At 56.9% G+C, this 57,671-nt stretch carries 53 protein-coding genes (2 of these 53 only partly in view); 35 read left to right on the top strand and 18 right to left on the bottom strand.

Translation table 11 applies throughout. The features are described 5' to 3' along the window. The 5 genes from HB664_RS16040 to rnd all read left to right on the top strand — a co-directional run. On the top strand, nucleotides 1–1,686 hold the 3' portion of the coding sequence (locus HB664_RS16040) for an ATP-dependent DNA helicase (protein WP_039263631.1). The gene continues 225 nt to the left of window position 1, outside the view; the window shows 1,686 of its 1,911 coding nt (coding positions 226–1,911); the start codon falls outside the window, past its left edge; its stop codon occupies nucleotides 1,684–1,686. Between the two features lie 66 nt (nucleotides 1,687–1,752). Then, the gene (gene tsaB, locus HB664_RS16035; protein ID WP_038417432.1) at nucleotides 1,753–2,448 is read left to right on the top strand and encodes a tRNA (adenosine(37)-N6)-threonylcarbamoyltransferase complex dimerization subunit type 1 TsaB; all 696 of its coding nucleotides are present in this window, start codon (nucleotides 1,753–1,755) and stop codon (nucleotides 2,446–2,448) included. 37 nt (nucleotides 2,449–2,485) lie between these two features. Continuing rightward, nucleotides 2,486–3,067 carry a Slp family lipoprotein gene (locus tag HB664_RS16030; protein ID WP_032658483.1) on the top strand — a complete coding sequence of 194 codons (582 nt, stop codon included), beginning with the start codon at nucleotides 2,486–2,488 and terminating at the stop codon, nucleotides 3,065–3,067. Between the two features lie 203 nt (nucleotides 3,068–3,270). Next, on the top strand, nucleotides 3,271–4,956 hold the full coding sequence (gene fadD / locus HB664_RS16025; protein WP_023312189.1) for a long-chain-fatty-acid--CoA ligase FadD: 1,686 nt from the start codon (nucleotides 3,271–3,273) through the stop codon (nucleotides 4,954–4,956). A 71-nt stretch (nucleotides 4,957–5,027) separates the two neighbouring features. Further along, nucleotides 5,028–6,155 (top strand): ribonuclease D, encoded by a 1,128-nt coding sequence (gene rnd, locus HB664_RS16020; protein ID WP_219939790.1) that lies wholly within the window; start codon nucleotides 5,028–5,030, stop codon nucleotides 6,153–6,155. 74 nt (nucleotides 6,156–6,229) lie between these two features. Here rnd and minE read toward each other — a convergent pair whose 3' ends face one another. From minE to minC, 3 genes are read right to left on the bottom strand one after another with little or no spacing between them, the layout of a single operon-like run. Further along, entirely contained in the window at nucleotides 6,230–6,499 is a 270-nt protein-coding gene (minE, locus tag HB664_RS16015; protein WP_008500504.1) for a cell division topological specificity factor MinE, read from the bottom strand. Nucleotides 6,500–6,502: 3 nt separating this feature from the next. Continuing rightward, nucleotides 6,503–7,315, bottom strand: a complete 813-nt coding sequence (minD, locus tag HB664_RS16010) for a septum site-determining protein MinD (protein ID WP_023312187.1) — start codon at nucleotides 7,313–7,315, stop codon at nucleotides 6,503–6,505. Nucleotides 7,316–7,338: 23 nt separating this feature from the next. Then, nucleotides 7,339–8,046 carry a septum site-determining protein MinC gene (gene minC, locus HB664_RS16005; protein ID WP_023312186.1) on the bottom strand — a complete coding sequence of 236 codons (708 nt, stop codon included), beginning with the start codon at nucleotides 8,044–8,046 and terminating at the stop codon, nucleotides 7,339–7,341. A 123-nt stretch (nucleotides 8,047–8,169) separates the two neighbouring features. Here minC and HB664_RS16000 point away from each other — a divergent pair, with 123 nt between their 5' ends. The 3 genes from HB664_RS16000 to HB664_RS15990 all read left to right on the top strand — a co-directional run bounded on the left by HB664_RS16000 (nucleotide 8,170) and on the right by HB664_RS15990 (nucleotide 9,686). Continuing rightward, on the top strand, nucleotides 8,170–8,445 hold the full coding sequence (locus HB664_RS16000; RefSeq protein ID WP_029742143.1) for a YcgL domain-containing protein: 276 nt from the start codon (nucleotides 8,170–8,172) through the stop codon (nucleotides 8,443–8,445). A 47-nt stretch (nucleotides 8,446–8,492) separates the two neighbouring features. Continuing rightward, entirely contained in the window at nucleotides 8,493–9,152 is a 660-nt protein-coding gene (locus HB664_RS15995; RefSeq protein ID WP_219939789.1) for a fumarylacetoacetate hydrolase family protein, read from the top strand. A gap of 93 nt (nucleotides 9,153–9,245) precedes the next feature. After that, on the top strand, nucleotides 9,246–9,686 hold the full coding sequence (locus tag HB664_RS15990) for a YcgN family cysteine cluster protein (protein ID WP_033145818.1): 441 nt from the start codon (nucleotides 9,246–9,248) through the stop codon (nucleotides 9,684–9,686). 123 nt (nucleotides 9,687–9,809) lie between these two features. On the opposite strand, the gene dsbB is transcribed toward HB664_RS15990, so the two are convergent. Then, nucleotides 9,810–10,340, bottom strand: coding sequence for a disulfide bond formation protein DsbB (gene dsbB / locus HB664_RS15985; RefSeq protein WP_023312182.1), 531 nt, complete (start codon nucleotides 10,338–10,340; stop codon nucleotides 9,810–9,812). A gap of 143 nt (nucleotides 10,341–10,483) precedes the next feature. Beyond that, nucleotides 10,484–12,022: a Na(+)/H(+) antiporter NhaB gene (gene nhaB / locus HB664_RS15980; RefSeq protein ID WP_219939788.1), complete on the bottom strand. Its 1,539-nt coding sequence runs from the start codon at nucleotides 12,020–12,022 to the stop codon at nucleotides 10,484–10,486. Between the two features lie 200 nt (nucleotides 12,023–12,222). On the opposite strand from nhaB, the gene fadR reads away from it, so the two are divergent. After that, complete coding sequence (gene fadR, locus HB664_RS15975; protein WP_023336056.1) at nucleotides 12,223–12,942, top strand: fatty acid metabolism transcriptional regulator FadR; 720 nt, start codon at nucleotides 12,223–12,225, stop codon at nucleotides 12,940–12,942. Nucleotides 12,943–13,055: 113 nt separating this feature from the next. Here fadR and HB664_RS15970 read toward each other — a convergent pair whose 3' ends face one another. Further along, nucleotides 13,056–14,588, bottom strand: coding sequence for a SpoVR family protein (locus HB664_RS15970; RefSeq protein ID WP_023293929.1), 1,533 nt, complete (start codon nucleotides 14,586–14,588; stop codon nucleotides 13,056–13,058). A 321-nt stretch (nucleotides 14,589–14,909) separates the two neighbouring features. Between HB664_RS15970 and HB664_RS15965 the strand changes: the two genes are divergently transcribed. Beyond that, a complete protein-coding gene (locus tag HB664_RS15965) occupies nucleotides 14,910–16,208 on the top strand; it encodes a D-amino acid dehydrogenase (RefSeq protein WP_032658462.1) in 1,299 nt (432 codons plus the stop codon). 9 nt (nucleotides 16,209–16,217) lie between these two features. Then, complete coding sequence (gene dadX, locus HB664_RS15960; protein WP_219939787.1) at nucleotides 16,218–17,288, top strand: catabolic alanine racemase DadX; 1,071 nt, start codon at nucleotides 16,218–16,220, stop codon at nucleotides 17,286–17,288. Between the two features lie 92 nt (nucleotides 17,289–17,380). On the opposite strand, the gene HB664_RS15955 is transcribed toward dadX, so the two are convergent. Then, nucleotides 17,381–19,114: a potassium/proton antiporter gene (locus tag HB664_RS15955; protein ID WP_058841379.1), complete on the bottom strand. Its 1,734-nt coding sequence runs from the start codon at nucleotides 19,112–19,114 to the stop codon at nucleotides 17,381–17,383. 97 nt (nucleotides 19,115–19,211) lie between these two features. Further along, nucleotides 19,212–20,126, bottom strand: a complete 915-nt coding sequence (gene ldcA / locus HB664_RS15950) for a muramoyltetrapeptide carboxypeptidase (RefSeq protein WP_058841378.1) — start codon at nucleotides 20,124–20,126, stop codon at nucleotides 19,212–19,214. Between the two features lie 107 nt (nucleotides 20,127–20,233). Here ldcA and emtA point away from each other — a divergent pair, with 107 nt between their 5' ends. Then, nucleotides 20,234–20,845 (top strand): membrane-bound lytic murein transglycosylase EmtA, encoded by a 612-nt coding sequence (gene emtA / locus HB664_RS15945; protein ID WP_048979610.1) that lies wholly within the window; start codon nucleotides 20,234–20,236, stop codon nucleotides 20,843–20,845. Between the two features lie 37 nt (nucleotides 20,846–20,882). Here the strand turns inward: emtA and HB664_RS15940 are convergent, their stop codons facing one another. Then, entirely contained in the window at nucleotides 20,883–21,614 is a 732-nt protein-coding gene (locus tag HB664_RS15940; RefSeq protein ID WP_023312174.1) for a flagellar brake protein, read from the bottom strand. Nucleotides 21,615–21,822: 208 nt separating this feature from the next. On the opposite strand from HB664_RS15940, the gene HB664_RS15935 reads away from it, so the two are divergent. Together HB664_RS15935 and HB664_RS15930 are read left to right on the top strand one after the other, a co-directional pair. After that, on the top strand, nucleotides 21,823–22,077 hold the full coding sequence (locus HB664_RS15935; protein ID WP_008502662.1) for a GlsB/YeaQ/YmgE family stress response membrane protein: 255 nt from the start codon (nucleotides 21,823–21,825) through the stop codon (nucleotides 22,075–22,077). 113 nt (nucleotides 22,078–22,190) lie between these two features. After that, nucleotides 22,191–24,293 carry a TonB-dependent siderophore receptor gene (locus HB664_RS15930; protein WP_219939786.1) on the top strand — a complete coding sequence of 701 codons (2,103 nt, stop codon included), beginning with the start codon at nucleotides 22,191–22,193 and terminating at the stop codon, nucleotides 24,291–24,293. Nucleotides 24,294–24,772: 479 nt separating this feature from the next. On the opposite strand, the gene HB664_RS15925 is transcribed toward HB664_RS15930, so the two are convergent. After that, nucleotides 24,773–26,458, bottom strand: coding sequence for an alpha,alpha-trehalase (locus HB664_RS15925; RefSeq protein WP_058841376.1), 1,686 nt, complete (start codon nucleotides 26,456–26,458; stop codon nucleotides 24,773–24,775). Nucleotides 26,459–26,560: 102 nt separating this feature from the next. Continuing rightward, nucleotides 26,561–27,517 (bottom strand): AraC family transcriptional regulator, encoded by a 957-nt coding sequence (locus HB664_RS15920; protein ID WP_219939785.1) that lies wholly within the window; start codon nucleotides 27,515–27,517, stop codon nucleotides 26,561–26,563. A gap of 115 nt (nucleotides 27,518–27,632) precedes the next feature. On the opposite strand from HB664_RS15920, the gene HB664_RS15915 reads away from it, so the two are divergent. Beyond that, the gene (locus tag HB664_RS15915) at nucleotides 27,633–28,820 is read left to right on the top strand and encodes an MFS transporter (protein ID WP_219939784.1); all 1,188 of its coding nucleotides are present in this window, start codon (nucleotides 27,633–27,635) and stop codon (nucleotides 28,818–28,820) included. 48 nt (nucleotides 28,821–28,868) lie between these two features. Here the strand turns inward: HB664_RS15915 and HB664_RS15910 are convergent, their stop codons facing one another. The 5 genes from HB664_RS15910 to HB664_RS15890 all read right to left on the bottom strand — a co-directional run bounded on the left by HB664_RS15910 (nucleotide 28,869) and on the right by HB664_RS15890 (nucleotide 32,625). Continuing rightward, nucleotides 28,869–29,348: a type VI secretion system tube protein TssD gene (locus HB664_RS15910; RefSeq protein ID WP_219939783.1), complete on the bottom strand. Its 480-nt coding sequence runs from the start codon at nucleotides 29,346–29,348 to the stop codon at nucleotides 28,869–28,871. Then, nucleotides 29,349–29,570, bottom strand: coding sequence for a hypothetical protein (locus tag HB664_RS15905; RefSeq protein WP_069302986.1), 222 nt, complete (start codon nucleotides 29,568–29,570; stop codon nucleotides 29,349–29,351). Continuing rightward, nucleotides 29,570–30,274: a hypothetical protein gene (locus HB664_RS15900; RefSeq protein ID WP_219939782.1), complete on the bottom strand. Its 705-nt coding sequence runs from the start codon at nucleotides 30,272–30,274 to the stop codon at nucleotides 29,570–29,572. Before HB664_RS15900 ends, HB664_RS15905 begins: the two co-directional genes overlap by 1 nt. Before the next feature lie 281 nt (nucleotides 30,275–30,555). Next, entirely contained in the window at nucleotides 30,556–31,566 is a 1,011-nt protein-coding gene (gene gap, locus HB664_RS15895; protein WP_039263614.1) for a type I glyceraldehyde-3-phosphate dehydrogenase, read from the bottom strand. A gap of 78 nt (nucleotides 31,567–31,644) precedes the next feature. After that, nucleotides 31,645–32,625 carry a GlxA family transcriptional regulator gene (locus HB664_RS15890; protein ID WP_039263613.1) on the bottom strand — a complete coding sequence of 327 codons (981 nt, stop codon included), beginning with the start codon at nucleotides 32,623–32,625 and terminating at the stop codon, nucleotides 31,645–31,647. A 149-nt stretch (nucleotides 32,626–32,774) separates the two neighbouring features. Between HB664_RS15890 and HB664_RS15885 the strand changes: the two genes are divergently transcribed. Beyond that, nucleotides 32,775–33,746, top strand: coding sequence for a fatty acid desaturase (locus tag HB664_RS15885; RefSeq protein ID WP_219939781.1), 972 nt, complete (start codon nucleotides 32,775–32,777; stop codon nucleotides 33,744–33,746). After that, a complete protein-coding gene (locus HB664_RS15880; protein WP_219939780.1) occupies nucleotides 33,739–34,497 on the top strand; it encodes a phosphate/phosphite/phosphonate ABC transporter substrate-binding protein in 759 nt (252 codons plus the stop codon). The genes HB664_RS15885 and HB664_RS15880 overlap by 8 nt, the downstream gene beginning before the upstream one ends. Here HB664_RS15880 and HB664_RS15875 read toward each other — a convergent pair. Beyond that, entirely contained in the window at nucleotides 34,476–35,372 is an 897-nt protein-coding gene (locus HB664_RS15875) for a LysR family transcriptional regulator (protein ID WP_182383983.1), read from the bottom strand. The two genes, HB664_RS15880 and HB664_RS15875, sit on opposite strands and share 22 nt — an antisense overlap. A gap of 22 nt (nucleotides 35,373–35,394) precedes the next feature. Continuing rightward, a complete protein-coding gene (locus HB664_RS15870) occupies nucleotides 35,395–37,683 on the bottom strand; it encodes an FdhF/YdeP family oxidoreductase (protein ID WP_219939779.1) in 2,289 nt (762 codons plus the stop codon). A 1,001-nt stretch (nucleotides 37,684–38,684) separates the two neighbouring features. Here HB664_RS15870 and HB664_RS15865 point away from each other — a divergent pair. From HB664_RS15865 to HB664_RS15780, 18 genes are all read left to right on the top strand, one after another. After that, nucleotides 38,685–39,179 carry a hypothetical protein gene (locus HB664_RS15865; protein WP_033145802.1) on the top strand — a complete coding sequence of 165 codons (495 nt, stop codon included), beginning with the start codon at nucleotides 38,685–38,687 and terminating at the stop codon, nucleotides 39,177–39,179. 23 nt (nucleotides 39,180–39,202) lie between these two features. Then, the gene (gene tssJ / locus HB664_RS15860) at nucleotides 39,203–39,706 is read left to right on the top strand and encodes a type VI secretion system lipoprotein TssJ (protein WP_047652274.1); all 504 of its coding nucleotides are present in this window, start codon (nucleotides 39,203–39,205) and stop codon (nucleotides 39,704–39,706) included. 28 nt (nucleotides 39,707–39,734) lie between these two features. After that, a complete protein-coding gene (gene tssK, locus HB664_RS15855) occupies nucleotides 39,735–41,078 on the top strand; it encodes a type VI secretion system baseplate subunit TssK (protein WP_024909829.1) in 1,344 nt (447 codons plus the stop codon). A 17-nt stretch (nucleotides 41,079–41,095) separates the two neighbouring features. Continuing rightward, nucleotides 41,096–42,334 (top strand): DotU family type VI secretion system protein, encoded by a 1,239-nt coding sequence (locus HB664_RS15850; protein ID WP_033145801.1) that lies wholly within the window; start codon nucleotides 41,096–41,098, stop codon nucleotides 42,332–42,334. A 2-nt stretch (nucleotides 42,335–42,336) separates the two neighbouring features. Continuing rightward, nucleotides 42,337–45,957 carry a type VI secretion system membrane subunit TssM gene (gene tssM, locus HB664_RS15845; RefSeq protein ID WP_219939778.1) on the top strand — a complete coding sequence of 1,207 codons (3,621 nt, stop codon included), beginning with the start codon at nucleotides 42,337–42,339 and terminating at the stop codon, nucleotides 45,955–45,957. Nucleotides 45,958–45,973: 16 nt separating this feature from the next. Then, nucleotides 45,974–46,690, top strand: a complete 717-nt coding sequence (gene tagF, locus HB664_RS15840; RefSeq protein WP_023312158.1) for a type VI secretion system-associated protein TagF — start codon at nucleotides 45,974–45,976, stop codon at nucleotides 46,688–46,690. An 11-nt stretch (nucleotides 46,691–46,701) separates the two neighbouring features. Then, nucleotides 46,702–47,718, top strand: a complete 1,017-nt coding sequence (gene tssA, locus HB664_RS15835; RefSeq protein WP_094934699.1) for a type VI secretion system protein TssA — start codon at nucleotides 46,702–46,704, stop codon at nucleotides 47,716–47,718. A 75-nt stretch (nucleotides 47,719–47,793) separates the two neighbouring features. Then, nucleotides 47,794–48,318 carry a type VI secretion system contractile sheath small subunit gene (tssB, locus tag HB664_RS15830; protein WP_008502644.1) on the top strand — a complete coding sequence of 175 codons (525 nt, stop codon included), beginning with the start codon at nucleotides 47,794–47,796 and terminating at the stop codon, nucleotides 48,316–48,318. A 3-nt stretch (nucleotides 48,319–48,321) separates the two neighbouring features. Next, nucleotides 48,322–49,821 carry a type VI secretion system contractile sheath large subunit gene (tssC, locus tag HB664_RS15825; protein ID WP_014884232.1) on the top strand — a complete coding sequence of 500 codons (1,500 nt, stop codon included), beginning with the start codon at nucleotides 48,322–48,324 and terminating at the stop codon, nucleotides 49,819–49,821. A gap of 367 nt (nucleotides 49,822–50,188) precedes the next feature. Then, nucleotides 50,189–50,578: a T6SS amidase immunity protein Tai4 family protein gene (locus HB664_RS15820; protein ID WP_048980953.1), complete on the top strand. Its 390-nt coding sequence runs from the start codon at nucleotides 50,189–50,191 to the stop codon at nucleotides 50,576–50,578. 180 nt (nucleotides 50,579–50,758) lie between these two features. Further along, nucleotides 50,759–51,241: a type VI secretion system tube protein Hcp gene (locus HB664_RS15815; RefSeq protein ID WP_008502640.1), complete on the top strand. Its 483-nt coding sequence runs from the start codon at nucleotides 50,759–50,761 to the stop codon at nucleotides 51,239–51,241. Beyond that, a complete protein-coding gene (locus HB664_RS15810; RefSeq protein WP_219939777.1) occupies nucleotides 51,192–51,758 on the top strand; it encodes a hypothetical protein in 567 nt (188 codons plus the stop codon). Before HB664_RS15815 ends, HB664_RS15810 begins: the two co-directional genes overlap by 50 nt. Nucleotides 51,759–51,829: 71 nt before the next feature. Then, a complete protein-coding gene (locus HB664_RS15805) occupies nucleotides 51,830–52,819 on the top strand; it encodes a hypothetical protein (protein WP_219939776.1) in 990 nt (329 codons plus the stop codon). Next, the gene (locus HB664_RS15800) at nucleotides 52,813–53,229 is read left to right on the top strand and encodes a hypothetical protein (protein ID WP_047061055.1); all 417 of its coding nucleotides are present in this window, start codon (nucleotides 52,813–52,815) and stop codon (nucleotides 53,227–53,229) included. The genes HB664_RS15805 and HB664_RS15800 overlap by 7 nt, the downstream gene beginning before the upstream one ends. 87 nt (nucleotides 53,230–53,316) lie before the next feature. Then, complete coding sequence (gene tagH / locus HB664_RS15795) at nucleotides 53,317–55,080, top strand: type VI secretion system-associated FHA domain protein TagH (protein WP_219939775.1); 1,764 nt, start codon at nucleotides 53,317–53,319, stop codon at nucleotides 55,078–55,080. Further along, a complete protein-coding gene (locus tag HB664_RS15790) occupies nucleotides 55,077–55,874 on the top strand; it encodes a PP2C family serine/threonine-protein phosphatase (protein WP_014884226.1) in 798 nt (265 codons plus the stop codon). Before tagH ends, HB664_RS15790 begins: the two co-directional genes overlap by 4 nt. A gap of 16 nt (nucleotides 55,875–55,890) precedes the next feature. Then, nucleotides 55,891–56,889, top strand: coding sequence for a hypothetical protein (locus HB664_RS15785; protein WP_033145791.1), 999 nt, complete (start codon nucleotides 55,891–55,893; stop codon nucleotides 56,887–56,889). 9 nt (nucleotides 56,890–56,898) lie between these two features. Beyond that, nucleotides 56,899–57,671: the 5' portion of a type VI secretion system accessory protein TagJ gene (locus tag HB664_RS15780; protein WP_219939774.1), read on the top strand. The gene runs 40 nt beyond the window's last position; 773 of the gene's 813 nt are visible here — the first part of the coding sequence; its start codon is at nucleotides 56,899–56,901; the stop codon falls past the right edge of the window.

The raw sequence follows: 57,671 nt of genomic DNA, 5'->3' as shown, positions 1-57,671 counted from the left end.
CAGGATCAGCTCTACAGCCGCGATTTGCCCACGGTGGCGAAAGCGCTGAAATACAAGGGGCGTCTGGCCCTGCTGAAGGGGCGCTCCAACTATCTCTGCCTGGAACGTCTTGAGCAGCAGGCGCTGGCGGGCGGTGACCTGCCGGTGCAAACCCTCAGCGACGTCATTATCCTTCGCGCCTGGGCGAACCAGACCGAAGAGGGCGATATCAGCACCTGCGCGAGCGTGCCGGAAGACTCGCCTGCCTGGCCGCTGGTGACAAGCACCAACGACAACTGCCTCGGCAGCGACTGCCCGCTGTATAAAGACTGCTTTGTAGTGAAAGCGCGCAAAACGGCGATGGACGCGGATGTGGTGGTGGTGAACCACCATCTGTTCCTCGCGGATATGGTCGTCAAGGACAGCGGTTTCGGCGAGCTGATCCCGGAGGCGGACGTGATGATCTTCGACGAAGCCCACCAGCTTCCGGACATTGCCAGCCAGTACTTCGGTCAGTCGCTTTCCAGCCGCCAGCTTCAGGATCTGGCGAAAGATTTCACCATCGCTTACCGGACCGAACTCAAAGATACCCAGCAGCTGCAGAAGTGCGCCGACCGTCTTGCCCAAAGCGCGCAGGATTTCCGCTTACAGCTTGGTGAGCCGGGCTATCGCGGTAACCTGCGCGAGCTGCTGGCGGACAAAAACATCCAGCGCGCGCTGTTGCTGCTCGATGATGCCCTCGAACTCTGCTACGACGTGGCAAAACTGTCGCTTGGCCGTTCCGCGCTGCTGGATGCGGCCTTCGAACGCGCCACGCTCTATCGCGGGCGGCTCAAACGGCTGAAAGAGATTAACCAGCCGGGGTTCAGCTACTGGTATGAGTGCACCTCGCGGCATTTCACCCTGGCGCTCACGCCGCTGACGGTAGCGGATAAGTTTAAAGAGGTGATGGCGCAAAAACCGGGAAGCTGGATCTTCACCTCGGCAACCCTGTCGGTGAATGACGATCTGCATCACTTCACGGAACGTCTTGGCATTGAGGATGCGGAATCGCTGCTCCTGCCGAGCCCGTTCGATTACGAAAAACAGGCGCTGCTTTGCGTGCCTCGTAATCTGCCGCTGCCGAACCAGCCGGGGGCGGCGCGCCACCTGGCCGCGATGTTAAAACCGATGATCGAGGCCAACAACGGCCGCTGCTTTATGCTCTGCACCTCTCACGCCATGATGCGTGACCTCGCCGAGCAGTTCCGCGCCACCATGACGCTGCCGGTGCTGCTGCAGGGTGAAACCAGTAAAGGCCAGCTGTTACAGCAGTTTGTCAGCGCCGGAAATGCCCTGCTGGTGGCAACCAGCAGCTTCTGGGAAGGGGTGGACGTGCGCGGCGATACGCTCTCGCTGGTAATTATTGATAAGCTGCCGTTTACCTCTCCGGACGATCCGCTGCTGAAGGCGCGCATGGAAGACTGCCGTCTGCGCGGGGGCGATCCTTTCGATGAGGTACAGCTGCCGGATGCGGTGATTACGCTCAAGCAGGGGGTAGGGCGATTGATCCGCGACGTTACCGATCGCGGGGTGCTGGTCATTTGCGATAACCGGCTGGTGATGCGCCCTTACGGAGCGACCTTCCTTGCCAGCCTGCCGCCCGCACCGCGGACGCGGGACATAAAACGCGCGGTGCGTTTCCTGGCAAACCCAACGGCGGAGTAATTTACCCCGGAGTGTGCTAAGATGCGCGCCATTTTGTGACTGACCCTTGCGAGAGCGCGACGACTGATGCGAATTCTGGCTATTGATACCGCGACAGAGGCTTGCTCTGTCGCTCTGTTGAACGACGGTGCTGTTTCTGCTCATTTCGAAGAGTGCCCACGGGAACACACCCAACGCATTCTGCCCCTGGTAAAAGCCATTTTAACCCAGGGCAACACCTCCTTAACCGACCTCGATGCGCTGGCCTTTGGCCGTGGCCCCGGCAGCTTTACGGGCGTACGTATCGGGATTGGCATTGCGCAGGGGCTGGCGCTGGGCGCCGAACTGCCGATGATCGGCGTCTCTACGCTTGCCACCATGGCGCAGGGCGCATGGCGCATGACCGGGGCAACGCGCGTGCTGGCCGCGATTGATGCCCGCATGGGCGAAGTTTACTGGGCCGAATACACCCGCGACGAGCAGGGCGTGTGGCACGGCGAAGAGACGGAAGCCGTGCTCAAGCCGGAAGCGGTCACTGAGCGGCTGCAGCAGCTCTCCGGCGAGTGGGCAACCGTCGGCACCGGCTGGCCGGCGTGGCCAGACATGGCAAACGACACCGGGGTGACGCTGGTGGACGGCAACATGCTGCTGCCGGCTGCGGAAGACATGCTTCCGATTGCCTGCCAGCTGCTCGCGGCAGGAAAAACCGTTGCCGTTGAACACGCGGAGCCGGTTTATTTGCGAAACACCGTTGCGTGGAAGAAACTTCCGGGCCGCGAGTGAATCTCAGTAACAGGAACTGAGAAAAAGGAGTCGCATCATGGCGGTTCAGACTAAAGTAGTACGCCTTATTATGGCAGGCGCGGTTGCCATAGCACTGAGCGGATGCGTTTCCGTTCCTGATGCGATTAAGGGCAGCAGCCCGACGCCACAGCAGGATCTGGTTCGGGTGATGAATGCGCCTGAGCTGTACGTCGGCCAGGAAGCGCGCTTTGGCGGTAAGGTCATCGACGTACAAAACCAGCAGGGGAAAACCCGCCTGGAGATCGCGACCGTTCCGCTGGACAGCGGCGCGCGGCCGGTACTGGGTGAGGCCTCTCGCGGGCGTATCTATGCGGACGTCAGCGGTTTCCTCGATCCGGTCGATTTTCGCGGGCAGCTGGTGACCGTCGTCGGGCCGATTACCGGCGCCGTGCAGGGCAAAATCGGCAGCACGCCGTATAAATTTATGACCATGCAGGTCAACGGGTATAAACGCTGGCGGCTGGCACAGCAGGTGATCATGCCGCCTCAGCCGATGGATCCGTGGATGTGGGGTCCACATCCTTATCGTTACGGCTACCCGGGCTGGGGCTGGTATAACCCGGGTCCTGCACAGGTTCAGACGATCGTTACTGAGTAACTTACTGTTATTGTTAGAAAAGAGACAGCGGCTCAGCCGCTGTCTCTGTTTTTTTACGGATAAAACGAAAAAAAAGAGTGACGCGCTTCGCAACCTTAAATCTGAACAATTAATAAACTGGTACGCTGAGTTAATATAATGTTAACAAACTGTTTATTATCGGGGTTGTGATGACGACGAACACTCATTTCAGAGGTGATGCATTGAAGAAGGTTTGGCTTAACCGTTATCCCGCAGATGTTCCTGCTGAGATCAATCCTGACCGTTATCAATCCCTGGTGGAATTATTTGAACACTCGGTAAGGCGCTACGCGGACCAGCCCGCATTCGTGAATATGGGCGAGGTCATGACGTTCCGTAAGCTGGAGGAGCGTAGCCGGGCGTTTGCGGCGTATCTGCAGGAAGGGTTGGGGCTGCAAAAAGGGGACCGCGTCGCGCTGATGATGCCGAACCTGCTGCAATACCCGGTGGCGTTGTTCGGTATCCTGCGAGCCGGGATGATTGTCGTCAACGTTAACCCGCTGTACACCCCGCGCGAGCTGGAGCATCAGCTGAACGACAGCGGCGCGGCCGCGATTGTCATTGTGTCCAACTTCGCCCATACGCTGGAAAAAGTGGTCGACAAAACCCAGGTTAAACACGTCATCCTGACGCGCATGGGGGATCAACTCTCCACCGCCAAAGGCACGCTGGTTAACTTTGTCGTTAAATACGTCAAGCGCCTGGTGCCAAAATACCACCTGCCGGACGCCATCTCCTTCCGCCGCGCGCTGCATGCGGGCTACCGTATGCAGTATGTTAAACCCGAAGTGGTGGCGGAAGATCTTGCGTTTCTGCAATACACGGGCGGGACTACCGGCGTCGCCAAAGGGGCCATGCTTACCCACCGTAATATGCTGGCAAACCTTGAACAGGTGAACGCCACCTACGGGCCGCTTCTGCATCCGGGCAAAGAGGTTGTGATCACCGCGCTTCCGCTGTATCACATCTTTGCGCTGACCATGAACTGCCTGCTGTTTATTGAACTGGGTGGTCAGAACATCCTCATCACCAACCCGCGCGATATCCCGGGCCTGGTGAAAGAGCTGGCGAAATACCCGTTCACCGCCATGACGGGGGTGAACACCCTGTTTAACGCGCTGCTTAATAACAAAGAGTTCCAGCAGCTGGATTTCTCCACGCTGCATCTCTCTGCGGGCGGCGGCATGCCGGTTCAACAGGCGGTCGCCGAGCGCTGGGTGAAGCTCACCGGTCAGTATTTGCTGGAAGGCTATGGGCTGACGGAATGTGCTCCGCTGGTCAGCGTGAACCCACACGATATCGACTATCACAGTGGAAGCATTGGTCTGCCGGTTCCTTCCACCGAGGCCAAACTGGTCGATGATAACGATAACGAAGTCGCGCCGGGCGAGCCGGGTGAGCTTTGCGTCAGAGGTCCGCAGGTGATGCTGGGTTACTGGCAGCGTCCCGATGCGACCGACGAAATCATCAAAGACGGCTGGCTGCACACCGGTGATATTGCGGTAATGGATGACGAGGGCTTCCTGCGCATCGTCGATCGCAAGAAAGACATGATCCTGGTCTCCGGCTTCAACGTCTATCCGAATGAGATCGAAGACGTGGTTATGCAGCACAGCGGCGTACTCGAGGTGGCGGCGGTCGGCGTCCCTTCCGGCAGCAGCGGTGAAGCGGTTAAAATATTTGTGGTCAAGAAAGATCCTTCCCTGACGGAGGAGGCGCTGGTAACGTTTTGCCGTCGTCAGCTGACGGGCTACAAGGTGCCGAAGCTGGTTGAATTCCGCGATGAGCTGCCGAAATCCAACGTCGGAAAGATATTACGACGAGAATTACGTGACGAAGCCCGTGGCAAAGTAGACAATAAGGCCTGAGCTTCACGCTAATCGCCCAGACGCCGGTTAAGCCGGCGTTTTTTATGGGCGCAAACAAAAGAGAACCCGTTTTGAATTACCAGATGATCACGACCAACGACGAGCTGGCTTCGCTGTGCGAAGTGACGCGCGACTTTCCTGCCATTGCCCTGGATACCGAGTTTGTCCGTACCCGGACCTATTATCCGCAGCTGGGTTTGATTCAGATGTACGACGGTAAACACGTGTCGCTGATTGACCCTCTCGGCATTACCGACTGGACGCCGATGCGTGACCTGCTGCTCGATACCGCCGTGACGAAATACCTGCACGCAGGCAGTGAGGATCTGGAAGTCTTTCTGAACACCTTTGGCATCATGCCCCAGCCGCTGATTGACACGCAGATCCTCGCGGCATTCAGCAATCGTCCGCTCTCATGGGGCTTTGCTGCCATGGTGGAGGAGTATACGGGCCTTACGCTGGATAAAAGCGAATCCCGTACCGACTGGCTGGCACGCCCGCTTACCGAGCGTCAGCTGGAATATGCGGCGGCAGACGTGTTTTACCTGTTGCCGATTGCCGGACAGCTGATGAAAGAGGCAGAAGCCTCCGGCTGGCTCACTGCTGCGCTGGACGAGTGCCGTATGACCCAGCAGCGTCGTCAGGAAGTGGTTGACCCGAAAGAGGCCTGGCGCGATATCAGCAACGCCTGGCAGCTGCGTACGCGTCAGCTGGCATGCCTGCAGCTGCTGGCAGACTGGCGCTTGCGTAAAGCGCGCGAGCGCGATCTGGCCGTTAACTTTGTGGTTCGCGAAGAGCATCTCTGGGCAGTCGCGCGCTATATGCCGGGCAGCCTGGGCGAGCTGGACAGCATTGGCCTTTCGGGCAGCGAGATCCGCTTCCACGGTAAAACCCTGCTGGCGCTGGTCGCCAAAGCGCAGGAGCTGCCGGAAGATGCGCTGCCGGAACCGCTGCTGAACCTGATGGACATGCCGGGCTATCGCAAAGCGTTTAAGGATATCAAAGCGCTGGTGCAGGCAGCTGCAACGGAAAGCAAGCTGAGTGCGGAACTGCTCGCCTCACGTCGTCAGATTAACCAGCTGCTGAACTGGCACTGGAAGCTGAAGCCGCAGAATGGCGTGCCGGAGATGATGGCAGGCTGGCGCGGGGAATTGATGGCCGATCGCCTGAATACGCTGCTGGACGGTTATCCGCGATAAAAAATATGCCGGGCGATATACCCGGCATATTTCCCCGGTGGCGCTGCGCTTACCGGGGCGACGAAAACACAAACCTACGGACGCGACTCTTCCGCTTCCGGGAGCGTAACGTTCAGCTCCAGAATCGAAATATCCCCGTCTTTTTGTTCCAGCTGCACCGTGACCATCTCCGGGTCAATCTGCACATACTTACAGATCACTTCCAGGATGTCCTTGCGCAGCTGCGGCAGGTAGTGAGGCTCGGCGTCGCTACGACGACGCTCCGCAACGATAATTTGCAGACGTTCTTTTGCGATGTTGGCGGTGTTCTTTTTCCGCGAGAGAAAAAAGTCCAGTAATGCCATAACTTATCCTCCGAACAGGCGTTTGAGGAAACCTTTCTTCTCTTCTTCAATGAAGCGGAAAGGACGTTCTTCTCCCAGCAGACGGTCAACGGTATCGGCGTAAGCTTTACCTGCATCTGCCATTGTATCAAGGATCACTGGCTCGCCCTGGTTAGAGGCGCGTAACACGGACTGATCTTCCGGGATAACGCCCACCAGCTTAATGCGCAGGATCTCCAGCACGTCTTCCATGCTCAGCATGTCACCTTTGTTCACGCGGCCCGGATTGTAGCGGGTGAGCAGCAGGTGTTCTTTAATCGGGTCTTCGCCATTTTCCGCACGACGGGATTTAGAAGCGAGGATGCCCAGAATGCGGTCTGAGTCACGCACGGATGAAACTTCAGGGTTGGTGGTGATGATCGCTTCATCAGCGAAGTAGAGCGCCATCAGGGCACCGGTTTCGATGCCCGCAGGGGAGTCGCAGACAATGAAGTCGAAATCCATTTTTTTCAGATCGTCGAGCACCTTTTCCACGCCTTCACGGGTCAGGGCGTCTTTGTCACGCGTCTGAGAAGCCGGGAGAATGTAGAGGTTCTCGGTGCGCTTGTCTTTGATCATCGCCTGGTTAAGCGTGGCATCGCCCTGAATGACGTTTACGAAGTCATACACGACGCGACGCTCACATCCCATGATGAGGTCGAGGTTACGCAGACCGATATCGAAGTCGATAACGATGGTTTTCTTTCCCTTCTGGGCCAAACCAGTAGCGATGGCCGCGCTGGAGGTGGTCTTGCCAACGCCTCCTTTACCCGAAGTAACAACAATAATGCGTGCCATAGAAATTCCTTGTTAAAAAGGGATCAATTCAACGGTTGAACGGTCAACGCGTCGTCTGCCAGAAGCAGGCGAGCCGCTTTGCCATAAAATTCGGCTGGGATCTTGTCGCTCAGCCAATATTCACCTGCGATGGACACCAGTTCCGCCGTCAGGTGAGTACAAAATATTTGCGCATCTCGATCGCCACTTGCACCTGCGAGCGCACGTCCACGCATCATACCGTATACGTGAATATTGCCATCTGCAATCAGCTCAGCGCCAGCACTGACGTGGCTTGTAACAATCAGATCACAGTTTGGTGCATAAATGCGCTGACCGGAACGAACCGGCACATCAATCATTCGCGTTTTTGTGACGGTAGTAACGTTTTGCACCGCAGGAGGGGGCGTTTGCACGGCAACGGGTGCCGCTCGCGAGGCTTTTTCTTTGCCCTCATTCAGAAGGGGCAGCCCCGCACGCTCAATTTCCGCTTTCAGCTCAGTATCTTTGCAGCCGCTGATGCCCACGATACGCAGTCCGGTCGAGGAGACGGCCTGCTGGAGAAGTTTCCAGTTAACCGGAGCCTCAAGACCGCTGACGTTGATAACAACAGGGGCGTGCTTCAGAAAGGCGGGAGCCTGGGCGATTTTGTCTTCTAACGCCTGACGAATAACCTCGGGTTTTGCATCATGCAAATGTACCACTGATAAGGTGAAGCTACTGCCTTTAAGCTCGATGGGCGTGTTTGACATCCTGGCCTTACTCAATTTGCTATTAACCGCAACCACTCGCTGCGATATTCCGAAGAGTATCAGGCATGTTATAGTCAGGAGTATATTGAGGCAAGCAACCACCCATTAATTCAGAGTAAAAACATGTTTTGTGTGATCTACAGAAGTACAAGCCGTGACCAGACCTATCTTTATGTCGAAAAGAAAGACGATTTTTCACGCGTGCCTGAAGAATTAATGAAGAACTTTGGCCGACCACAGCTGGCGATGCTGCTGCCGCTCGATGGTCGTAAGAAACTGATTAACGCCGATCTGGATAAAGTGAAAACGGCCTTAGCCGAGCAAGGCTATTATTTACAGCTTCCACCGCCACCCGAGAATTTATTAAAACAGCATCTTGAGGCGAACGGTAAAAAATAGTCTCAACTGTTTTTGGGCACAACACATCAACCGTTTAGGGGTCGACCATGTATCAACATCATAACTGGCAAGGTGCATTACTGGATTATCCCGTCAGCAAAGTGGTTTGCGTGGGCAGCAACTACGCAAAACATATTCAGGAGATGGGCAGCGCGATGCCAGAAGAACCGGTCCTGTTTATTAAGCCTGAAACGGCGCTTTGCGATATCCGCCAGCCGCTGGCGCTGCCCCAGGGGCTGGGTTCGGTGCATCACGAAGTTGAACTTGCCGTGCTGATCGGCGCGACGCTGCGCCAGGCCTCAGAAGAACATGTTAAAAAAGCGATTGCCGGATACGGCGTGGCGCTGGATCTGACCCTGCGTGACGTTCAAGGTAAAATGAAGAAAGCAGGGCAGCCGTGGGAAAAAGCCAAAGGGTTTGATAATTCCTGCCCGATTTCGGCGTTTGTGCCGGTGAGCGAATTTACCGGCGATCCGCAGGACACGCCGCTCAGCCTCAAGGTTAACGGTGAGATCCGCCAGCAGGGCACCACGGCAGACATGATCCATAAGATTGTGCCGCTGATCGCCTACATGAGTCGCTTCTTTACCCTGAAGCCGGGCGATGTGATCCTGACCGGAACCCCAGAAGGCGTTGGCCCGCTACTCAGCGGTGACGAGCTTGAGGTCGGTTTCAACGGCCTGTCGCTGAAAACCCGCGTGCTGTAACCCCATCTTGCCGCCTGAAGAGGGCGGCAAAACTTGCAACAACGTGCCAGACTCGTTATAAGGTGCGCTTTCTTTTGACGTGTGGACATCCTGATGAACGACATCCCTTTCTGGCAAAGCAAAACTCTCGACGACATGACTGACGCGGAATGGGAATCATTGTGCGACGGCTGCGGGCAGTGCTGCCTGCACAAGCTGATGGATGAAGATACGGACGAAATCTACTTCACCAACGTTGCCTGCAAGCAGTTAAACATTAAAACCTGCCAGTGCCGCAACTATGAGCGCCGGTTTGAATTTGAGCCTGACTGCATCAAGTTAACCCGGGATAATCTGCCGACGTTTGAATGGCTGCCGCATACCTGCGCGTATCGCCTGCTGGCGGAAGGGAAAGGTCTGCCTGACTGGCATCCGCTGTTAACCGGTTCAAAAGCGGCGATGCACGGTGAACGTATTTCTGTGCGCCACATTGCGGTGAAAGAGTCCGAGGTGCAGGACTGGGAAGATCACATCATGAACCACCCGACCCGTTGAGATTAAAAAAACCGCCGAGGCGGGTTTTTTTGTGCTTGTGCGGCCTGATGCCCTCACCCCAACCCTCTCCCGTGGGAGAGGGCGCAAACGCTAAAAACGGCAACCTTGGTTGCCGTTTTGCGTTTACCTTCCGAACAAATCGCGTTTCTTCGGTTTGAACGGCTGGGCAATCAGCACCAGCAGCGCCACGACGAAGTAGGCGGCAAAAATGCCCACCAGCCACTGCGGCATCTCCAGCGTCAGGAATTCCCACTGGCGAACGGAGCAGTCACCGGATGCGACAAACACCTGCGGCAGCCATTTGTCCAGCGGCAGCCAGCTTGGGAAGCGGGCGGCAAAATCACAGGTCATAAACGGTGACGGATGCAATTGCATCATGGTGTGCTGCCAGGAGAGTTCAATTCCTTTCCAGGCGCTGTAGATCCAGATGGCAATACCGGCATAGCGAAGCGGCGATTTTGGGGCAATCGCACCCACCAGGCCCGCACCCATAATGCCGAACAGCGCGCTGCGTTCGTAAATACACAGTACGCAAGGTTTCAGTCCCATTACATGCTGGAACCACAGCGCGACCATTTCCAGCGCAAAGGCGGTCAGGGCCATTAACAACCACGCTCCGCGACCGCGGGAGCACTGGTTTAAAAATCTCAACATAATCATTTCCCTGGAACATGCTTAGAAAGCGCAGTGTAAACGAATTCGTTTTTCGCGCCACCTGTACCTGGCGAAATAAAACGTAATTGGATGTTTATCGTGCGAAAAGGCAAACGGGCAGCGAACTGCCCGAGATGCATAGTTTACTGCGCCGCAAGTATACCCGCTTGTACCAGCCATTGCGTACAGGGAATGAGGGTAATTTTGACGCAAAGCAATCCGACGATCGTGAGCACCAGCGTATAGGGCAGCGCCATCCATACCATCCTGCCATAAGAAAGACGTATGAGCGGCGCGAGGGCGGAGGTCAGCAGGAACAGGAAGGCGGCCTGGCCATTTGGCGTCGCCACCGACGGCAGGTTGGTTCCGGTATTGATCGCCACGGCCAGCAGCTCAAACTGTCCGGCGCTGATAACGCCTTGCTCCATAGCGGCTTTGGCCTCGTTGATGTAGACCGTCCCGACGAAGACGTTATCTGAGATCGACGAGAGCAGGCCGTTAAACAGGTAAAACAGCGAGAGCTGAGCATCCGGTGAGGCCTGTAATACAAAGGCAATAATCGGCGCGAACAGGTGCTGGTCGATAATCACCGCCACGACGGCAAAGAACACCGCCAGCAGGGCGGTAAACGGCAGGGCTTCGGTAAACGCCTTGCCGATGGCATGTTCGTCCGTCACGCCGGTAAAGGTGGTGGCGAGAATAATGACTGACAGGCCAATCAGCCCCACTTCGGCAAGATGGAACGCCAGCGCCGCGATAAGCCAGACGCCGATGATCCCCTGAGCAATCAGTCGTAGCGTCTCCTGGCGTGTCCGCTGGCTTCGGCTCTGCACATCGAATTTATGCAGCTCCTGACGAACCGGCTCCGGGAGCTGCGCCCCGTAGCCAAAGAGGTGAAACTTCTCCACCAGCAGACAAGTCGCCAGCCCGCAGATCAGCACCGGTACGCTCACCGGTGCCATTCTCAGGAAGAAATCACCGAAGTTCCAGCCCGCCGCTTTGGCAATGATCAGGTTTTGCGGCTCGCCGACCATGGTCATCACGCCGCCCAGCGCGGTACCCACGCCGGCATGCATCATCAGGCTGCGCAGAAACGCGCGGAATTGTTCCAGCACGTCACGGTTATGCGCCTCAACGTGGCTGTCATCCTGCAGGTCCTCATTTGGGCGAGAGGAGGCCACGCGGTGATAAATTCCGTAAAACCCAACCGCGACGCTGATCACTACCGCAACGACCGTCAGCGCATCCAGGAACGCCGACAGGAAGGCGGCGGCAAGGCAAAACGCCAGCGAGAGGAACATTTTCGACGGAATGCTGAGCAGCAGGCGCGTGAAGATGAACAGCAGCAGCTGTTTCATAAAGTAGATACCCGCCACCATAAAGATCAGCAGCAGAAGCACTTCGAGATTAGACGCCAGCTCTGCTTTGACATGCCCGGCGCTGGTCATACCGATGACGACGGCTTCAAACGCCAGCAATCCGCCCGGCAGAAGGGGATAACATTTCAGCGCCATGGCCAGGGTGAAGATAAACTCCGCCACCAGCAGCCAGCCGGCGATAAAGGGATTCACGCTAAAAATGATGGGATTAACGACCAGGAAAACCAGCAGTATCAGCTTATACCAGTCAGGAGACTGACCTAAAAAATTGCGCCATAGCGCGCGCCCAAAAGAAATTTCCACAACAGACGTCCTTCCCGTCAAGTAAGACAAAACATCAGTATACGCAAAAATCGCGGCCTGGAGGCGGATAAGGCTGCATTGTAAATTTCACAAAAATGAAACGGCGATCCCTCTTTTCTCTCTTTGCCGCGCTACCTGCCACTGCGTGCCTCTGGTATGATGAGTCCAATTTGCTAAAGCTGTGTAATGGAAATCTCACTATGGTCATTAAGGCGCAGAGCCCGGCGGGTTTCGCGGAAGAGTACATCATCGAAAGCATCTGGAATAATCGTTTCCCTGCGGGGTCCATTCTTCCGGCTGAACGCGAACTCTCTGAACTGATTGGCGTCACTCGCACCACGCTGCGTGAAGTGCTTCAGCGGCTGGCGCGCGATGGCTGGTTGACGATCCAGCACGGTAAGCCTACGAAAGTGAACAACTTCTGGGAAACGTCCGGGCTGAACATTCTTGAAACGCTGGCGCGTCTTGACCATGAAAGCGTGCCGCAGCTCATTGATAATCTCCTCTCCGTTCGCACCAACATCGCGACGATTTTTATTCGTACCGCTTTCCGTCAGCATCCGGAAGACGCCCTTGCGGTGCTGGCCAGCGCGAACGAGGTGGAAGATCACGCCGATGCTTTTGCCACCCTCGATTACAACGTGTTCCGCGGCCTGGCGTTTGCCTCCGGCAACCCGGTGTATGGCCTGATCCTCAACGGTATGAAAGGGCTTTACACCCGCATTGGCCGCCACTACTTTGCCAATCCGGAAGCGCGTAGCCTGGCGCTGGGCTTCTACCACAAGCTGAGCAAGCTCTGTACCGAAGGTCTGCACGATCAGGTTTATGAGACGGTGCGCCGCTACGGTCACGATTCCGGTGAAATCTGGCACCGTATGCAGAAAACGCTGCCGGGTGATTTAGCGATTCAGACCCGCTAAAAGAAAAAACCTCTCGTATGAGAGGTTTTTTTTCGCCGGGTGGCGGCTACGCCTTACCCGACCTACGGGGTTTATAGGCCCGGTAAGCGTAGCGCCACCGGGCAAAAGCGTCACTACAGCGTATTCAACCGCGCCGGGCAACGTTCCAGCAGCTCGACGCTCCCGTCTTCATTCTGCTGCTCCAGCTGCACGTCAAAGCCCCACAGGCGATGAACGTGCTTCAGCACTTCTTTACGCCCTTTATCCAGCGGCGCGCGATTGTGCGGGATATAGCGCAGCGTCAGGGAGCGGTCACCGCGCAAATCGACGTTCCATACCTGAATATTCGGCTCAAGGTTGCTCAGGTTGTACTGGGAAGAGAGGCGAGAGCGGATCTCACGGTATCCCTCTTCGTTATGGATTGCGGAGATCTCCAGATAGTTGTTGCGGTCATCGTCCAGCACGGTGAAGAAGCGGAAATCACGCATGATCTTCGGCGACATAAACTGGCTGATGAAGCTCTCGTCCTTAAAGTCGCGCATCGCAAAGTGCAGCGTTTCCAGCCAGTCAGAACCGGCGATATCCGGGAACCAGTACTTGTCTTCTTCCGTCGGCGACTGGCAGATGCGCTTAATGTCCTGGAACATGGCGAAGCCAAGCGCATACGGGTTTATTCCGCTGTACCACGGGCTGTTGTAGGGCGGCTGGAACACCACGTTGGTATGGCTATGGAGGAATTCCATCATGAACCGCTCGGTCACTTTTCCCTCGTCGTACAGATGGTTAAGAATGGTGTAGTGCCAGAAGGTCGCCCAGCCTTCGTTCATGACCTGCGTCTGCTTTTGCGGGTAAAAATACTGGCTCACCTTGCGCACGATGCGCAGGATCTCACGCTGCCACGGCTCCAGCAGCGGGGCGTTCTTCTCCATAAAATAGAGCAGGTTTTCCTGCGGCTCGGACGGATAGCGACGCGCTTCGGCGATCGTTTTTTCCTCCTCACGCTTCGGCAGGGTACGCCACAGCATGTTCACCTGGCTTTGCAGGTACTCTTCGCGGCTCTTCTGCCGGGCTTTCTCCTCCTGCAGGGAGATTTTCTGCGGACGTTTGTAGCGGTCCACGCCGTAGTTCATCAGCGCGTGGCAGGAGTCGAGCAGTTTTTCCACTTCGTCCACGCCGTAGCGCTCTTCGCAGTCGGTAATGTATTTACGGGCGAAGATCAGGTAATCGACGATGGAACTGGCGTCCGTCCAGCTGCGGAACAGATAGTTATTCTTGAAAAAGGAGTTGTGCCCGTAGCAGGCGTGCGCCATCACCAGCGCCTGCATGGTAATGGTGTTCTCTTCCATTAAATAGGCAATACACGGATTGGAGTTAATCACAATCTCATACGCCAGCCCCTGCTGGCCGTGCTTATACAGCCGTTCCGTTTCAATAAATTTTTTACCAAACGACCAGTGCGGATAGTTAATCGGCATCCCGACGCTGGAGTAGGCGTCCATCATCTGTTCGGACGTAATGACTTCAATCTGATGGGGATAGGTATCCAGGCGATACAGCTTTGCGACCCGGTCGATTTCGGCGAGGTAAACATCCAGCAGCTCGAAGGTCCAGTCGGGTCCATCGCTCAGACGTGTGTTGTCCTTGTTCAGGGAATCAATAGTAGCCATTAGCGCGCCCTCGTTGTGGGTGCTCTCTCTGTCTGGAGAGCCTCCTTTCAAGCATAGATCAACGTGTTAAAAAGCGTGCTGGGGTAGAAATTTTTTCTTTGCGATTTCGCGTTTTTGATACGGCAAAAAAACGGTATGTCTCAGCATATTATGCTGGTTAAAAATAACGCGCAGCAGGAGATCCCAAATTAGCACTATCCCCTGATGCTGGGGGATGTGTGAGGTAAGTCACCATAAAAAAGTCGTATGTTGAATAATATTTTCAACTAGGTTATCAATCTGTAATTAGAAGATTGTTCTTTTGCACATAATGGAGTGGCTATGCGTGTTGTCATACTGGGAAGTGGTGTCGTTGGGGTAACCAGCGCCTGGTATTTAAGTCAGGCGGGACATGACGTAACCGTTATCGATCGTGAATCCGGTCCCGCGCTTGAAACCAGCGCGGCGAACGCCGGGCAAATCTCTCCGGGGTATGCGGCGCCGTGGGCTGCGCCGGGCGTTCCGCTGAAAGCGATTAAATGGATGTTCCAGCGTCATGCGCCGCTGGCCATCAGCCTTGACGGCACGCAGTTCCAGCTGAAGTGGATGTGGCAGATGCTGCGCAACTGCGACACCCGCCACTACATGGAGAACAAAGGGCGCATGGTGCGCCTGGCGGAATACAGCCGCGACTGCCTGAAAGCGCTGCGCGCGTCGACGGGGATTGAGTACGAAGGCCGCCAGGGCGGGACGCTGCAGCTGTTCCGCACCGAGCAACAGTACGAGAATGCCACCCGCGATATCGCCGTGCTGGAAGATGCCGGCGTACCGTACCAGCTGCTGGAAGCCAGCCAGCTTGGTCAGGTTGAACCGGCGCTGGCGGAAGTGGCGCATAAGCTGACCGGCGGCCTGCGCCTGCCGAATGACGAAACCGGCGACTGCCAGCTCTTTACGCAACGTCTGGCGCAAATGTGCGAGCAGGCGGGGGTGAAGTTCCGTTTCAACACCTCCGTCGACAAGCTGCTGTCGGAAGGGGAAAAAATTTACGGCGTGAAGTGCGGCGACGAGGTGATCAAAGCCGATGCCTACGTGATGGCGTTTGGTTCGTACTCCACCGCCATGCTGAAAGGCATTCTCGACATTCCGGTTTATCCGCTGAAGGGCTACTCGCTGACCATCCCGGTGAAAGAAGAGAGCGGCGCCCCGGTGTCGACTATTCTGGACGAAACCTACAAAATCGCCATTACTCGCTTCGACAACCGCATTCGCGTGGGCGGCATGGCGGAGATTGTCGGCTTCAACACCGAACTGCTGCAGCCGCGTCGTGAAACGCTGGAGATGGTCGTGGGCGATCTCTTCCCGCGCGGCGGTTTTGTTGAGCAGGCGACGTTCTGGACCGGCCTGCGTCCGATGACCCCGGACGGCACGCCGATCGTAGGGCGCACGCCGTTTAAAAACCTGTGGACCAATACCGGACACGGCACGCTCGGCTGGACAATGGCCTGCGGATCGGGCCAGCTGCTGAGCGACCTGATTTCCGGGCGCACGCCGGCAATTCCGTTTGACGATTTAAGCGCCGCGCGCTATCAATCGGGGTTTACGCCTTCGCGTCCACAGCACCTGCACGGCGCGCATAGCTAAGGAGTTGTCATGTCCCGTCCTGTTCTGGCCCAGCTGAACCTGCAGGCCCTGAAGGATAATCTGCAAATTGTTCGTCGGGCGGCTCCGGGGTCGCGCGTCTGGTCGGTGGTGAAAGCGAATGCCTACGGCCACGGTATCGATCGTATCTGGAGCGCGCTGAGCGCGACCGACGGTTTTGCGCTACTGAATCTGGAAGAGGCCATTCTGCTGCGCGAGCGCGGCTGGAAAGGGCCGATTCTACTGCTGGAAGGGTTCTTCCATGCGGACGATCTGCCGCTGCTGGATAAGTACCGGCTGACCACCAGCGTGCACAGCAACTGGCAGATTAAGGCGATCCAGGATGCGAAGCTCCATGCTCCGCTGGATATCTATCTCAAGGTGAACAGCGGCATGAACCGCCTGGGCTTTCAGCCTGAGCGGGTGCATACGGTCTGGCAGCAGCTGCGCGCCATGAAAAACGTGGGCGAAATGATGCTGATGGCGCATTTTGCCGACGCGGAAAAACCCGACGGTATTGCCGATGCCATGGTCCGTATTGAGCAGGCGGCTGAAGGGCTGGATTGCCCGCGCTCGCTGTCGAACTCGGCGGCCACGCTGTGGCATCCCGAGGCGCACTATAACTGGGTGCGTCCGGGGATTGTTCTGTACGGCGCGTCTCCCTCTGGCGAGTGGCAGGATATCGCCAACAGCGGCCTGAAGCCGGTCATGACCCTGCGCAGTGAAATCATTGGCGTGCAGACGCTGAAGGCCGGGGACACGGTGGGCTACGGCAGCCGCTACCGGGCAAAGGGCGAGCAGCGGATTGGCATCGTGGCGGGCGGTTATGCCGACGGCTACCCGCGCATCGCGCCGACCGGCACGCCGGTCTGGGTCGATGGGGTTCGCACGGGAACGGTGGGCACCGTATCTATGGATATGCTGGCCGTTGACCTGACGCCATGCCCGCAGGCGGGTATTGGCTCACCCGTCGAACTGTGGGGTAACGAAGTTAAGATTGATGACGTTGCTGCCGCGGCGGGCACGGTGGGGTATGAATTGATGTGCGCGCTGGCCCCTCGAGTGCCGGTTGTGACGGTGTAACCTACGCTCGCCGGGTGGCGCTAACGCTTACCCGGCCTACGTTAGAGGGTTTTGTAGGCCGGGTAAGGCGAAACCGCCACCCGGCAAAAAAACTACTCCGCTTCCTCATCCATCGGTCTTAAACCGACTTTCCGCACCGCGTTATCTTCTTTTTCGGCAACGGTCCAGATCATCCCGGCAAACTCTACCTGATCCCCCACGACCGGGGCAGCGCCAAGCCGCTGCTGGATGATTTCGCCCAGCGTTTGCGGGTTATCACCGTCTTCAGCACCTTCATCCAGACCGTAAATCAGCGCCACATCCGCAAATTTAGCGCTGGCTTCCAGAATAAAATCGCCGAAGAAGCGCTGGTCCAGCGCCACCGGAGGCGACTGGCTGAACAGCTTGCCCAGCGCGGGCAGGTCGCGCTCGCGACCAATCACGCAGAGAATATCCCCCTCGCGCAGGCGGGTGCTGCCGGTAGGGTGCAGCAGGACATTATCGCGGAACAGGGCGGCAATGCGCGTTTCGGTCGGCATGTGCAAATCGCGCAGCGAGGCCCCCACGCACCATTTGTCGGCGCTTAGCTGATAGACGAACTGTTCCCACGGGTTCTCCGGATGAATATCGAGCCCCACGCGGGAGACCGGCCAGCCCACGGGCGGGACCACCACTTTGGCTTTTTTCGCCGCCCACCCGAGCGAGGTTCCCTGGAACAGCAGGGAAATCAGCACCACGAAGAACGCCACGTTAAAGAACAGCCGCGCGTTATCCAGACCGGCCATCATCGGGAACACCGCAAGGATAATCGGCACCGCGCCGCGCAGCCCCACCCAGCTGATAAAGACCCGCTCGCGCAGGTTGAAGCCGCGAAACGGCAGCAGGCCTGCAAATACCGACAGCGGACGGGCGAAGAAGATCATCCACGCGGAAAGCAGCAGCGCCGGAACGGCGATCGGCAGCAGGTCCGATGGCGTAACCAGCAGGCCCAGCACCAGGAACATGCCGATTTGCGCCAGCCACGCCAGGCCGTCAAAGTTCTGCAAAATGGCATGGCGGTTGCGAATAGGGCGGTTGCCCATCAGGAACCCGCAGAGATAGACGGCGAGAATGCCGCTGCCGTCCAGCGCCGTGGTGACGGCAAAAATGAGAATGCCGCCGCTCAGCGCCAGCAGGGGGTAAAGCCCCGCGGGCAGCGAGATGCGGTTGATCGTCTGCTGTAAGAGGTATCCCCCCGCCAGGCCGATGACAATCCCCAGACCGAACTGCTGCAGGATATGTAACGCAAACATCCAGCTCAGCCCGCTTTCATGCTGCTGAATCATCTCGATAAGCGTAATGGTGAGAAATACCGCCATCGGATCGTTACTACCGGATTCAATCTCAAGCGTGGAGCCAACGCGTTCGTTAAGCCCTTTTCCGCCGAGCAGGGAAAACACCGCTGCCGCATCGGTTGAGCCCACGATGGCGCCAATCAGCAAACCTTCCATGATATTGAGATGGAAAAGCCACGCGGCCATCATCCCGGTGAGGCCGGAGGTAATCAACACGCCGACCGTGGCGAGCGACAGCGCAGGCCCTAAGGCCACGCGGAAGGAGCTCGCCTGGGTGCGCATCCCGCCGTCCAGCAGGATCACCGCCAGCGCGAGGTTACTCACCATGTAGGCGAAGGGGTAGTTATCGAATGGGATACCGCCAATGCCATCAATGCCGGCCAGCATGCCGATGGCGAGGAAAATGACAAGAATAGGTATGCCGAGACGCGATGAAAATGAACTTAATAAAATACTGCTGGTTACAAGGACGGAACCCAAAATGAAAAGGCTGATTATCGCTGCGGCATCCAATGTTCTCTTACTCCCACCTCAATGTTAACGCTGTTACTAAAACCCTAACATATTAACAACGGCAACAGCGTTTTATTAAGGGGGTATAACGGCTTTTTTATGCCTTTATGACAGGATGGCCGCTGATGGTCAGCCGAGTGCCGGAATCGTTGTGGATCAGGGAGGCATGCGCCCCCAGCGCCAGGGTCACGGTTTGCTGCTCATGGCCGAAATCCAGACCGGTGATGACCGGAATATCCAGCCGCGAGCGAACGAAGTCGACCATGGTCTCCAGGGAATAACCCGCGTCATAGTCATTCGGAGCAGAGCCGCTGAAGCTGCCCAGCACAATCGCGGACTGGCGTTCAAGAATACCGGCATGATAAAGCTGCAATAGCATGCGCTCGACGCGGAACGGATGTTCGTTGATATCTTCCAGCACCAGAATGCCGTCCTCGATTTGCGGCATCCACGGCGTGCCGATGAGCGAGACCAGCATCGCCAGGTTGCCGCCCCAGAGCTGGCCTTCACATTCCCAGTGCGGTCCATTGCCTTGCCACTCCACGCTGTAGGTTGAATTGCGCAGCGCGCGCCAGAAATGTTCCACGGTAAACGCATCCAGCTCCGGTGCGCCGAAGTTACCGGCCAGCATCGGACCGCTGAAGGTGATGACGTTATGCAGGGCCAGCAGCCCAAGCTGGATGACGGTGAAATCGCTGTGGCCGCAGATCAGCAGCGGATCCTGCTGCTGGCGCAGCGCCAGCCCCTGCCAGTCAATGCTCTCCAGCAGGCGGCTCGCGCCATATCCGCCGCGCACTGCAAGCACAATCCGGTTTTCGCCCGTCAGGTTCACCAGACTATTGATATCATTCAGCCTCTGCGCTTCGGTACCGGCAAAACGCTGCTGGCGGCGGGGGATAATCGTCTGATTTTCTACCTGATGGCCAGATTCCAGCAAACGCTGAACGCCCCGCTGCGCCGCGTCCTGGTTAATGCAGTAGCCCGACGGCGCGATGAGATGAAACTGAGACATGGCAATTCCTTGCTGAATGAGAAACTAATTGTCTATATCATGCCGCTTATACGCTGCCTGCTTCAAGAGGCGGCGCACCGCGATGACCGGCTATAAGGATAGATGACGTGAAATTGAGATGGTTTGCTTTTTTGATTGTGTTGCTCGCTGGCTGTAGTTCAAAACATGATTATCAAAATCCGCCCTGGAATCCGGAAGTGCCGGTGAAACGGGCCATGCAGTGGATGCCGATCAGTGAGCAAGCCGGGAAGGCCTGGGGCGTCAGCCCGCGTCTCATCACGGCGATCATTGCGGTGGAGTCCGGCGGTAATCCCACGCTTGTCAGCAAATCTAACGCGGTGGGGCTGATGCAGCTTAAAGCGTCAACGGCGGGCAGAGAGGTTTACCGCTACATGGGGTGGAACGGCCAGCCGTCGACCAGCGAGCTGAAAAACCCGGAACGCAACATTTCAATGGGCACGGCCTATCTGAGCATTATGGAGCATGGCGTGCTGAAGGGGATTAAGGATCCAGAGGTGATGCAGTACGCGCTGGTGGTGTCTTACGTTAACGGTGCCGGCGCGTTGCTCAGAACCTTCTCCTCTGACCGCAAAGAGGCGATAGAAGAGATTAACGGCATGGACAAAGACGAATTCTTTGAACATGTGGCGAAAAATCACCCGGCACCACAGGCGCCTCGTTATATCTGGAAAGTACAGAAAGCGATGGATGCCATGTAATGCCGCAGACGGGCGGCGTTCACGCTGCCCGATTTCTTCACAGGACCTTATTTGCGCGTTCCCGCGCCTCTCGCTCCAGGGAATAGATAATACGCTGAAGCTCACGCTCCGCGCCGGGCCCGACGTTCAGGAAACGGAAGCTCAGACGCGGCGTGGTAATGGTTTCATTTTTGCTGTCCACGACGGTGCGGTCGCTGATGGCAATCAGCTGCGCATCGAAATAAAAGCGACCCCAGCCCCCCATATCCAGTTCGATTTGCGTAAACCGCATGCCCTCTACCAGCCCGTCCGGTTTCGGCGTGTCCATCAGCGCGCCCATGCCGCCCAGCGACAGATCGAAGAGGCGGAAGCGGATCTCTTTTTTGTCCGGCATTTTGGCCTTACAAAAATAGGCGGGATGGAGCGGGGCGCTGATGCGGAAATATTCACGACGCTGAACAAACCAGAGATTGGTCGGAAGCGGGGTAACAAAAGCCGGCAGTCCCTGGTATTCGCTCAGTTCCAGCCGCGACAGGACAAACTCCACTTTGGCGCCCTGCGTTTCGGCCATCACCGCGATATTCTCCGCTTTCAGCGCCGCGCGGTTTTCATACTCCTGACTGCCTAAATCAATCACCAGCCGATCCTGCGAGGCGTCAAGGATCTTGCTGATGAACTGATTATTCGACCAGCTGATGCGCAGCGGCACTTCACCTTTTTGCAGGTCGCGTAATACCCCTAATACAGCCAGCGGATTTTGCTTGAGGAACTGCTCACTGTAATGACTCACGCCGGATGGCTCCTTGATTGATGACAGACTGTCTTAGCGTTATCGGCAATCTGCAATGAAACTTAATACAAACCGGTGAGTTTTTTTTGCCTGTTTAACCAATGATAAGTCGGTGAGATGAAAATGATTTTCCGGCGATGACCTATACTTAAGTTAGCTGTGCAGAAGGTTTTCTGCGCACGCGTTAAACCTGCAAGAGGGCATCGCTATGGGTATCATCGCCTGGATTATCTTTGGTCTTATTGCTGGCGCTATCGCTAAACTGATCATGCCGGGAAACGATGGCGGCGGCTTTATTTTGACCTGTGTACTCGGGGTCGTTGGTGCGGTTGTGGGCGGCTGGCTGGCGACGATGTTTGGCTTTGGAGGCAACATAAGTGGTTTCGACCTGCACAGTTTTCTGGTCGCTGTCGTGGGTGCCATTGTGGTGCTGGGCATATTCAGGTTACTGCGACGAGCATAAATTGACGTAAACGGCTCTCTGCGGAGGGCCGTTTTTTTTGCCTGAGTATTGATTTGTTAATCTAAATGATAATAATTGTCGTTCCGTATTGCATCTAACAACAAGACGACATTATGAATACCTCACGTTTTACGCTTTGCGCTCTGGCAGGGGCCGTCACGCTGGCATTGCAGGTCCCGGCGTTCGCCGAAGAATCCACCATCGTCGTCACGGGTTCAGAGCAGGGCAGCGCGCTGCCGGCCTGGACGAACAGCGCCACCAAATCGGCCGTTGCCGAAAGTAAAACGCCGCAGGTCATCACGACCCTCTCTGCGCCGGAAATTGAAAAGCGTCACGCGAATTCGGTGAATGAAATCCTGCGCTATGCCCCGGGCGTCTCAACCGAGGTGCGGGGGAATACCTCCTACATGAGCGAATATAAAATTCGTGGCTTTACCGTTGACCAGGAGTTCTACAACGGGCTGCAGCTGCCCTATAACGTTACCGGCAATACCAAAGCGCGCATCGATCCGCTGCTGATCGACAGCGTTGATATCCTGAAAGGCCCCTCATCGGTCCTTTACGGCGGCGGTTCGCCGGGCGGGCTGGTGAATATTCAAAGTAAAAAACCGCAGCGGGAAGCCCGAACCGAAATCGGCGTTAACACCGGAAACCGTAATCTGAAAGAGGGATACCTCGATTCAACCGGGCAGATTGCCGACAGCGACTGGAACTACCGTCTGCTGGGCAAAGCCACGGAAAACGACGATCAGCCGCACACTACCCGGTATGAAAACTACCTGGTTGCGCCGTCCGTCACCTGGCAGCCCGACAGCAAAACCCGCCTTACCCTGGACGCGCTGGCGCAAAACACCCCGAGCCTGACGCCGTCTAACCCGCTGCCGCTCGCCTACCTGCACTCGAAATATGCGGGCAAGCGCGATTATGCCGGAGACGAATGGAGCGGGTTTAAGCAGCGTCAGTGGATGCTGGGCTACAGCTTTGAACATGAGTTTGACAGCGGCTGGGGCTTTAATCAGAAAGCGCGCTATTTCGACGTCGATACCCACCAGCGCAGCGTCTACGCGACAGGGACGGGAAGCGAGGCGTATCAGCTCAACCGCTTTGCCTACACCACCGATGAAGACCTTAAGAGCTTCAACATTGACAACCAGGTGACCAAAACCGTTGCCCTTGGCGACTGGAAACACCACCTGCTGGCCGGGTTTGACTATCAGAAGCTGAACTCCCATTTCCATTATCGCTACGCGTCGGCGACGCCGGGCATCGATATGCGTCATCCAGACTATTCGCAGGTCCAGGAAAGCGCGCTGGGGCTCTATACCGCCCAGAAAAACCGTCTCAGCTATCAGCAGAACGGCTATTACTTACAGGATCAGGTAGAGTTTGGCGGCCTCAACCTGCTGGGCAGCCTGCGCTACGACGATTACCGCTCCGTTACCACCAACTACCTGCAAAACGGTGATAAAGCCTGGGTATCGCAGGATCGCGTCACCAAACGCCTGGGCGCGCTTTACGCCTTCGATAACGGGATTTCGCCGTTTATCAGCTATTCAGAAGGTTTCGCGCCGGTGTCACCGCAGGGTACGCTCGTGGCGAAAGACGTCAAACCGACTACCAGCAAGCAGGTGGAAGGCGGGGTGAAATATCTGCTGGCCGACTACGCCACCACCTTTACCGCCTCGGTGTATAACATCCGGCAGAAAAATGTCGTCACCTCCGATCCGGGCTTCCTGAACTATCGTCAGACCGGGGAAGTGGAATCCAAAGGGGCAGAGCTCTCCGCCATCAGCCGTCCGACGGACAACCTGACGCTGATTGCCAACTATGCGTACACCCACGCGATCAACCGGGAAGATGACAAGTACAAAGGTAAACGTCCAACGCAGGTGCCGGAGAATGCCTTCAACCTCTGGGGGGATTACACCTTTGACAACACGCCGCTGAAAGGACTGATGCTGGGGGCTGGGGCACGCTACACCGGGCCGATGGAAATCTCTCCGGCAAACGATGCGGGTAAACTGGGCGGCACTACGCAGTACGATCTGGCGGCTTCCTACCGGATGGGTGAAATCCTGCCCTCGCTGGCAGGGCTAACGCTTAAGGCCAGCGCGCAGAACATCACCAATAAAGAGACGCTGACCTGCTACGACGCGACCAACTGCTGGATTGGGCGTGACAGGACGTATCAGTTAGGGGCGAGTTATAGTTTCTAAGGAACCAGGGGGACCCCGTCAAAAATGCGCAATCGGACTGCCCCCTCTCCCTTGAGGGTGAGGGGGAACATACGGCTCCGGTGGTCATTCCGTTCACTTTATGTTCCTTGCTACTCTGTAACGATGTGACCGGTGAACGTGCCAGGGTGGCTCAGTCGCCACCACCCTGGCAACCCGGGCTCCCGGCGGTAAATCGCCGCTTCGCGGTGCCCTCGGCGTATTCCTTCCGGCTTATCGGGGACGGGCGGAGGTAACATCCCTGTAAAGCCCGCCCTCTCGGCGCATCCATGCGCCTCGCCCCGGCCGGAAGGCAAACGCCTCAGCGATTTACAGCCGGACCATGGCATCGCTGAAAGCGTTCAGGCGTTCTGAAACAACGTTATTGCTTCCGCTCAAAACTTACTGGCTAACCTTCTCCCGGAGGGAGAGGGCCAGCACGCGCAGGCCGGGTAAGGCGTAGCCGCCACCCGGCATTACCCTTACTGCGCCGCAGCTTTCACCGGCGCAGCCTCCTCATTCGCCGCAGGCTGATTCTCCGGCACGCTGTCGCACGGTTTTGCTTTCGGACAGACCCGATCCAGCATTTTCAGCGTTACGCCGTTACTCCAGCCGAAGCCGTCCTGCAGCGGATACTCGCCGCCGCCGCCACCCGTACCGGTTGTCGACACGTCATACTTCTCGACCAGTTTCTTTTCGCGGTCGTAAGTATGCTGGACGTTCTTCAGGAAGCGCCAGGTCACGTCCATCGAGACCTTTTCTTGCCCGTAATTCTGCAGCCCTTCCGCGGCCACCCACTGCAGCGGGGCCCAGCCGTTTGGCGCATCCCACTGCTGGCCGCTATTGACGGTGGTGGTCGCAATACCGCCCGGCTTCAACAGGCGCGACGAGGTTGCCGCGGCGACTTTATCGGCCCGGTCCTGCGCCGCCGCCTTCACGTAAAGCGGGAACAGGGCTGCCGCCGTGAGCTGATTGCGTACCTTCTTGCTCTTGAGATCGTAATCCGCGTACCAGCCCTCTTTATCATTCCACAGGTGGCTCTCGATGGCTTTCTGACGCGCCGTTGCCAGCGCCTCGTATTTACTTGCGCTGGCGGCGTCGCCACTCTCCTGGCTTGCCCGCGCCAGCAGTTTTTCCATCTTGAACATCAGGGCGTTCAGGTCCACGGGGACAATGCTGGTGGTCCGGATGGTGCCGAGCTTTTGCGGATCGTCCATCCAGCGGGAGCTAAAGTCCCAGCCCGAGGCCGCAGCGGAACGCAAATCACGGTAGATCTCGGTCGCAGGCCGGTTAGGATTACTTTTGGCGGTATTCACGTCGTCAAGCCAGGACTCCGGGCGCGGGGTATCGCGGTCGTCCCAGTAGCGGTTGAGGATAGCGCCGTCGTCCAGCTTCACCACGCGTTTGTTAGCCTGCCCCGGCTGAAGGGCGTCGACGCCGTCCATCCAGTAGGCATACTCTTTCTCCATCTGCGGGCGGTACTTCTTCAGCGCATCGCTGTCGTGGGTCGCCAGCAGTTCAACCATCATTGAGAAAAACGGCGGCTGGGAGCGGCTCAGGTAATAGCTGCGGTTGCCGTTGGGAATGTGGCCGAAGGTGTCAATCTCATACGCAAAGTTATCCACCATGTCGCTGATTTTGTCCCAGTGTTCGCTCTCCGCCAGGCCCAGCATGGTGAAATAGCTGTCCCAGTAGTAGACCTCGCGGAAACGGCCGCCGGGCACAACGTAAGGTTTGGGTAACGGCAGAAGGGAATCCCATTTGTTGCTGGCTTTATCCGTGGTGCGCGTCAGCACGGGCCAGAGATCGTCGATGTGCTCACGTAAACTTTGTCCAGCAGGCGGAACATATTTTTCCCCTTCCGCAGGGAGCGTAAAGTTCATCTCGACAAAGTGGCGTAAGTCAAAGCTGGACTGCGCGTGCTGCATCCGGTAATCCGCCAGAATCATCAGCGGGTCGCTTTTGGGGACGGCATCCGCGAAGGTTTTCTGATCGGGAAACAGTTTGGCGCTTTGCACATCGTTAAACAGAGGGCCCAGCAAAATATCGGGTGAGGTTGTCTGGGCTGCGGGGCTATCGTCGGCATAACCGCAAGTCGTTACGCCGAGCAGCGCGCCTCCTAACGCAAGGGGCAAGAACGCGGGGCGTAGTGTACGAGGTCTTATCATCAGTTCGTCTCCTGTCTTCACTAAACAGCGTGACCGCTGTTGTCAATCACCTGAAAACCTTAGACGAATATTGCCCGCTTCGCGTTAATAATTGCCTGCCCGTCAGACCTCTTCCGGCGTCTGGCTGGCTTCCCGCAGCGTGCCCGGCGCATGTCCAATGATGCGCTTAAACGCCCGGCTAAATGCCGCCAGAGAGCCGTACCCCAGCCGCAGCGCGACGGTTTCAATCGGCTGATTTTCGTGGCGAATGTACTGGATGGCCAGGCGCATTCTCAGCTCGCTGAGATATTTTGCCGGGGTGGTTCCCGTCGCGGCCAGAAACCGTTCGGCGAACACGGAACGGGACGTGCCCGCTTCTTTTGCCAGATCCGCCACGCTCCAGTTCAGGCCGGGCTGCTGGTGCATGGCGTAAATGGCACGGCTCAGGCGCGGGTCGCGCAGAACCTGCACCCAGCCGGTGGCTTTACCACAGCCGCCATCAACCCAGCCGCGCACGATTAACGCCGCCACCACGTCGGCCAGACGCGCAAGGATCCCGGCGTACCCGGCCTGACGCGAAACGGATTCCCGCTCCATCGCCGCCAGCAGCGGGTGGATCTCCGGCCAGGTGGACATCAGCCGGCTGACCATCATCACTTCCGGCATTGCCTTGATCAGCGGCTGCATCCCGCCCAGCTCAAAATCCATGCATCCGCTAAAGATGATGGTGTTCTCGCTTTCCGGGCAGGGCTCGCAGGTGATGGCACACACCGAGCTGCAGATGGGCTCACTGGGAAAGGCATTGATGGGCGTAATGGTTGCCCGCTCGTCAGAGAGCAGGGCATGGGAATCACCGCAAGGAATAAAGAGGGCATCGCCGCTGCTCAGTTCGAACGTCGCACCGCTTTCCATTCGCAGCAGGGCGCTACCGTGGCTCACAAAATGAAACTGCGCCCTACCGGGCGCCTGATGGAACGCGACGCCAAACGGCGCGCTGGCCTGGATCCGCCGGTATTTCACACCTGACAGACGCATGCCGCGTAAAAGTTCGCTGATCAGATCGGGTGACTGTACGGTCATGGCGCAACTCCGGACGAATAATCAATAAGTGGAGATTATATGTCATAGATCGTCCAGGGTGAACCTTCTATGCTTTTGCGACAGTTGTCACATTTTTATAACGGGAGAAAAACAGATGAATTCATGTGTCGCGGCGAGCGAGGCGGTAGCGCCTGCAAAACCCGCCTGGCGGGCCGTCTATTCACTGGGGCTGGGGGTATTTGGTTTGATTACGGCAGAATTTCTGCCCGCCAGTCTGTTAACGCCGATGGCCGCGAGCCTGGGCGTAAGTGAGGGAATGGCCGGGCAGGCCGTCACCGCCACCGCGCTGGTGGCGCTGGTAACCGGACTGCTGATTACGCCGGCGACCAAAAGCATCGACCGCCGCTGGGTGCTGATGTTTTTCTCGGTGCTGCAAATTATCTCCAGCCTGCTGGTAGCCTTTGCGCCCAATCTGCACGTCCTGCTGATGGGCCGCCTGCTGCTGGGGATCGCCATCGGGGGATTCTGGGCGATGTCGACGGCGACCACGATGCGTCTGGTTCCGGCAGATAAAGTGCCGAAGGCGCTGGCGGTGATTTTCTCCAGCGTATCGATAGCCACGGTGGTCGCGGCGCCGCTCGGCAGCTATCTGGGCAGCCTGATCGGCTGGCGCAACGTCTTTGTTCTCTGCATTCTGCCGAGCATGCTGGCGCTGCTGTGGCAGCTCTGGGTCCTGCCGTCCATGAAGCCGGAGAGCAGTGGCAGCCTGAGTACGCTGTTCCGCGTGCTGCGTCGTCCGGGGATGATCGGCGGCATGCTGGCGACCATCCTGATCTTCAGCGGCCATTTCGCCTTCTTTACCTACCTGCGCCCGTTCCTGGAAACGGTGGGGCAGGCGAGCGTTGAGACCATTTCGCTGATCCTGCTGGGCTTTGGGCTCGCCAACTTTGTCGGCACCTCCGTTGCCGGGCATCTGCTGGCTCGTAATCTGCGCCTGACGCTGGCGCTGGTGCCGTTCGCAATGGGCGTTCTCGCGCTCACGATGGTGGCGTTTGGTCATCTGGCGATGCTGGACGGGCTCCTGGTCGCGCTGTGGGGCTTTGCATTTGGTCTGGTTCCGGTGGGCTGGTCAACCTGGCTTGCCACCACCGTTCCGGATGAAGCCGAAAGTGCAGGCGGGCTGCTGGTGGCCTCAATTCAGCTGGCAATCAGTGCCGGTGCGGCCGGGGGCGGCGCGGTATTTGACCTCAACGGCGCCAGCGGGGTATTCGCGGGCAGCGGTCTTTTGCTGGTAACGGCAATGATAATTGTGCTTATGGGCGTGAAAGTGAAAGCAGAGTGAGCCTTTTCCCTCTCCTTGGGGAGAGGGACTTAACGGTTGTTCATTGTTCTATGCTGTTGCTCTTTCATTCCAGGTGTCTTTAAACATGATATTCCCGTCGCAATATTTCCATTCAATCGATTCATAGCGGAGTTCGACTTCTTCCATATGCGCACTTGCGATACCGAGCGGGTGCAATACTGGCGAGATCCTGGTTATTTTGACGTTTTCCAGAGTGATATTGAAGTATTCGCGCTCAATACCGGCGTCATCAACTTTATACATTTTGATTAATGCAGATTTGAATGTTTTGCCTGTACATACAGCACGAAATAAATAGGGTGTGATGCGGTCTATTTCTTTTTCAAAGATAATGGGAGCATGAAGGCGCGTTCCTGTCAGTTTTCCCGTGTTGGAACTGGTGGGGATCCAGACGGAGTGATTAAACGATTTGAGTTCGGTAGAGCCCAATCTTGTAGGCATTAAACACTCGCCTGAAACGGGCGCGTTATTTTCATCAGTAAACCATATATGTGCTGGCGTAGACATTTATTGATCCTTTGTTTTGTAACGAAATGCAATGAAGTACACAACTAATACAATAATCCCAACGATTCGTAGTGCAATTTTTTCGTTTTCTATAAAACTCACTACGACAGCACCGAGAATGATGGCGAATATTCCAGTGCCATACCAAAAAAAATCATCCAGAATGTCTTGTAAGAAACTTTTTAAAAATTGTTTCAAAAATGCTTTTATCGATTGCCACATTATCGCATCATTCTATTCAGCGCATCAGCAATTTCGCTATCGGATGCAGTGTTTAAGTTAAGATAACCGGCTTTCATTATCACCGGTTCAATAAGGAAATACATCATTTCCAGCTTTTCAACATACAGCGCATGGTAAAATAACGGCTGAAATTTTTTAAGTGTATTTGCGCTGTCTGCCGCATGCTGAACTATAGCGTAAAGGTTTAATACGGTAATTACACCTCCTGTGCTCAAACCAACCTTTCTCATAAATGCACTTTTTACGGCCGCGTTCATTTTATTACCATAACAGATGTATGACGTGGCGGCATAAATCAAACCGCTCTTAGATACTTGCTTTACTGAATAGTTTGTTGTAAATGGTATTAATTTTTCGAGAATAATTTTTCTTTGAATAATGGATCTGTTCTGAAGCATCGTTTCAATATAAATCCTTACCATTCTAAAAATTACATCTCTATGCTTAACAAGCTCGGCGACTCCTGCTAAAAACCTCAAATCTTCCGAACCCAATTTTTTACAGACATCCTGATAATTATCAGTGAAGCAAGAGGTATAATAAAGCAATCGCGTGGTAGCATCACCAAGATTATTTAAATATTCGTTGGCACCGTCCTTTACTCCCGCGACGGCGCGATCGAGCCTTAATGCAAGATCTTTATCGGATCCAATTCTTTCTATAATTTCCTTGCTGTAATACATAATATGGTCCTGTTGTATGCAGGGTGTATCATGGTCTACGCTATCGTCTAAGGACAGTGATCGGACTCGCACTTTTAAACGTAAAGTAAAGAATAAACATTAACCTATTTTCTAAGTTAATTGGTGCGTTTTTATAATTGATGCGATGAATTAGAAAGAGTTAAATAAACTTGAGATTATTGAGAATTATATATTCAGCGAGGAATGGGGAGATATTACTGGATGATGACATAATTTGTAGGCCGGGTAAGCGCAAGCGCCACCCGGCATCACGGTAAGACTTACAGCCCTTTCTTATCCATCCACACCGCCAGATCCACCAGACGGTTTGAGAAGCCCCACTCGTTGTCGTACCACGCCAGGATCTTCACCATGTTCCCGCCAATCACCAGCGTGGAAAGCCCGTCGATAATCGAGGAGCGTGGGTCGCCCTGGTAATCGCTGGAGACCAGCGGTTCATCGCTATAGCCCAGAATGCCTTTCAGAGGCCCGCTGGCGGCCGCGTTGCGGAACGCGTCATTCACCTCTTCGGCGGTCACGTTTCGGCTCAGCGTTACCGTTAAATCCACAATCGACACCACCGGCACCGGCACGCGCAGGGAGTACCCGGTCAGTTTGCCGTCCAGAGAGGGGATCACTTTCCCCAGCGCTTTTGCCGCGCCGCTGGAGTAAGGCACAATCGACAGCGCCGCCGCGCGCGCGCCGCGCAGATCTTTCTCCGGCTGATCGTGCAGCGCCTGGCTGTTGGTGTAGGCATGCGTGGTATTCATCAGGCCATGCTCAATCCCGAACTGCTGATGCAGGACCTGAGCGGCCGGTGCCAGACCGTTCGTGGTGCAGCTCCCGTTACTCACCACCGCGTGACGGGCGGGATCGTACTGCTCGTGATTAACCCCCATCACAATCGTCAGGTCGTCGTTCTTCCCGGGGGCGGAAATGATGACGCGCTTAGCGCCGCCGTGGGTAATATGCACCGCCGCTTTTTCCCGCTCGGTAAAGAAGCCGGTGGCCTCAATCACCACGTCAACGCTGACGTCACGCCACGGGATATTCGCCGGATCGCGTTCGCTAAATACGGCGATCCGCTGCCCGTCTACCTGCAGCGCGCCGTCTGCCGCTTCAACCGGGGCGGGAAGCTTGCCCAGAAGGGAATCATGTTTCAGCAGGTGGGCGAGGGTTTTACTGTCCGTCAGATCGTTAATGGCCACAATCTGCAGATCCGGGTTACCCAGCGCCGCGCGCAGGAAATTACGTCCGATACGGCCGAAACCGTTAATACCGACCTTAACCATGGTGCATTCCTTATCTCTGTTGTCTGGAGTCACTGTAGGCGTCGGGCCGGTTGGCGTAAACGACAAAAAAGGATCAGATTACGCCATCTTGCGGCAGTGGAAGCGCTGGCGGTACTCGCCGGGCGTGAGGTGAAGCTGTTTCTCAAAGATGCGGCGCAGGTTAATGCTGGTGCCAAACCCGCTTTGCTCGGCAACGCGCTCAAGGGAGTCATGGGTCTGCTCAAGCAGCTGGCGGGCCGCGGCCAGCCGCGCTTCGGTCACGTAGCGGGCCGGAGAAACTCCCGCGTCGCGGGTAAACACGCGGGTGAAATTACGCGGGCTCATCGCCGCTTTCTCGGCCAGATTTTCCACGCACAGGTCGGCGGTGAGGTTTTGCAGGATCCAGGTTTGCAGTTCGCTTATCGGGCCCGATGTGCCGGGCTGCTGCAGGCTGTAACGGCTGAACTGCAGCTGGCCGCCGGGACGGCGCAGATACATCACCATATCCTGCGCCACGTCGCGGGCGAGGGTAAATCCGTAGTCGTCTTCCACCAGCGCCAGGGTCAGATCGAACCCGGAACTCACGCCGCCGGAGGTCCAGATGGGGCCATCCTGAATATACAGCGGACCGCCTTCGACGTGGATAGCCGGATACTGGGCTTGCATCGTCTCCAGCAGCCGCCAGTGGGTGGTCGCGCGACGACCGTCCAGCAGGCCGGTCTGGGCCAGCAGCATCGCGCCGCCGCAGATGGAGGCTACCCGCCGGGCGTGCGGCGCAGCGAGATGCAGCCAGTCCACCACCGCCGTGCTCTCCTGCTCGTTCATGCCGCGTCCGGTGATAATAATGGTGTCCAGCGGTTCACGCGGATCCAGCTCCGGCAGGCGATAGTCTGCCAGCAGATTCAGGCCGGACTGGCCGTGGATCACCTGGTGAGGCTGCGTGGTGGCGATGATAATCCGGTAGCGGGGCTGCGCAAGACCTTCCGGATGCAGCCGGTTGGCCTGCATCAGAATGTCGGCGATACCGGCGGCTTCAAACAGCATGCCGCCGTCGGGAACAATAATCAGGATCTTCTTCATGTCCTGAAAAGTACCTTTATCACAGAATAAGTCAAGCGACGCGTGCGCCCCACGTTTCTGGCAAAGCAAAGCGATTTAAGTTCTTTGTTATTTCAGTCGTTATCCCCGATCGTCAAAGAATTATCTCTGGCGAAACGGCGTCTGAAGGAATGAGTCAACGAAGCTCCCTCTATTTACATCCGCAACAACGCGAACAAATCCGCCACCTTGCATCGGGTTTTTTATGGCGCAGCGAACTGCCCACGTGGCTGTTGATTATCACGATTTATGCAGGCTGGTTTGCCACGCTGGCGTTCTGGCAAACGCTCGGCCTGCTGCCCGCCACGCTGCTGCTCATCGGGTTTACCGCCTGGTACATGTCCCTGCAGCATGAGCTGATCCACGGGCACCCCACGCGTTTTGCCTGGCTCAACCAGCTGTTCGGCACGCTCCCGCTGGCGGTCTGGTATCCGTATGGCCTGTACCGGGACTCCCATCTCGCCCATCATCGGCACCATAGCCTGACCCATCCGGTGGATGACCCGGAGTCATACTATTTTACCGACGAGAGCTGGGCGCGCTTTTCCCCCTGGCAGAAACGTATGATTCGGGCGCGGAATACCTTCGCCGGGCGGCTGGTGCTGGCCCCGCTGCTGGATATCCTTCAGACGCTGGGCAGCGCCGCGGCGGCGTTTCGTCACCTTCAGCTGCGGGCGATAGCGATGTGGCTGATTCACGTTTTGCTGCTGGTGGCGCTCTTCGCCTGGATGACGCGTACCGGTTTTTCACCCGTCTGGTTCGTGCTGGCCGTCAGCTATCCGGCGCTGGCGCTGACCAAGGTCCGATCGTTTTTCGAACATCGCGCGGCGGACGACCCGCTGGCGCGCTCCGTCATTAACGAGGCCGGGTTATTCTGGCGGGTACTGTTTTTGAATCTCAACTACCATTCAGTGCATCACGATCTGCCGGGCGTTCCCTGGTACGGGCTGAAGGCGATCTACCAGCAAAACCGGGAGGCGTACCAGCAGCGAAACCACGGTTTTCTCGTCAGGGGCTATGGTGAATGGCTGCGTCAGTTCTGGGTGAGACCCGTCGACGTCACCGTTCATCCCGCAAAACAACAGGGGGAAGGGTATGAGTAACCTGCTGGCGTTTCCCATGTATGCCGTGGATCGCGCCGATACCCGCGCGCTCTGGCTGGCGGTAAAGGGGCTGCTGGCCGCGCGCGGTGTGTCCGTCGATCGCGATCCCGGCTGGCCGGAGTCCGATCTGCTGAGGCACTGGCAACAGCCTGCGCTTATCCTCAGCCAGACCTGCGGTTATCCGCTGGTCACGCAGCTCCCGGACGTGCAGGTGGTCGGCTGTTTTCACTACGCGGCGCCGGGCTGCGAAGGGATCCAGTACCGCAGCTTTCTGGCGGTGCGCGAGGAGGATCGGCACCTCACGCTGGCGGATTTTCGCGGACGTCGGGCGGTCTGTAATTCCCCGGATTCTCAGTCCGGCTACAATGCGCTGCGGAAAATAGTGGTTCCCCTGGCGAGCGGCGGTCCCTTTTTCGCGCAAACGTCCTTCAGCGGCAGCCATCGCCAGTCGCTGATTGATGTGAAACGCGGGGCGGGGGATATTGCGGCCATCGACTGCGTGACCTGGGCACTGCTGCAGCGCCATGAGCCGGAACGCCTTGCGGGACTGGCGGTCATTGGCCGCACCCCGCTGACGCCGGGACTGCCGCTGATCACCTCGCCTAACACCTCGCCTGAAACGCTTAACGCCATTCGCGATGCGCTTCACGAGCTGGTGGATGCGCCGGAATACCGGGAGGTGCGCGACGCGGTGCTGATCGGCGGTTATAGCGAGGTGACGCGCGAGGCCTACGCCTCATTGTCCGCGTGATAAATCTCCTGCGCGTCGGTAAAACAGCGCAGCGCCAGCGAGGAGACGGGCTTCTGCCTGCGCATAATCAGGCCGACGGGAGCCTCAATGTTCGCGTCGGCGATGGGGATAATCCGGAAGTTGCCGTTCAGTGCCTCCAGCCCGTTGTTCAGCGGCATGACGGCGCAGCACACGCCGCTCTGAACCGCCTGAATGATCTGGAACGTCGAGTCGCTTTCGAAAACGGACGTCGGTTCGATGCCGACAGATTTAAAGCTGGCCTCCATATGCGCCCGGTAGTGCATCCCTTTGGTCAGGAACCCCAGCGGAAAATCCGTCAGGTCGTGCCACGTCAGCGCTGCCTGGCCGAGCTGGAAATGGCGGACGTCGTGCAGCAGGCCCATCTTCGTTTTTGGCAGCTGGATAATGTCAAACAGGCTGGTGTCGATGCTGTTGAGGTAGCAAATTCCCAGCTCAAGCTGATTGCGGCTGACGCCGTCAGCGATCTGCGCTGAGGACATGGAATAGAGGCTGTAGGTCAGCTCCGGGTATTTTTGCGTTAGCTGGCGAATAAAGATCATCGGATCCACGCTCGCCAGCGGCACCATCCCCAGACGTAATTCGCCCACCACCTGGCCTTTACACAGCGCGGCCTCCGCCTGTAGCCCGTCGTGCGCGGCAAGCAGGGCGCGGGCCCACGCGAGGATGCGTTCCCCCTCCGGCGTAAACCCTTCAAAGCGCTGCCCGCGCACGATCAGCACCAGCCCCAGCTCCTCTTCCAGGCTGCGGATGCGCATGGAGAGGGTCGGCTGGGTGACGTTGCACTGCGAGGCCGCTTTACCAAAGTGGCGGGTCTCATCGAGTGCGATTAAATATTTTAACTGTTTAATATCCATCATTATCTCTGCGCGAGCAGCCTTACAGCATGCGGATCTCTTTCGAGCGCAGGGTGATGCGAACCGGAACGGATTTATACGACGGCGTACCGCTGTCCTTATCCAGATAATCAAGCGGTACCAGCACGTTGGCCTCCGGGTAATAGGCGCCGACGGTGCCCGGCGCGATGCTGTACGCCACCACGGTAATGTCCTTCAAACGCTGGACGCTGCCGGGGAGGGCGGTTTCGATATCCACGCGGTCGCCGTGTTCCAGGCCTGACTGCGCCATATCGTCTTCGTTCATAAACAACACGTCGCGGCGGCCAAACACGCCGCGGTAGCGGTCGTCCAGCGCGTAAATGGTGGTGTTGTACTGGTCGTGGCTGCGCAGCGTGATTAACCGCAGAACGTGCTCACCTTCGCCGCTGGCGTTCTCGTGAACGCCGTCGAACACCGAGAACATAGCTTTTCCCGTCGCCGTTGGCCAGATGCGTTGCGTCGGCGGCAGCGGCATGCGGAAGCCGCCGGGAACGCGGATCCGCGCGTTGTAGTTCTCAAAGCCCGGAATGGTCTGCTCGATCAGATCGCGGATCCGGTCGTAATCTTCTACCAGCGTCAGCCAGTCCACGCGGGTTTCCGGCAGCGTGGCTTTCGCCATGCCGGCGACGATAGCCGGCTCCGAACGGAGCAACGGCGAGGCGGGCTTCAGCTTGCCGGACGAGGCATGCACCATCGACATGGAGTCTTCGACGGTAATGGACTGACGGCCGGTGGCCTGGAGATCCAGCTCGGTGCGGCCGAGACACGGAAAGATAAAGGTCTCTTTGCCCACCAGCAGATGGGTACGGTTGAGCTTGGTCCCGACGTGCACGCTCAAATCCAGGTTACCCATCGCCGGAAAACCCCGCTCGTGATCGGGCATCGCGACGGCAAAATTACCCCCGAGGCAGATGAGCGCCTTCGCGCGGCCGTCGATCATCGCCTGCGTGGCCTGCACCGCATCGTGTCCGTGGTGAGACGGCGGCTCAAAGCCGAAAACGTCCTTCAGACGGTTCAGGAAGGCCGGGGTAGGCTTCTCGCTGATCCCGACGGTGCGGTTCCCCTGAACGTTAGAGTGGCCGCGCAGGGGGCAGATACCCGCGCCGGGCTTGCCGATATTCCCGCGCAGCAGCAGCAGGTCGGCGATCAGGCGGACGTTCGCCGTACCTTTATTGTGCTGGGTAATGCCCATTCCGTAGGTAATGATGGTGGCATTTGATTTCGCATAGGCGTCGGCCACCTTTTTGAGCGCCGCCTGGCTCAGCCCAGACTCGCGCTCGATCTCGTCCCAGCGGGTTTGCGCGATATCGGCGGCGAAGTCCTCAATGCCCTGGGTGTGTTCGGCAATAAACGCATGATCCAGCACGTCACCGCGTTCGGCCTCCATTTCCAGTAGATGTTTGGCAATGCCTTTCAGCGCGGCGGCATCGCCTCCGGCCTTCACCTGGAAATAGGTCGAGGCGATATCCGTTGAGCCGTAGGTCGCCATTTCAATCACGCTTTGCGGGTCGGCGAAACGTTCGAGGGCGCGCTCGCGCAGCGGGTTAAAGACGATAATCGGCACGTTGCGACGGGCCAGCTCATGGAGCGTCCCCATCATTCGCGGATGGTTGGTGCCGGGGTTGTGGCCGATGGAGATCACCAGCTCGGTCTTATCGAAGTCGTCCAGCGAGACGGTGCCTTTCCCGATGCCAATCGAACGCGGCAAACCGACGCTGGTGGCCTCGTGGCACATATTCGAGCAGTCGGGGAAGTTATTGGTGCCGTATTCGCGAGCGAACAGCTGGAACAGATACGCCGCTTCGTTAGAGGCGCGTCCGGAGGTATAGAACTCGACCTGGTCCGGTTCGAGCCCGCGCAATACTGCGCCGATGCGGTGAAACGCCTCTTCCCAGTCGACGGGCCGGAAGGTATCGCTTGCCCGGTCATAGCGCAGGGGATGCGTCAGTCGACCGTAGCCTTCCAGTTCAAAGTCCGATTTTGCCAGCAGCGAGGAGACGCTGTTTTCGGCCAGAAACGCGGGGGTAACGCGTTTGCTGGTCGCTTCCCAGGTCACGGCTTTTGCGCCGTTCTCGCAGAACTGGAACGTCGACTTGTGTTCTTTATCGGGCCACGCGCAGCCCGGGCAGTCGAAACCGTCAGGCTGGTTGGTGCGCAGCAGCGTGGCGGGAGCGTCCAGGGTATCCATTTGGGTACGTACCGCGATGGCCGTCGCTTTTAACGCGCCCCAGCCTCCGGCAGGACCGTCATAGTGTCTGATACCCGGCACCGAGCGTCTTTTCTTATTCATACCCACTCCTGATTTCTTCGGTCACACAACGTCTGAACCCATAAAAACGCTGCAAAGGACAATAAATGAAAGCAATGACGGCCGGATGGCTATGCGCATGCGGTGTAGAAAAATGCTTTATCTTAAATTCGTTTTATTACAGCGATTTATCGGATCTGATGCTTAAATATTTAAAGAAATTATAACGAAATTTTATCATTTTAATAATAAATATTATCTATCACACGGTAGGCAAGATAGATGGGGCGAGCAGGAGAGGATGTAGCAACAATAAAATTTCGAATGAAGGCTGTGGGCGGCAGCAATAAACACGGGTCGCAGCTGGCGGGCTATTGCGAGCATTTTTGGCTGCGATAATGTCAGGATGGTTAACTCAGGCTTAATGATTAAAGGATAAAATTCAGGCCTGATCGGATAATTGTCGCAACGCGAAATATAAAGTTATTTTGAGGCGTAAAATTAACGTCGTGCAACATGAGTGAAATAGTCACATTCACGTTAACACGTGCATTCAATATTAAAGTTACCCTGATAGTGCAACAAATAATTCATCTTTCATATATTCTGCTGACCTCACCAATACGCGAATTCTACTAATTATGGTAGTGGCGATAATAGCCGTATTGCGTTAATGAAAGTGGTTCTCTTTTGTGTTTTTAGTATATAAAACATATGCTTGCAATGTTATGTGGCTAAGAAATAAAAGGGCGTAGGTCATATCGGGTTTTTTCATAGGATTAATCCTATAATTTTCCGACTGCTTCATTTACCAACAGTTACGTACCGGTAAATATTGAATTGAGACGAAGCTCATGTAAACTTGTTTACCGTTTGTCAAAATATGTCAGGAAGACACTGGGCCTTATTCTGAAGGGCTCGTGCGGTAGCTATGCCCTTAAAATAGTAACGCCCCGAAAATATCCTGGCTATTTTAACAATAGCACCTAAGTCAAACTTCACTCCCTTATCTTCATCATCGAAATATCGCTACGGAAAAGCATATGAAAATGCGCGTACTGTTTTCACTTCTGTTTGTAATGGCGGTGGCGGGCTGTAAAGCGCCGCAGAAACCTGTGATCAACGACGATACGATCGAGACCAGCCAGGTCAACGGCGTGACCTTAACCCACCGTCACGCTGTGACGCCGCCGGCGGAGTTCAACCCGGTCAACGAACCGTATCGCGCCATGTATCCGGCCTCCCTGATGAGCCGTCCTGACTTCGGCGGCAAAGTTATCCGCACTCTCGACACCGGAAAAACGTACGTGGTGCTGGGTCAGGTTGAACACTACTGGATGGCGCTGGCCGATGAAGGCAACGATCAGCTGATTGGTTACGTCCCGATGCGCGCGGTGATCAAGGCCGACCTGTACGACGCCGCCGTGCGTAAACAGGCCATTCGTCCGAAGGCGCGTAAAAAAGCGACCTGTGTCGACGTCGATGGCAACAGCAAAGCCTGCAAAGACAGCGCTAACGGTACCTGGATCCTGAACTAAACGGCTTGCATGAGCGCATTTTTATGAATAATAAAAATTTTCATAAGCTGTGGTTATTCTTTTACGCGGTGATTTTCGCCCTGGTCAGTGGTTGTACGTCGTCTTCACACAGCGACCCCTCCCGCTACAATCTGCAGTTTCAGGCTCATCCACAAATCAACGAATCTGCGCCGCTTAAGGTCCGGGTGTTGTTGCTGAAATCCGATGCGGATTTCATGTCCAGCGACTTCTACTCCCTGCAGAACAACGCGTCAGCCACGCTTGGCGCGAATCTGCTGAACAGCGACGTGTTCTTCCTGATGCCGGGACAGCTGTCCAAAACCCTCAGCGGGCAAAGCTCTCCGGAGGCCCGCTACATCGGCGTGATGGCGGAGTATCAGGTGCTGGATGGCAAAAAATGGCGCGTTTCACTCCCTCTGCCTGTGCCTGGCGAAAATCATATCTACCAGTTCTGGAAATGGTCCGCGGATGAACTTCAGGCCAACGTTTTTCTCGACGTGAACGGCATTCGGGTCATCAGCCAGTAACGCGCTTCAACACAGGAAACACATCATCATGACGAAAGCAGAAAAGGTCGTCTGGACCGAAGGCATGTTCCTGCGTCCACACCATTTTCAGCGGACTGAAAGCTATCTGCTCAACCATGTTCGTGAATGGGGCGCGCTACAGCGGTCATATCTCTGGGGCTTTCTTGACGTGGAACTGGATGAAGCGATGCTTCGTCAGGGATGCATTGCCCTAAGCTACTGCAGTGGCTTGCTGCCGGACGGCACCTTTTTCCAGGTGCGTAACGGGCGCAACGGCCCTGCGCCGCTGAAAATTCCTGACAATCTCACCAACGAAAAGGTGGTGCTCGCGCTGCCGGTTCGTCGTGGCGAGAGAGAAGAGGTGATTTTTAGCGAAGAGCCGGCCTCGCTGGCGCGCTTCATCGCTTTCGAGCAAGAGGTGGAAGACGACAACGCCATGTCGGTGGGGGATGCCACCGTCCAGTTTGGCCGTCTGCGTCTGACCCTGATGCTGGAAAAAGACCTCACGGCGGAATGGACCGCCATCGGCGTGGCGTTTGTGACGGAGAAACGTAACGATAACCACGTGCGGCTCGATAACAGCTACATCCCGCCGATGCTCAACGCCAACAACAGCCCGCAGATCTACAGTATGATCAACGATCTGCACGGTCTGCTGGTCCAGCGCAGCCAGCAAATTGGCGGTCGTCTGCGCCAGCCTGGCCGCTTTAACACCTCCGAACTGATTGAGTTCACGCTGCTGTCGCTGGTTAACCGTCATCTGGGCGAGGTTTCTCATTTAAAAACCCTCCCGCTGCTGCATCCGGAAACGCTCTGGCGCAGCTGGCTGCCCTTTGCGACCGAGCTCGCCACCTGGACGTCGCAGCGTACCGCCGAAAGCGTGCTGCCGATTTACGATCATGACGATCTGGCTAACTGCTTCAGCAAACTGATGCTGATGCTGCGTCAGGGACTGTCGCTGGTGATGGAAGACCACGCAATTCAGCTGCCGCTGAACGAACGCTCTCACGGCCTGAACATCGCCACGGTGCCTGAAACCAGCATGGTGCGCGAGTTCGGCTTCGTGCTGGCGGTTAAAGCCAACGTGCCGGGCGAACACCTGCAAACCCATTTCCCGGCGCAGATGAAGGTCGCGCCGGTCTCGAAAATCCGCGATCTGGTTCAGCTTCAGCTGCCGGGCATTATGCTGCGCGCCATGCCGGTCGCGCCGCCGCAGATCCCGTGGCATGCCGGCTACAGCTACTTTGAACTGGAGAAGGGCAGCGAGCTGTGGCACGAGATGGATAAGTCCGGCGCATTTGCCCTGCATCTTGCAGGGGAATTCCCGGGGCTGGATATGGAGTTTTGGGCCATCCGTAGCCCGACAGAATAATAAAGCGAGCGCTTAATATGCAGGAACGACAGGACACCGGCAGTGATGCCGCGTTTACCGGAGCCAGTAGCAACAACCAGCTGGTGGCGGCCGCCAATCCGCTGCTCAACGCGATTCCGCAGATCCGTCATTCGGTCTCCCATGACGATCAGGTGGCGTTACGCCAGCGTCTGATCGATGAGATTCGCCGTTTCGAAGTCCGCTGTCAGCAGGCGGGGCTGCCCTACGAAGTGATCGTCGGGGCGCGTTACTGCCTGTGTACGGCGCTCGATGAGGCCGCCGCGCTCACCCCCTGGGGCAGCAGCGGCGTCTGGTCAAGCAACGGTCTGCTGGTGACCTTCCACAACGAAACCTGGGGCGGCGAGAAGTTCTTCCAGCTGCTGGCGCGCCTGTCGCAGAACCCGCGCGAGCATATCCTGCTGCTGGAGATGATCAACTACTGCCTGCTGCTGGGCTTCGAAGGACGCTATCGGGTGCTGGATAATGGCCGCACGCAGCTTGAAACCATCAAGCAGCGGCTGTGGCAGATGATCCGCGGCGTGCGCGGCAGCTATCCGCCGCCGCTTTCTCCCCATCCGGAAGATCGTCCGGTACTGCGCAAGCTCTGGCGGCCGATGGTTCCCCTGTGGGCCTGCGTGGCGCTGGCCGGGTTTATCGCCTGCCTGTTTTATATCGTGCTTAACTGGCGCCTTGGCGATAACACCAACCCGGTGCTGGCGAAGATTTACCAGTCCCAGCTGCCGGAAACCACTATTCAGCAGCCGGCCCGTCAGCTTCCGGCGGTGCTGAACCTGCGCGGCTTCCTGAAGCCTGAAATCGAGGCGGGCCTGGTCGCGGTGAAAGACGAAGCGGATCGCAGCGTCGTTATCCTGAAGGGCGACGGGCTGTTTGCCTCCGCCTCTACCGTCGTGCGTGACCGCTATGAACCGGTCATCAACCGCATTGCGCAGGCGATGAATAACGTCAGCGGCAAAATTCTGGTGGTGGGCTACAGCGACAACGTGCCGATCCGCAGCGCGCGCTTTGCCTCGAACTATGAACTCTCTCTGGAACGCGCCCGCTCGGTACAGAAAATGCTGCAGGGAAGCCTCTCTCAGCCTGGCCGCGTGAAAGCGGAAGGGCGGGGCGAGATTAACCCGGTGGCGCCGAACACGACGCCTGAAAACCGCGCCCGTAACCGCCGTGTGGAAATTACTCTGCTGGTGTCGCCTGAAAACACTCAGGCTGAGCTGAACGGATTGCCGCAAGGAAACTAAGGATGCTGACTACACTTCTTTCCATCTTGACCAACCGCATTCTGTGGAGCTTCCTCGGCGTAACGGCGCTTGCGGCGGTGATCTGGATGATTGGTCCCCTGTTGTCCATCGTGGACACCCGACCGCTCGAGTCTGAGCAGAACCGCATTATCAGCATTGCCGTGGTCTATCTGCTCTGGGCGCAGGGCCACATTCTGCCGCGCCTGTACAACGCCTGGCTGAACCGCAAGCTGATGGACAAGCTCAAAGAGAACACCGCCAGCCCGGAAGCGGCGGATCCGCAGAAGCGGCTGAACAGCGAGGAGCAGATCCTCGCCAGCCGCTTTGATGAAGCCGCGCAGATGCTGAAAAAAGCGCACTTCAGCAAAGCGGGCCAGGGCGCCCAGTGGACGCAGCGCTTCAGCACGCAATATCTCTATCAGCTGCCGTGGTACGTCATTATCGGCGCGCCGGGTTCCGGTAAAACCACGGCGCTGGTTAACTCCGGGCTGCAGTTCCCGCTGGCCGATCGCTTCGGGAAAACCGCGCTGCGGGGCATTGGCGGCACGCGTAACTGCGACTGGTGGTTTACCAATGAGGCGGTACTGCTGGACACGGCGGGCCGCTACACTACCCAGGAGAGCGAGCAGGTGCAGGACGCCGGCGAATGGCTGGAGTTCATGGGGTTACTGCGCAAGTATCGCCGCCGCCAGCCGATCAACGGCGTTATCATCACCATCAGCATTTCTGACCTGCTCACCCAGTCCGCCGAGGCGTCCCGCCAGCAGGCGGTGAACCTGCGCCAGCGTCTGTCCGAGCTGCATGAACAGCTGGGTATCCGCTTCCCGGTGTACGTGATGGTGACCAAGGCCGACCTGCTTAAAGGTTTCCGCGCCTGGTTTGCCGACTACGACAAAGCGCAGCGCGACCAGATCTGGGGCTTTACGCTGCCGTGGGAGCAAACCAAACACGCCGATTACGACCTGATGGGCAACTTCCAGCAGGAGTTTTCCCTGCTCCAGCAGCGCCTTGATGCCGGGCTGCCGGAAACCATGCTGAAAGAGCATGACGCGAAAACCCGCGCTGAAGCGTATCTCTTCCCGCAGGAGTTCGCCGCGCTGCGTCCGCTGCTGGCGGACTACCTGAGCACGGTCTTCGCCCGCTCCAACTTCGAAACCGAGTTCTCCCCGCGCGGGATCTACTTCGCCAGCGGGACGCAGGAAGGCATGCCGTTCGACCGCGTGATGGGCGAACTGAACCGCGCGCTGTCGCTGCCGGAAGGGGGAGAGGCGGATAACTGGGATTCGGTCAGCAAAGAAGCGCCGATCCCGGGGGCAAAAGGTCAGAGTTTCTTCATTAAGAACCTGCTGCAAAACGTCATCTTCCAGGAAGCCGGGATCGCGGGCGAAAACCGCTGGTGGGAGCTGCGCAACCGGGCGGTGATCTGGTCCGGCTACGCGGCGCTGCTGGCCCTGTTGGTCATCCTCGGCGGTCTGTGGCTGACCAGCTATGCCAAAAACAAGGCCTATCTGGAAGAGGTGGATGCGAAGGTGCCGCTGCTGGACCAGCAGAGCAAGGCACTGCAGAACCAGACCCAGCGTGACCTGTTCGATCTGCTGCCGCTGCTGAACGGTCTGGTGGACCTGCCGAAAAGCGACGCGTTTGATGTAAACGATCCGCCCGTCTCCCGCCGTATGGGGCTCTACCGCGGAGATGACGTCAGCGATGCCTCGCAGTCTCTGTACCAGAAAGCGCTGGATCAGATGCTGTTGCCTGCCGTCGCTATGCACATCACCACCTGGCTGCGCAACGACAACGGTAGCGATGTGGAATATAGCTATGAAGCGCTGAAAGCCTATCAGATGCTGTATCAGCCGAAGCACTACGACGGTAAATTCCTGCATTCGTGGGTGATGCTCAACCTGCAGCGAAATCTGCCGCAGAACGTCACGAAGGCGCAGCTGCAGCAGCTTGAATGGCACCTGACGCAGCTGCTGGAACCGAAAATCCAGGCCTCGCCGTACGCGCAGGATGAATCCCTGGTGGCCCGCGAAAGAGCGATGATCAATCAGCAGCCGCTCTCCACGCGCGTATACGGTCGTCTTAAACGCCTGCTTGAACATGATGATAACCTCAAGCCGGTCTCCCTTTCCGACCTGGGCGGACCGCAGAGCGAGCTGGTGTTTTCACGCAAAAGCGGCAAGCCGGTGAGCGAAGGCGTGCCGGGTCTTTATACGCCGGACGGCTACTGGAAAAGCTTTAACGGCCAGATTGACAGCGTCACCACCGCCCTGCACGAGGACGACGCCTGGGTGCTGGGGGCCGCGACGGCGCAGGAAGATAAACAGCAGATCGATAACGCCGTGCGCCAGCTCTACATGCGCGACTTTATCGCGAACTGGGATCGCTTCCTCGCCGACATTCAGCTCAATAACAGCGCCGATCTCTCCCAGCGCATCAACACCGCGCGCCTGCTCTCCGGCGCAAACTCGCCTCTGCGCCGTCTGGTGCAGAACCTGAGCCAGGTCCTGACGCTGTCACGCAATGCGCCAGCGCCGGAAGATGCGGATAAAGCGCAGGCGCAGAGCAGCCGCGCCACCCGCACGCTGGAAGCGCTGTTCAGCAACAATGACGCTGCGCCGACCCAGGCCGCCGTGGTCACCCAGGCGCCGGAACAGCTGGTCACCGACCACTACGCGCCGATGATTGAGCTGGCGCAGCCGCTGGAAAAGGGCGGGAAGACCATCGTGTTTGATGATTTTCTCAAGCAGGTGGATGAGCTCTATCGCTACCTGACCGCCGTCCAGGACGCGGCCAACAGCGGTATGCCGGCACCGGGCGGCGAGGCGATCAGCCGCCTGCAGGCCAGCGCCGGTCGCCTGCCGGGCGGGCTGCAAACCATGTTCAGCAATATGGCGGTGGGCGCCAGCAGCGATACCCAGCGCCGCGACCTCGAAAACGTGCGGAAGCGGATTAACGTTGAGGTGGGCGGATTCTGCCGTCAGGCAATCGCCGGCCGTTACCCGCTGGTGCGCAGCGCCAGCACCGAGGTCACCCCTGACGATCTCGCGCGCATGTTTGCGCCGGGAACCGGGCTGATGGACGCTTTCTTCCGCGACAATCTGACCAATAAAGTGGATACCACGCAGGCAAACTGGCGCTTTATGCCGGGCATCGACGGGAAAACGCTGCCGGGAAGCGAAGGGCTGCTGAGACCGTTCCAGCAGGCCCAGTCGATTCGCGACGCCTTCTTTGCTAATGGCGCCACGACGCCGTCCTTCAAGGTGACGGTTCGCACCGTGCGAATGGATAACTCCATTCTGAACCTGACGCTGGACGTCGACGGCCAGCTGCTGCGCTACAGCCACGGTCCGCAGGCCGTACAGATCATGAACTGGCCGGGGCCGGGCGGCACTAACCAGGTACGCATGCAGCTGGGGCTGGCGAACGGCAGCACGGCGACGCTGGTCACCAACGGTGCCTGGGCGCTCAACCGCTTCTTCGATAAAGCGAGCACCAGCCCGGGCGCGGGTAGCCTGAGCCGTCAGGCCACCTTCAACGTCGACGGACATCAGGTCACGCTGGAGTTTGCGCCAAACAGCATTCGTAACCCGTTCCAGCTTCCCCGTTTCTCATGCCCATAACCGCAAGGACAGCCGTATGACGAATACCCCTGCGATGAACCGCTACAGCTGGTATGGCAAATTACCCAGCGCCGGAGATTTTTTGCAGCGTCGCTTTCCTGACACTTTACAGCGCCAGTGGTCACACTGGTTCCAGGTCGGCCTGCTGGCCTGGCAGCAGGAAGAGCAGCGCAGCGGCGAGCGCCAGTTTCACAAAGCGCCAGTCTGGAATTTTGTGGTACCGCCCATGCTGGGCAGCCAGATGATCCAGATGGGCTGTCTGCTGCCCGGCCGCGACAGCGTTGGCCGACAGTATCCGGTTTGCCTGCAGCTGAGCTTCGCCCCGTCAGAGTGGTCGACCAGCCTGCTCAGCCAGGCCGAAAGCTGGTACCAGCAGATTGGGCGCCTGGGGCTGCACGCGGTGCGCAACAGTTTTTCCGCCTCACAGCTGGATGAGATGCTGATGACCATTCCGGCGCCGCAGCCCGTCGAGCCGCAAAAGCGTTCCGACATCCTTGATGTGATTGGCTATGACGAGGACGGGCAGAGCACGCTGGGCTGGCCTCAGGCGGCCGAGTGTTTTGATCCGCTGCGTCAGACCAGCTACTGGTGGACCAACCGCTGCGACGGCTACCCGCTGTACACCCACGTGCACAGCGGTAACTTTACCGGGCAGCTTTTCACCCTGCTGTTCGACCCGGCAGGGGGCGCCCGTCCGGGGCGCCACGGTCTCTATCCGCCCATGTTTGAATAAGCAGGGATCTCATGAATATCGAAGAATTTCTCGCGCCAATCAGTCCCGAAAAACCCTGCGGCGAAAACCTGGAGTACGACGCCGACTTCCAGATCATGAATCAGGCAAGTCTTGGAAAAGCGGAACAGCAGTTTGGCGACACCATTATCCCGGCAGAGCCCGCTGACTGGAACACGGTGGAAAAATACGCCACCAGCCTGCTGACTCGCACCAAAGATCTTCGCGTACTGCTGGCGTTAACCCATGCCTGGACGCGCCGCCGCGGGCTAGCGGGCTACGCGGACGGATTATTGCTGGTGCAGGAGGCGATCGCCCGTTACTGGGAGACGCTCTATCCGCTGCTGGAAGAGTATGGCGAAACCGATCCGTTCTATCGCATTAACGCCCTGGCAGGGCTGAGCGATAAATCCGACCTCACCGTCGCCGTGCGAAACGCCTCGCTTCTGCGTTCAAACGGCGATGAAATTTCGCTCCGGGATGCCCAGGCCCTGCTGGACGGCAGCAAGACGGAATGCCCGGACTATCCCGGCGGCCGTCCACGGCTGATTGACGAGCTGGCCCGCGGCGACCAGACCGGCACCGCCGCGGTTATCGTCATTAACGAACGTCTGCTGGCGATTCGCGAGCTTCTCACCGGGCATCTCGGTGAAAGCGGCGTGCCCGAGATGGAACAGCTGCTGAAAACTGTCGGACTGGTCGCCAGCGCGTGTCAGGTAACCGACATCAGCAAGCTGCTGCCGAACCGTGAGGCGCAGGCAGAACCCCAGGCCGAGCAGCAGTCGACGGCAGCGCAGCCCGTTCAGCCGGTCACCGACTGGCGCAGCGTGCAGATCACCAGCCGCGCCGACGCGCAGCTGATGCTGGAAAAAGCGAAGCAGTATTTTGCGCAGTACGAACCGAGCCACCCCGCACCGCTGATGATTGAACGGGTGCAGCGGCTGTCAGAACTTAACTTTATGGACATTATTCGCGACCTTGCGCCAGACGGCGTTAACCAACTTGAAAACATCTTTGGGCGCCGCGAATAACGCGTCCAGGCATTATGACGACAGGCATGGAGCCTGCCGTTTCACCTTCACCGCGCATCTTTGATGGAGAACATCATGGCAATGAGTAACAGTGGGCAGAAATTCATCGCACGTAACCGTGCCCCCCGCGTGCAGATCGAGTATGACGTAGAGATCTACGGTGCAGAACGTAAGATTCAGCTGCCGTTTGTGATGGGCGTCATGGCCGATCTGGTCGGCAAACCGGTTGAAAATCTGCCGGCCGTCGACGAGCGTAAATTCCTCGAAATCGACATCGACAACTTTGACGAACGCATGAAGGCGCTGAAGCCGCGCGTGGCGTTCCAGGTGGATAACACCCTGACCGGCGAAGGCAAGCTCAACGTGGATCTGACCTTCGACAGCATGGACGACTTCCTGCCGGATGCGGTGGCCCGCAAGGTCGAGCCGCTGAACAAGCTGCTGGAAGCGCGTACCCAGCTCTCCAACCTGCTGACCTATATGGACGGCAAAAACGGTGCGGAAGAGCTGATCGCTAAAATTCTGCAGGATCCGACGCTGCTCAAATCCCTGAGCCAGTTGCCGAAAAATGACGAAAGCGCGAAAGGTAGCGAGGAATAATCGATGAGCAACCAGACTCAACAACACGAGCAGCAGGCGGGTCAGGCGTTCAGCCAGGATGAATTCAGCGCGCTGCTGAACAAAGAGTTCCGCCCGAAAACCGATCAGGCCCGTTCAGCCGTCGAAAGCGCGGTCAAAACGCTGGCGCAGCAGGCGCTGGAAAATACCGTCACTTTCTCCAACGACACCTACCGCACCATTCAGAACCTGATCGCCGGTATCGACGAGCAGCTGTCGCAGCAGGTAAACCAGATCATTCACCACGAAGAGTTTCAGAAGCTGGAGAGCGCCTGGCGCGGTCTGAGCTACCTGGTGAACAACACTGAAACTGACGAGATGCTGAAGATCCGCTTTATGAGCATCTCCAAGCAGGAGCTGGGCCGCACCCTGAAGCGCTTCAAGGGCGTGGGCTGGGACCAGAGCCCGATCTTCAAGAAAATCTACGAGCAGGAGTACGGTCAGTTCGGCGGCGAGCCGTTTGGCTGCATCGTGGGCGACTACTACTTCGACCACAGCCCGCAGGACGTTGAGCTGCTGGGCGAAATGGCGCGCATCGGCTCTGCGGCGCACTGTCCGTTTATTACCGGTACCGCGCCGGGCGTGATGCAGATGGAGTCCTGGCAGGAGCTGGCTAACCCGCGCGACCTGACCAAGATCTTCCAGAACACCGAATACGCGGCCTGGCGTTCGCTGCGTGAATCCGAAGATGCCCGCTATCTGGGCCTGGTGATGCCACGCTTCCTGTCGCGCCTGCCGTACGGCATTCGCACCAACCCGGTCGACAGCTTTGACTTTGAAGAGCAGACCGACGGCGCGAACCACAACAGCTACTCCTGGGCGAACGCCGCCTATGCGATGGCCGCCAACATTAACCGCTCCTTCAAAGAGTACGGCTGGTGCACCTCGATTCGCGGCGTGGAGTCCGGCGGGGCGGTGGAAAACCTGCCGTGCCACACCTTCCCGAGCGATGACGGCGGCGTGGACATGAAATGCCCGACCGAGATCGCCATCAGCGATCGTCGTGAAGCTGAGCTGGCGAAAAACGGCTTTATGCCGCTGGTTCACCGCAAAAACTCCGACTTTGCCGCCTTCATCGGCGCGCAGTCGCTGCAGAAACCGGCCGAGTACCACGACCCGGATGCCACCGCCAACGCGCGTCTGGCCTCTCGTCTGCCTTACCTGTTCGCCTGCTGCCGCTTTGCGCACTACCTGAAGTGCATCGTGCGCGACAAAATCGGCTCCTTCCGCGAGCGCGAAGAGATGGAGCGCTGGCTGAACGACTGGGTCATGAACTACGTCGACGGTGACCCGGCGAACTCCTCTCAGGAGACCAAGTCCCGTAAACCGCTGGCGGCTGCGGAAGTGCAGGTGCAGGAGATTGAAGATAATCCGGGCTACTACGCCGCGAAGTTCTTCCTGCGTCCACACTACCAGCTGGAAGGTCTGACCGTTTCCCTGCGTCTGGTATCTAAACTGCCGTCGCTGAAGACGAAAGACGCGTGATGAGTGTAGCCGGCCCATTGGGCCGGCTACTTTTCGGTCAATACGAGATAGCTAATGAATTTGACAGTGAAAGCGTTGATACGAAAATTCATCAGCTATTTAGCCATTTATACGTTGCTAATAATTTCATTCATGCTGTTTGTGACGGTATCCGGCTACTATCTGTTTATCTTTGACTGGCCTGCAGAAGTCCCGCGAATTGCAATGCATGGATTCTTATGCACTGGACTTAATGCATTAGCGATAGGGATATACGTTGTCGCAGAAAAATGGAAAGAGAAAAGTTAGTATTTTACGCGGACTGATGCGCTGTGGGTCTTATGGCAAAGGATATAAGGTGAAACGTTTATGTTTTTTCCTCGTATTTATGACTTTTTATGTGTATTCCGGAAATAACTATCCTGATTTTTATCAGCAGCAAACATACCGGCAGGTTTTAAAAGATTTTGTTCTGGCGCGCTGCCTGGCGCAGGTAGCAGATAAAGGCAGCCAGTTTTCTGCTGATGCTGCCCGCAGTGCGAGTGCATTCATTGAGTGGATTCCTTTTGATGCTGAAAATGGCACTGAGAAAATGGATGCGCTCATTGGAAAATACAAAGATCACATTAACGGCTTTCATGCCGAACGAAAGCCCGATGTAAAAGGCGTTACGTTAAATTGCCTGCGTCTTTATCATAGTGACGAACTTAACAAGCTGGTACCTCAATTAATTATCGGAAATCCTGATCGCACCTGGATTCAGGATAACCCGCAGTAGTAAAAGACTTCACATTCTTTCCGTTCATTCAGGGGGAATGTAAGACTGTCAAATGACACGGGTCATTTGATGTGAGGCAGAGGTAAAATATGGACGGTTTTATTCAGCCCCATGCTTTCCTGTTTGCCATATAAGTGCTTTTTCGAAAGCAATATTGTTCATCCACGAAGAGTAGATATTATGGCTATTGATATGTTTCTGAAGGTCGAGGGTGTTACGGGCGAATCTAAAGATTCTAACCACACCGGCTGGACTGATATTACCTCCTTCTCCTGGGGCGCTTCCCAGCCAGGTAATATGAGCGTTGGCGGTGGCGGCGGTGCCGGTAAAGTTAACTTCAACGACCTGCACGTTAACGCGCTGATCGACAAATCCACCACCGCTATCCTGAAACACTGCGCCAGCGGCAAACACCTGACCAAAGTTGAGCTGTCCGTCTGTAAAGCCGGCGGCCAGCAGGTGGAATACTCCCGCATCACGCTGGAAGATGTGCTGGTCACCTCTGTTCAGTACACCGGTGCTGACAACGGCGATACCGTTGGTGTGACCTATGCATTCCAGGCTGCGAAAGTGAAACAGCAGTACTGGGAGCAGACCACGTCTGGTGGTAAAGGTGCTGAAAGCAGCGCTGGCTGGAACATCAAAGAAAACAAAGAAGCGTAATTGCGTATGTGGCCGGGGAGTTTTCCCCGGTCATTATGATTGCTTCACTATTCGGCGCGTATTTGCGATGGAAAGAGCGTTAACGGTTATACCCATTGTATTATCATGTAGCGCCTGCATATCCCACCCTGCTCAGTTTCAGAGTTTAACTGTTAAGGTGGAAAAAAATGCACCCTGTTTTGGCGTTTCGAATGACACTGAACCAGGTGAGGTTGTGCTAGTTTATGAACCCTCGATATCTCGACGTGCAGGTAACGAATGGGAAAGCATCTTCTCTCCAGGAGCATTTCCTTCCAGCCGCTTTTTGAAATCTGAAGAGTGCCTACGCTGGGATAAAGTAGACTGGCAGTCAGGGGAGTATGATGTGGTATTAGAATCGAGAAATCATAATACTATTATTCGATATGCTACTCGCTTTATTCTCAGTATAAATTCCAGAGGCGAATTATCGCTGGTTAGAATAGGAGCGTTTTCAAATGTTGATGTTTTTAAGAAAGTGTCAACCTTTGGATATTAATTCAACTCCGTTTTTATTTAAATGGGTATGCTTATTTGTGAGCGTTTTTGTAAAAATCAAAGGGAATGAATATGGCTAGCCAATCATTAGTTAATCCGGGATATTGTATTGTTCAGCAACCCGGAACCCTGGATTTCCAGACAAGGCTTTTATTCAACGATCCAAATAGTGATGCTGCACGTTATTTCATGCAGGTTAATAGTGATGTGCAGTGGTCAAAACCTGGGCAGATGTTGATTCTTGGTGCACCGGGAAGTAATAATTCTGTGCAGCTTAAGCAATTACAGCTCGCTAAAAAGAAAGTCAACGGTGCTCTGGCCGATCTTAATTCTGGTGAAGCGAATTTCTTTAATCAACATTTTAGTACCATAGCTGCAGTCACTAATTTTATGGATAAGTCCCTTGGTGTCGTTGCTGATGCAGGTGAAAAATATTTTAGTGAAATAGAAAAAAAACTTAAATCCATTGAATTGGCTTACCAGAATCAGTACAGAGCACAAGGGACATTGATAAGCCAACAGTTTTTTGTTGAACGTCAGCGCCTCTTTTCTGAGTTGGATAGTTTATTAAACAAATTGTCCCGACTGACCTTAAAGATGAAGCCCTATAACGAATTGAAGCATGCATTAGGCTTGTCAAGCAGATCCATTGTACATGAATGGAGTACAGCCGGGGTCGCCTCTGTTCGTGGTTATTCAACTTATATCGATAATGCCTCTAAGGCCGCTCGTTTTCTTAAAGCGGGAGGGTGGCTTGCAATAGGTTTTGCAGGTGCAAATACCACTAATGAAGTTTACAATGCCTGCACCGTAGGAAGAGAGCAGAGTTGTTCTAAAGTCGCTGTGAAAAAATACAGCAGCTTTGGTGCAAGCCTGGCAGGGGGTATTTACGGTGGTAAATACGGAGCAATGGCAGGTGCTGGTGTATGCGTTGCGCTTGGTGTTGCGACGGGGGGCGTAGGACTGCTCGCCTGCTCTATTGTTGGGGCTGCTGCAGGTGGATACGTTGGTGGCGAGATAGCGGGCGGAGCGACTGAGTATATGATGGATAAAATATGGTGAATATAGAGAATTTATCATTATTTCTTATCGTGGTTTTATTGCTGGTTGTTGTAATTATGGATTTGTTCAGTTCTCGTTATTTCAAAAAACACGAGGCTGATTATAATCGATTGCTTTCAGACTATCGGCGCAAGGGATATGATCTGGATCTTGTAACCAACTATGCTTCTTTTTTTGGTTCGCTGGCCAATTATCAAAAAATAATCTGGTTTGTTCGCCTTTATAAAGGCGTTGAAATGAAATTTACGCGTGAAAGGCTTGTTCAGGAAGATGCTTATAAATATGTACAGTCGTTACCTGAAGAAAGAATTGGTTGGATGCTAAAATTACATCGCCGTTATAAGTTACAGGCGTTAATATTCACCCTATGGCTCATTGTTGGATTATATTTTATCATCTTCATTAAATAGTTTTTGATATTCAATTTCTCAAACGCCGCCGTTCTCGCCCCGAGAGCGGCAGCGTTTGAGCGCTAATCATACCAGCAGGAATACGCCATGCGATTCACGATTATTTCTACGAAACCCGGTCATCAGCCGCCGCAAAGCAGCTGTGATTTTTACGCCCCGGGCGGCACCATTGGGCGCGGTACGGATAACAATCTGGTGTTGCCGGATAATGACCGCACCATCTCTCGTCTGCAGGCCATTGTTCACGTTGACGCCCAGGGCGAATGCCGCGTGACCAACCGTGGCAGCGTCACCCGCGTGGTATTAAATGACATTCCGCTGGAGCGAGGGCGTCAGGTTGAGCTGCAGGATGGCGACATTCTCGGTATTGATGACTACCGTATCGAAGTGACCGAACTGATCCACGATACGCAACCCGTAAGCCGTATGGCGGCCAGTATGCATCAGCAGGCGCGTCCGGCAGCCGCACCCGCGCCCGCTGCGCAACCGAAGCCGGCGAGTGCCGCACCGCGCGGGAAGGCCGAGCCAACCGCCGTGCCAACGGAGATCTGGGATAGCCTGATGCAGGAGTTCTCCATCTCCGACAGCATCTCCAGCAACCGTACAAAACCGCAGCCTGCTGCATCGCACGATCCGTTCTCCCAGCCTGCGGCCCCGGAGCGTAACGCGGAAGATCCGCTGGCGCTGTTTAACGACAGCGATCCAAAGCTCGAGCGTAAGAATGTCGACCCGGACACGCTGTTCAGCGACGAAGCGTTGTTCAAAAACGAGAGTATTTTTGACGACGTCACCCCGTCAACGCTGGTGCCGCCGGGCGAGAATAGCCCCGTGAAGCCAGAAGATGAGGCGACGGACGAGCTCGATCCGCTGGCCCTGTTTGGCGGTAAGGCCAGCGCGCCAGCCGCGCGTAATGACGACCCGCTCGGGCTGATGGGCGGTGCGCCATTAACCCATCCGGATGACATTATTGCCGAAAAGCCTGCGCCAGTGCCGGAACCCGAGCAGGAAGAGGACGTGCTGGCCGATTCTCCGCTGTTCGCCCCTGAGCCGCAGGAAGAACCGCGTGCTGAAGAAGAGCCCGCGCGACCGGATTACGCAGGCTTCACCATGCCTACGCCACAGGCCGTGGCGCGCAGCAGCGCTCAGGCACCGAAGGGCCGTCTGCGCATTGACCCGGTCAATAACGCTGCCGCCCCAACCGCCACGGCAAACAGCGGTGAGAAGGGCGAAGTGCTGCAGGGCGAGCTGCTGGAGGCTCTGCTGGAGGGGATGGGGCTGAGCGAAATGCAGCCCGTCCCGCAGTTTGACCGGGAAAATATGCGTCAGCTCGGGCAGATCCTCGGCATGTTCTCTCAGGGGACCGTGGCGCTGCTCTCCTCGCGCTCCATCCTCAAGCGTGGCGTGAAGGCCGATATGACCATGGTGCTGGACGATGCCAACAACCCGTTCAAGCTGTTGCCGACCGGCAAAACCGTGCTGATCCAGATGTTCGGCACCCCGATGCCGGGCTTTATGCCGCCGACCAAATCCGTGCGCGACGCGCTGATCGACCTGCAGGCGCACCAGCTGGGCATGATCTCCGGTATCCGCGCCATCATTGCCGCGATGCTGCAGTCCTTTAACCCGGAACAGCTGGAAGAGCAGGCGAAGCAGAACGGGATGACCTCTCGTCTGGCGCTGCCGGGCAGCCGCAAAGCCGCCCTGTGGGACTATTTTGTTCGCAGCTATGGCGAGACGGCTGGCGAGATCGAGGATGACTTCCACACCCTGTTCGGCGAGGCCTTCCTTCATGCGTATGACATGGAGGTGAATCAGTACAAAGACTCACAGAGCGGATCGGAAGACAAATGAATATCGCAACGGCTTCTCTCTCCCGCCAGGGGACGCGCGCCAGCAACCAGGATCAGACGGGAGAAACCATAGGGGAACGTTCAGCCTGCTTTGTCGTCTGCGACGGCATCGCGGGCCTGCCGGGCGGTGAGGTGGCTGCAGAGCTGGCCCGCAACAGCATTATCTCCCGCTTCGATGGCGACAAACATCTTAATGCGCAGCATATCCGCGACTACGTGCAGACGGCTAACCGCACCATCCTCAGCGAACAGCAGGCCGTTCAGGACTATCGCCGGATGGGCACGACGCTGGTCAGCCTGTTCATTGACCGTGATTACGGCCTGGCCTACTGGGCGCACGCCGGAGACAGCCGCCTGTACCTGTTTCGCCGGGGATGGCTGTGGCATGTGACCACCGACCACAGCCTGGTGCAGCAGATGAAAGACGCCGGGCACCAGACCGACAACCTGAACAGCAACCTGCTCTATCTGGCGCTGGGAATTGAAAACGGCGGGCCGGAAGCGAGCTACAGCGACGTGGTGCAGGTTGAAGACGGCGATGCATTCTTACTCTGCACCGACGGGTTCTGGCACGGCGTTAGCGAAGAGCAAATGAAGCAGTCGCTGCATATGGTCAATACGCCGCAGGAGTGGCTGACCTTAATGAACCAAATCATTCAAAAGAATGGCGAACAGGAGGGGAATGCTCAGGATAACTATACTGCCCTGGCGGTATGGATGGGCAACCCTCAGGACACCACTTTGCTGCACACCCTCTCTGACGCAGCACAATTTCTTCCCTGCGGAACTGATTAGACACACAAGGAACGATATGAAACTTTGGCTATCGGGTTTGGCACTTCTGGCGGTCACCTCCACCGCGCAGGCTGAGAATTTCCGCATCGTGCAGTCGCCTGCGCAGAAGCTGGATATCTGGATCGACAACATTAAAGACAACACGCCGCAGAGCTGGTGTAAGCCTGAGGTGGCGCTGCGCATTGTGGCGAACGGCAAGAAGGACGTCTCCGTGCTGGAGAACTTTGTGCCGCGTCTTGGCTCCCTGCTGGAACACCAGTGCAGCAAAGTGAATAAGCTTAGCTGGACGCTCAACGATCCGGCGGGTACCACGCTGGCGCAGGGTACGGCAGGCAAAGCGCAGGACTGGGCGCTGGTGGTGAAACAGGACCAGGCCGCGCCTGCTGCGACCGTGACCGCAACCCCAACCAGCGGCGCGCTGCTGCCGCCGGACCAGAACGTGGCTTCCCGCACCGTCGCGGCTGACCGTACGCCGTGGCAGGAATTCACCCTGCAGGACGGCTGCCACCTGCGCACCTTCTGGGAAGGGGGCGCTTCCGCTCCGGCGCTCTTTATTCCGGATTCTGACACCACCCGCTGCGGTAACGGCAGCTGGCTGAGTGGACACACCGTGGTTTCACAGTCCCGCAACGGCGGACAGAAAGAGATGGCGGTGACGTATATCCACGGCTTCCCGGTGACGGGTCTGAATCAAAGCGCCGATCCTGAAAACGCGCTGATCACCTCCGTCAACAAAGAGCGCATGGTATTCAGCACGCCAAACAGCGACCAGAGCTGGATGATCCTGCCTTACGATAGCGCCCTGAACAGCTGGAAAAGCAACGGCACCGTAGCGGTGGAAATTTCCCGTGAAATCGCCAGCGATGATGCAAAACTGCAGGCGCGTATTGCGGCGGTGAAAAAAACCTGGAGCGCCTGGGTCGCACCCGGCACGCCGCTGAATATCGTCCTGATTGATACCCTGCGTCCTCAGCTGCGCGACCCGGCCGTCGGCGCATGGCGCGCGGCGAATTAAGGAATGGCTATGAATACGCTCTATCAACACCTGGCGGGCGAGTCGCTCAGCGACGCGCTGGCGCGCCTTGAAGCTGAAATCAAAGCCCGTCCGGCGGATGCCGACCTCCGCGCCGCGTTCGTGCAGTTTTTAACCCTCAGCGGCAACTGGACGCGCGCGCTGACCCAGCTGAAAAGCTGGCTGGCGCTGAAGCCTCAGGCGAAGCCCACCGTCACGCTGCTGGAGCAATCCATTCAGGGCGAGCTGCAGCGCGCGCAGGTGATGGCGGGAGAGGCGCGTCCGGCCATGCCAGAAACCCAGTGGCCTTGGCTGACGACCCTGGCCGCAGCGCTTAGCGAGGAGGGCGAGCGCGCCCGGGCGCTGCGTCTGGACGCCCTCGATCGGGCTGAGGCCACCCCCGGCCAGATTATCCTCGAAAACGAGGAGACGCAGGCCTTTGACTGGCTGATGGACGGCGACGCCGGTCTCGGCCCGGTCTGCGAAACCATCGTGAACGGCCGTTATTTCTGGCTGCCGTTCAGCGCCATTGCGGAGATCCGTTTCCAGGCGCCCGCCAGCGTGACCGATCTGGTCTGGCGTCACGCGCTGGTGCGCCTGACCGACGGTACGGAGCAGGTGTGTCAGATCCCGGCGCGTTACCCGTTTGCTGCCGATGCCACTGATGCGGTCAGGCTGGGCCGCACCACCGAATGGCAGCCGCTCGACGAAGACGGCACCCTTTACGAAGGCAGGGGCCAGAAAGCCTGGCTGAGCGATCAAAGCGAATACCCGCTGCTCTCCTT

It is taken from the genome of Enterobacter sp. DNB-S2, assembly GCF_019443845.1.
GTDB lineage: Bacteria > Pseudomonadota > Gammaproteobacteria > Enterobacterales > Enterobacteriaceae > Enterobacter > Enterobacter asburiae_B.
Note: the sequence above shows the minus strand (reverse complement) of the source record. Positions and strands in the feature narration are given on the sequence as shown.

Bases quoted from the DNA above. Each gene is read 5' to 3' on its own strand.
- tsaB (WP_038417432.1), top strand. From the start codon at position 1,753: ATGCGAATTCTGGCTATTGATACCGCGACAGAGGCTTGCTCTGTCGCT.
- HB664_RS16030 (WP_032658483.1), top strand. From the start codon at position 2,486: ATGGCGGTTCAGACTAAAGTAGTACGCCTTATTATGGCAGGCGCGGTT.
- minE (WP_008500504.1), bottom strand. From the start codon at position 6,499: ATGGCATTACTGGACTTTTTTCTCTCGCGGAAAAAGAACACCGCCAAC.
- minD (WP_023312187.1), bottom strand. From the start codon at position 7,315: ATGGCACGCATTATTGTTGTTACTTCGGGTAAAGGAGGCGTTGGCAAG.
- minC (WP_023312186.1), bottom strand. From the start codon at position 8,046: ATGTCAAACACGCCCATCGAGCTTAAAGGCAGTAGCTTCACCTTATCA.
- HB664_RS16000 (WP_029742143.1), top strand. From the start codon at position 8,170: ATGTTTTGTGTGATCTACAGAAGTACAAGCCGTGACCAGACCTATCTT.
- HB664_RS15995 (WP_219939789.1), top strand. From the start codon at position 8,493: ATGTATCAACATCATAACTGGCAAGGTGCATTACTGGATTATCCCGTC.
- HB664_RS15990 (WP_033145818.1), top strand. From the start codon at position 9,246: ATGAACGACATCCCTTTCTGGCAAAGCAAAACTCTCGACGACATGACT.
- dsbB (WP_023312182.1), bottom strand. From the start codon at position 10,340: ATGTTGAGATTTTTAAACCAGTGCTCCCGCGGTCGCGGAGCGTGGTTG.
- fadR (WP_023336056.1), top strand. From the start codon at position 12,223: ATGGTCATTAAGGCGCAGAGCCCGGCGGGTTTCGCGGAAGAGTACATC.
- HB664_RS15970 (WP_023293929.1), bottom strand. From the start codon at position 14,588: ATGGCTACTATTGATTCCCTGAACAAGGACAACACACGTCTGAGCGAT.
- HB664_RS15965 (WP_032658462.1), top strand. From the start codon at position 14,910: ATGCGTGTTGTCATACTGGGAAGTGGTGTCGTTGGGGTAACCAGCGCC.
- dadX (WP_219939787.1), top strand. From the start codon at position 16,218: ATGTCCCGTCCTGTTCTGGCCCAGCTGAACCTGCAGGCCCTGAAGGAT.
- ldcA (WP_058841378.1), bottom strand. From the start codon at position 20,126: ATGTCTCAGTTTCATCTCATCGCGCCGTCGGGCTACTGCATTAACCAG.
- HB664_RS15935 (WP_008502662.1), top strand. From the start codon at position 21,823: ATGGGTATCATCGCCTGGATTATCTTTGGTCTTATTGCTGGCGCTATC.
- HB664_RS15930 (WP_219939786.1), top strand. From the start codon at position 22,191: ATGAATACCTCACGTTTTACGCTTTGCGCTCTGGCAGGGGCCGTCACG.
- HB664_RS15925 (WP_058841376.1), bottom strand. From the start codon at position 26,458: ATGATAAGACCTCGTACACTACGCCCCGCGTTCTTGCCCCTTGCGTTA.
- HB664_RS15920 (WP_219939785.1), bottom strand. From the start codon at position 27,517: ATGACCGTACAGTCACCCGATCTGATCAGCGAACTTTTACGCGGCATG.
- HB664_RS15915 (WP_219939784.1), top strand. From the start codon at position 27,633: ATGAATTCATGTGTCGCGGCGAGCGAGGCGGTAGCGCCTGCAAAACCC.
- HB664_RS15910 (WP_219939783.1), bottom strand. From the start codon at position 29,348: ATGTCTACGCCAGCACATATATGGTTTACTGATGAAAATAACGCGCCC.
- HB664_RS15905 (WP_069302986.1), bottom strand. From the start codon at position 29,570: ATGTGGCAATCGATAAAAGCATTTTTGAAACAATTTTTAAAAAGTTTC.
- HB664_RS15900 (WP_219939782.1), bottom strand. From the start codon at position 30,274: ATGTATTACAGCAAGGAAATTATAGAAAGAATTGGATCCGATAAAGAT.
- gap (WP_039263614.1), bottom strand. From the start codon at position 31,566: ATGGTTAAGGTCGGTATTAACGGTTTCGGCCGTATCGGACGTAATTTC.
- HB664_RS15890 (WP_039263613.1), bottom strand. From the start codon at position 32,625: ATGAAGAAGATCCTGATTATTGTTCCCGACGGCGGCATGCTGTTTGAA.
- HB664_RS15885 (WP_219939781.1), top strand. From the start codon at position 32,775: ATGAGTCAACGAAGCTCCCTCTATTTACATCCGCAACAACGCGAACAA.
- HB664_RS15880 (WP_219939780.1), top strand. From the start codon at position 33,739: ATGAGTAACCTGCTGGCGTTTCCCATGTATGCCGTGGATCGCGCCGAT.
- HB664_RS15875 (WP_182383983.1), bottom strand. From the start codon at position 35,372: ATGGATATTAAACAGTTAAAATATTTAATCGCACTCGATGAGACCCGC.
- HB664_RS15870 (WP_219939779.1), bottom strand. From the start codon at position 37,683: ATGAATAAGAAAAGACGCTCGGTGCCGGGTATCAGACACTATGACGGT.
- HB664_RS15865 (WP_033145802.1), top strand. From the start codon at position 38,685: ATGAAAATGCGCGTACTGTTTTCACTTCTGTTTGTAATGGCGGTGGCG.
- tssJ (WP_047652274.1), top strand. From the start codon at position 39,203: ATGAATAATAAAAATTTTCATAAGCTGTGGTTATTCTTTTACGCGGTG.
- tssK (WP_024909829.1), top strand. From the start codon at position 39,735: ATGACGAAAGCAGAAAAGGTCGTCTGGACCGAAGGCATGTTCCTGCGT.
- HB664_RS15850 (WP_033145801.1), top strand. From the start codon at position 41,096: ATGCAGGAACGACAGGACACCGGCAGTGATGCCGCGTTTACCGGAGCC.
- tssM (WP_219939778.1), top strand. From the start codon at position 42,337: ATGCTGACTACACTTCTTTCCATCTTGACCAACCGCATTCTGTGGAGC.
- tagF (WP_023312158.1), top strand. From the start codon at position 45,974: ATGACGAATACCCCTGCGATGAACCGCTACAGCTGGTATGGCAAATTA.
- tssA (WP_094934699.1), top strand. From the start codon at position 46,702: ATGAATATCGAAGAATTTCTCGCGCCAATCAGTCCCGAAAAACCCTGC.
- tssB (WP_008502644.1), top strand. From the start codon at position 47,794: ATGGCAATGAGTAACAGTGGGCAGAAATTCATCGCACGTAACCGTGCC.
- tssC (WP_014884232.1), top strand. From the start codon at position 48,322: ATGAGCAACCAGACTCAACAACACGAGCAGCAGGCGGGTCAGGCGTTC.
- HB664_RS15820 (WP_048980953.1), top strand. From the start codon at position 50,189: ATGACTTTTTATGTGTATTCCGGAAATAACTATCCTGATTTTTATCAG.
- HB664_RS15815 (WP_008502640.1), top strand. From the start codon at position 50,759: ATGGCTATTGATATGTTTCTGAAGGTCGAGGGTGTTACGGGCGAATCT.
- HB664_RS15805 (WP_219939776.1), top strand. From the start codon at position 51,830: ATGGCTAGCCAATCATTAGTTAATCCGGGATATTGTATTGTTCAGCAA.
- HB664_RS15800 (WP_047061055.1), top strand. From the start codon at position 52,813: ATGGTGAATATAGAGAATTTATCATTATTTCTTATCGTGGTTTTATTG.
- tagH (WP_219939775.1), top strand. From the start codon at position 53,317: ATGCGATTCACGATTATTTCTACGAAACCCGGTCATCAGCCGCCGCAA.
- HB664_RS15790 (WP_014884226.1), top strand. From the start codon at position 55,077: ATGAATATCGCAACGGCTTCTCTCTCCCGCCAGGGGACGCGCGCCAGC.
- HB664_RS15785 (WP_033145791.1), top strand. From the start codon at position 55,891: ATGAAACTTTGGCTATCGGGTTTGGCACTTCTGGCGGTCACCTCCACC.